At 70.1% G+C, this 57,671-nt stretch carries 45 protein-coding genes (1 of these 45 running past the window's edge); 35 read left to right on the forward strand and 10 right to left on the reverse strand.

The features are described 5' to 3' along the window. Positions 1 to 222: 222 nt before the first annotated feature. Positions 223 to 1,014 carry a DUF4190 domain-containing protein gene (locus tag SSP08S_RS47800; protein ID WP_043260345.1) on the forward strand — a complete coding sequence of 264 codons (792 nt, stop codon included), beginning with the start codon at positions 223 to 225 and terminating at the stop codon, positions 1,012 to 1,014. Positions 1,015 to 1,984: 970 nt separating this feature from the next. On the opposite strand, the gene ybiA is transcribed toward SSP08S_RS47800, so the two are convergent. Next, entirely contained in the window at positions 1,985 to 2,572 is a 588-nt protein-coding gene (gene ybiA / locus SSP08S_RS47810) for a riboflavin biosynthesis intermediates N-glycosidase (protein WP_019074767.1), read from the reverse strand. A 211-nt stretch (positions 2,573 to 2,783) separates the two neighbouring features. Between ybiA and SSP08S_RS47815 the strand changes: the two genes are divergently transcribed. The 8 genes from SSP08S_RS47815 to SSP08S_RS47850 all read left to right on the forward strand — a co-directional run bounded on the left by SSP08S_RS47815 (position 2,784) and on the right by SSP08S_RS47850 (position 12,461). Then, positions 2,784 to 4,319 (forward strand): gamma-aminobutyraldehyde dehydrogenase, encoded by a 1,536-nt coding sequence (locus SSP08S_RS47815; protein WP_019074768.1) that lies wholly within the window; start codon positions 2,784 to 2,786, stop codon positions 4,317 to 4,319. A gap of 56 nt (positions 4,320 to 4,375) precedes the next feature. Further along, positions 4,376 to 5,623, forward strand: a complete 1,248-nt coding sequence (locus SSP08S_RS47820) for an ABC transporter substrate-binding protein (protein WP_019074769.1) — start codon at positions 4,376 to 4,378, stop codon at positions 5,621 to 5,623. A 5-nt stretch (positions 5,624 to 5,628) separates the two neighbouring features. Beyond that, complete coding sequence (locus SSP08S_RS47825) at positions 5,629 to 6,783, forward strand: ABC transporter ATP-binding protein (protein WP_051106124.1); 1,155 nt, start codon at positions 5,629 to 5,631, stop codon at positions 6,781 to 6,783. Beyond that, entirely contained in the window at positions 6,783 to 7,706 is a 924-nt protein-coding gene (locus tag SSP08S_RS47830) for an ABC transporter permease (protein ID WP_019074771.1), read from the forward strand. The genes SSP08S_RS47825 and SSP08S_RS47830 overlap by 1 nt, the downstream gene beginning before the upstream one ends. After that, positions 7,707 to 8,507, forward strand: coding sequence for an ABC transporter permease (locus SSP08S_RS47835; protein WP_019074772.1), 801 nt, complete (start codon positions 7,707 to 7,709; stop codon positions 8,505 to 8,507). A gap of 29 nt (positions 8,508 to 8,536) precedes the next feature. Further along, positions 8,537 to 9,964: an NAD(P)/FAD-dependent oxidoreductase gene (locus SSP08S_RS47840; protein ID WP_019074773.1), complete on the forward strand. Its 1,428-nt coding sequence runs from the start codon at positions 8,537 to 8,539 to the stop codon at positions 9,962 to 9,964. Between the two features lie 125 nt (positions 9,965 to 10,089). Next, positions 10,090 to 10,545, forward strand: coding sequence for a bifunctional DNA primase/polymerase (locus SSP08S_RS47845; protein ID WP_019074774.1), 456 nt, complete (start codon positions 10,090 to 10,092; stop codon positions 10,543 to 10,545). A 143-nt stretch (positions 10,546 to 10,688) separates the two neighbouring features. Next, entirely contained in the window at positions 10,689 to 12,461 is a 1,773-nt protein-coding gene (locus SSP08S_RS47850) for a chitinase (protein ID WP_019074775.1), read from the forward strand. Here the strand turns inward: SSP08S_RS47850 and SSP08S_RS47855 are convergent. Continuing rightward, positions 12,449 to 13,030: a phosphatase PAP2 family protein gene (locus SSP08S_RS47855; RefSeq protein ID WP_051106125.1), complete on the reverse strand. Its 582-nt coding sequence runs from the start codon at positions 13,028 to 13,030 to the stop codon at positions 12,449 to 12,451. The genes SSP08S_RS47850 and SSP08S_RS47855 overlap by 13 nt on opposite strands. Before the next feature lie 478 nt (positions 13,031 to 13,508). Beyond that, positions 13,509 to 14,843, reverse strand: coding sequence for a 4-aminobutyrate--2-oxoglutarate transaminase (gabT, locus tag SSP08S_RS47860; RefSeq protein WP_019074777.1), 1,335 nt, complete (start codon positions 14,841 to 14,843; stop codon positions 13,509 to 13,511). A gap of 264 nt (positions 14,844 to 15,107) precedes the next feature. Here gabT and SSP08S_RS47865 point away from each other — a divergent pair, with 264 nt between their 5' ends. The 3 genes from SSP08S_RS47865 to SSP08S_RS47875 all read left to right on the forward strand — a co-directional run bounded on the left by SSP08S_RS47865 (position 15,108) and on the right by SSP08S_RS47875 (position 20,808). Further along, complete coding sequence (locus SSP08S_RS47865; RefSeq protein WP_019074778.1) at positions 15,108 to 17,486, forward strand: hypothetical protein; 2,379 nt, start codon at positions 15,108 to 15,110, stop codon at positions 17,484 to 17,486. A gap of 121 nt (positions 17,487 to 17,607) precedes the next feature. Next, positions 17,608 to 19,200: a PucR family transcriptional regulator gene (locus SSP08S_RS47870; protein ID WP_019074779.1), complete on the forward strand. Its 1,593-nt coding sequence runs from the start codon at positions 17,608 to 17,610 to the stop codon at positions 19,198 to 19,200. 162 nt (positions 19,201 to 19,362) lie between these two features. Beyond that, positions 19,363 to 20,808 carry an aldehyde dehydrogenase family protein gene (locus SSP08S_RS47875; RefSeq protein WP_019074780.1) on the forward strand — a complete coding sequence of 482 codons (1,446 nt, stop codon included), beginning with the start codon at positions 19,363 to 19,365 and terminating at the stop codon, positions 20,806 to 20,808. A 124-nt stretch (positions 20,809 to 20,932) separates the two neighbouring features. Here the strand turns inward: SSP08S_RS47875 and SSP08S_RS47880 are convergent, their stop codons facing one another. Beyond that, complete coding sequence (locus SSP08S_RS47880; RefSeq protein WP_019074781.1) at positions 20,933 to 23,770, reverse strand: glycoside hydrolase family 3 C-terminal domain-containing protein; 2,838 nt, start codon at positions 23,768 to 23,770, stop codon at positions 20,933 to 20,935. Positions 23,771 to 24,061: 291 nt separating this feature from the next. Here SSP08S_RS47880 and SSP08S_RS47885 point away from each other — a divergent pair, with 291 nt between their 5' ends. The 7 genes from SSP08S_RS47885 to SSP08S_RS47915 all read left to right on the forward strand — a co-directional run bounded on the left by SSP08S_RS47885 (position 24,062) and on the right by SSP08S_RS47915 (position 35,096). After that, positions 24,062 to 25,753, forward strand: coding sequence for an extracellular solute-binding protein (locus SSP08S_RS47885; RefSeq protein WP_019074782.1), 1,692 nt, complete (start codon positions 24,062 to 24,064; stop codon positions 25,751 to 25,753). A gap of 27 nt (positions 25,754 to 25,780) precedes the next feature. Then, entirely contained in the window at positions 25,781 to 26,815 is a 1,035-nt protein-coding gene (locus tag SSP08S_RS47890) for an ABC transporter permease (protein ID WP_019074783.1), read from the forward strand. After that, positions 26,812 to 27,765 (forward strand): carbohydrate ABC transporter permease, encoded by a 954-nt coding sequence (locus SSP08S_RS47895; RefSeq protein WP_019074784.1) that lies wholly within the window; start codon positions 26,812 to 26,814, stop codon positions 27,763 to 27,765. Before SSP08S_RS47890 ends, SSP08S_RS47895 begins: the two co-directional genes overlap by 4 nt. 103 nt (positions 27,766 to 27,868) lie before the next feature. Continuing rightward, entirely contained in the window at positions 27,869 to 30,061 is a 2,193-nt protein-coding gene (locus SSP08S_RS47900; protein ID WP_019074785.1) for a sialidase family protein, read from the forward strand. After that, on the forward strand, positions 30,061 to 32,031 hold the full coding sequence (locus SSP08S_RS47905; RefSeq protein ID WP_019074786.1) for a beta-galactosidase: 1,971 nt from the start codon (positions 30,061 to 30,063) through the stop codon (positions 32,029 to 32,031). Before SSP08S_RS47900 ends, SSP08S_RS47905 begins: the two co-directional genes overlap by 1 nt. Continuing rightward, complete coding sequence (locus tag SSP08S_RS47910; RefSeq protein WP_078532797.1) at positions 32,028 to 34,346, forward strand: glycosyl hydrolase family 95 catalytic domain-containing protein; 2,319 nt, start codon at positions 32,028 to 32,030, stop codon at positions 34,344 to 34,346. The genes SSP08S_RS47905 and SSP08S_RS47910 overlap by 4 nt, the downstream gene beginning before the upstream one ends. Positions 34,347 to 34,382: 36 nt before the next feature. Then, positions 34,383 to 35,096: a glycoside hydrolase family 12 protein gene (locus SSP08S_RS47915; protein ID WP_019074788.1), complete on the forward strand. Its 714-nt coding sequence runs from the start codon at positions 34,383 to 34,385 to the stop codon at positions 35,094 to 35,096. Between the two features lie 18 nt (positions 35,097 to 35,114). Here SSP08S_RS47915 and SSP08S_RS47920 read toward each other — a convergent pair whose 3' ends face one another. The 3 genes from SSP08S_RS47920 to SSP08S_RS47930 all read right to left on the reverse strand — a co-directional run bounded on the left by SSP08S_RS47920 (position 35,115) and on the right by SSP08S_RS47930 (position 38,753). Continuing rightward, positions 35,115 to 35,504 (reverse strand): hypothetical protein, encoded by a 390-nt coding sequence (locus SSP08S_RS47920; RefSeq protein WP_019074789.1) that lies wholly within the window; start codon positions 35,502 to 35,504, stop codon positions 35,115 to 35,117. Positions 35,505 to 35,633: 129 nt separating this feature from the next. Next, positions 35,634 to 37,676: a glycoside hydrolase family 31 protein gene (locus SSP08S_RS47925; protein WP_019074790.1), complete on the reverse strand. Its 2,043-nt coding sequence runs from the start codon at positions 37,674 to 37,676 to the stop codon at positions 35,634 to 35,636. A gap of 63 nt (positions 37,677 to 37,739) precedes the next feature. Then, positions 37,740 to 38,753, reverse strand: a complete 1,014-nt coding sequence (locus tag SSP08S_RS47930; RefSeq protein WP_019074791.1) for a LacI family DNA-binding transcriptional regulator — start codon at positions 38,751 to 38,753, stop codon at positions 37,740 to 37,742. A gap of 254 nt (positions 38,754 to 39,007) precedes the next feature. On the opposite strand from SSP08S_RS47930, the gene SSP08S_RS47935 reads away from it, so the two are divergent. Together SSP08S_RS47935 and SSP08S_RS47940 are read left to right on the forward strand one after the other, a co-directional pair. Continuing rightward, positions 39,008 to 39,817 carry a GH12 family glycosyl hydrolase domain-containing protein gene (locus tag SSP08S_RS47935; protein ID WP_019074792.1) on the forward strand — a complete coding sequence of 270 codons (810 nt, stop codon included), beginning with the start codon at positions 39,008 to 39,010 and terminating at the stop codon, positions 39,815 to 39,817. 111 nt (positions 39,818 to 39,928) lie between these two features. Further along, complete coding sequence (locus SSP08S_RS47940; protein WP_019074793.1) at positions 39,929 to 41,860, forward strand: acyl-CoA dehydrogenase family protein; 1,932 nt, start codon at positions 39,929 to 39,931, stop codon at positions 41,858 to 41,860. 7 nt (positions 41,861 to 41,867) lie between these two features. Here the strand turns inward: SSP08S_RS47940 and SSP08S_RS47945 are convergent, their stop codons facing one another. Next, on the reverse strand, positions 41,868 to 42,317 hold the full coding sequence (locus tag SSP08S_RS47945) for a lamin tail domain-containing protein (RefSeq protein WP_043260346.1): 450 nt from the start codon (positions 42,315 to 42,317) through the stop codon (positions 41,868 to 41,870). Positions 42,318 to 42,505: 188 nt separating this feature from the next. Between SSP08S_RS47945 and dxr the strand changes: the two genes are divergently transcribed. From dxr to SSP08S_RS47975, 6 genes are all read left to right on the forward strand, one after another. Beyond that, the gene (gene dxr, locus SSP08S_RS47950; RefSeq protein WP_019074795.1) at positions 42,506 to 43,774 is read left to right on the forward strand and encodes a 1-deoxy-D-xylulose-5-phosphate reductoisomerase; all 1,269 of its coding nucleotides are present in this window, start codon (positions 42,506 to 42,508) and stop codon (positions 43,772 to 43,774) included. Next, positions 43,771 to 45,075, forward strand: a complete 1,305-nt coding sequence (locus tag SSP08S_RS47955) for a site-2 protease family protein (protein WP_019074796.1) — start codon at positions 43,771 to 43,773, stop codon at positions 45,073 to 45,075. Before dxr ends, SSP08S_RS47955 begins: the two co-directional genes overlap by 4 nt. 168 nt (positions 45,076 to 45,243) lie before the next feature. Further along, complete coding sequence (ispG, locus tag SSP08S_RS47960; RefSeq protein ID WP_019074797.1) at positions 45,244 to 46,401, forward strand: flavodoxin-dependent (E)-4-hydroxy-3-methylbut-2-enyl-diphosphate synthase; 1,158 nt, start codon at positions 45,244 to 45,246, stop codon at positions 46,399 to 46,401. A 251-nt stretch (positions 46,402 to 46,652) separates the two neighbouring features. Then, entirely contained in the window at positions 46,653 to 47,501 is an 849-nt protein-coding gene (locus tag SSP08S_RS47965; RefSeq protein ID WP_026179450.1) for a GNAT family N-acetyltransferase, read from the forward strand. 115 nt (positions 47,502 to 47,616) lie between these two features. Beyond that, positions 47,617 to 48,180: a GNAT family N-acetyltransferase gene (locus SSP08S_RS47970; RefSeq protein ID WP_051106126.1), complete on the forward strand. Its 564-nt coding sequence runs from the start codon at positions 47,617 to 47,619 to the stop codon at positions 48,178 to 48,180. Positions 48,181 to 48,253: 73 nt separating this feature from the next. Then, positions 48,254 to 49,969, forward strand: a complete 1,716-nt coding sequence (locus SSP08S_RS47975) for a proline--tRNA ligase (RefSeq protein WP_019074800.1) — start codon at positions 48,254 to 48,256, stop codon at positions 49,967 to 49,969. A gap of 39 nt (positions 49,970 to 50,008) precedes the next feature. On the opposite strand, the gene SSP08S_RS47980 is transcribed toward SSP08S_RS47975, so the two are convergent. Beyond that, on the reverse strand, positions 50,009 to 50,401 hold the full coding sequence (locus SSP08S_RS47980; protein ID WP_019074801.1) for a hypothetical protein: 393 nt from the start codon (positions 50,399 to 50,401) through the stop codon (positions 50,009 to 50,011). 15 nt (positions 50,402 to 50,416) lie between these two features. Between SSP08S_RS47980 and SSP08S_RS47985 the strand changes: the two genes are divergently transcribed. From SSP08S_RS47985 to SSP08S_RS48000, 4 genes are read left to right on the forward strand one after another with little or no spacing between them, the layout of a single operon-like run. After that, positions 50,417 to 51,376 carry an FAD:protein FMN transferase gene (locus SSP08S_RS47985; protein ID WP_019074802.1) on the forward strand — a complete coding sequence of 320 codons (960 nt, stop codon included), beginning with the start codon at positions 50,417 to 50,419 and terminating at the stop codon, positions 51,374 to 51,376. Continuing rightward, positions 51,373 to 51,954, forward strand: coding sequence for a ferric reductase-like transmembrane domain-containing protein (locus tag SSP08S_RS47990; protein WP_026179451.1), 582 nt, complete (start codon positions 51,373 to 51,375; stop codon positions 51,952 to 51,954). The genes SSP08S_RS47985 and SSP08S_RS47990 overlap by 4 nt, the downstream gene beginning before the upstream one ends. Next, complete coding sequence (locus tag SSP08S_RS47995) at positions 51,951 to 53,171, forward strand: NADH-ubiquinone oxidoreductase-F iron-sulfur binding region domain-containing protein (RefSeq protein ID WP_019074803.1); 1,221 nt, start codon at positions 51,951 to 51,953, stop codon at positions 53,169 to 53,171. The genes SSP08S_RS47990 and SSP08S_RS47995 overlap by 4 nt, the downstream gene beginning before the upstream one ends. Positions 53,172 to 53,173: 2 nt before the next feature. After that, positions 53,174 to 53,389, forward strand: coding sequence for a ferredoxin (locus tag SSP08S_RS48000; protein ID WP_019074804.1), 216 nt, complete (start codon positions 53,174 to 53,176; stop codon positions 53,387 to 53,389). A 76-nt stretch (positions 53,390 to 53,465) separates the two neighbouring features. Here the strand turns inward: SSP08S_RS48000 and SSP08S_RS48005 are convergent, their stop codons facing one another. Beyond that, complete coding sequence (locus SSP08S_RS48005) at positions 53,466 to 54,467, reverse strand: Lrp/AsnC family transcriptional regulator (protein ID WP_019074805.1); 1,002 nt, start codon at positions 54,465 to 54,467, stop codon at positions 53,466 to 53,468. A gap of 142 nt (positions 54,468 to 54,609) precedes the next feature. On the opposite strand from SSP08S_RS48005, the gene SSP08S_RS57525 reads away from it, so the two are divergent. The 4 genes in view from SSP08S_RS57525 to SSP08S_RS48025 are tightly spaced (each overlapping or abutting the next) and all read left to right on the forward strand, a layout consistent with a single transcriptional unit that may run on beyond the window. Beyond that, positions 54,610 to 55,830, forward strand: a complete 1,221-nt coding sequence (locus tag SSP08S_RS57525; protein WP_019074806.1) for a M20 metallopeptidase family protein — start codon at positions 54,610 to 54,612, stop codon at positions 55,828 to 55,830. After that, a complete protein-coding gene (locus SSP08S_RS48015) occupies positions 55,830 to 56,054 on the forward strand; it encodes a hypothetical protein (protein ID WP_019074807.1) in 225 nt (74 codons plus the stop codon). Before SSP08S_RS57525 ends, SSP08S_RS48015 begins: the two co-directional genes overlap by 1 nt. Beyond that, positions 56,051 to 57,499: a sodium:solute symporter family protein gene (locus tag SSP08S_RS48020; protein ID WP_019074808.1), complete on the forward strand. Its 1,449-nt coding sequence runs from the start codon at positions 56,051 to 56,053 to the stop codon at positions 57,497 to 57,499. Before SSP08S_RS48015 ends, SSP08S_RS48020 begins: the two co-directional genes overlap by 4 nt. Further along, a protein-coding gene (locus SSP08S_RS48025; protein WP_019074809.1) for a metal-dependent hydrolase family protein crosses the window boundary here: on the forward strand, positions 57,496 to 57,671 show its 5' end (the start). Its footprint extends 1,039 nt past the window's final position; only the first 176 of its 1,215 coding nucleotides appear in the window; its start codon is at positions 57,496 to 57,498; its stop codon lies beyond the right edge, outside the window. The genes SSP08S_RS48020 and SSP08S_RS48025 overlap by 4 nt, the downstream gene beginning before the upstream one ends.

Raw genomic sequence — 57,671 nt, forward strand, 5'->3', positions numbered from 1 at the left:
TGGGGCTGGTGGGGTGCCGGTGAGGGCTGACGCGCCGGTCGGGATCGGTGGCGCCGTTCGCGGTGTGTGGTGTGCGGTGTTGGCGGGCAGCGGGCCGGCGGCGGACACCTGGTCGCGCCGAACCCGGCCGGTACCCGAGGCGCCGCACGTATGGCGGAACTGTCACGTGAACGCTCTAGCATGGTCCGCCTGACGGTCGACCGACGGGGACGGGGACGGGACATGGGGGACCAGACGCAGCCGGACGGCAGCGCGGGAGCGAACGACGACCCGTGGGCACCCCCGGAGAGCAAGCCATCACTGGACAAGCGCGCACAGCCACCCGCCCCCGGCCAGCAGCCGCCCCCGCAGGACCAGCCGCCGTCCCTGCACTACCAGCCCACCATGACCGCCCTCCCGTCCGACGGCTTCGCTCCACCTGCCTCCGGAGTGCCCGGAACTCCGCCTCCTTCCGGCGCATCCGGAGTCCCGCACCCGTCCGGCGCCCCCGGCTACGGCGGGCCCGGCACACCGCCGGGCCACCCCGGCAACGTAGGCACACCCCCCGGCCTCCCCAGCTACGGCGCCCCCGGTTACGGCCCGCCCAACGCCCCGGGCGCACCCGGCATGCCCGGCGGCTACGGCTACCCCGGCTACCCGCAGGGCTACGGCTGGCCCGGTATGCCGATGGCCCCGCAGAACAACCTGGGCACCGTGGCCCTGGTGCTGGGCATCCTGTCCTGCTGCCTGTTCTGCATCTACGGCATCGTCTCCCTGATCCTCGGCATCATCGCCGTAGTCCTCGGCGTGAAGGGCAAGAAGCGCGCGGACCGGGGCCAGGCCACGAACCGGGGTCAGGCCCAGGCAGGTCTGGTCACGGGGATCATCGGCATCATCCTCGGCCTCGCCGTGATCGCCCTGCTGGTCATCGGCTTCGCGGTCTACCAGAACGGGAACGACAACCAGGACTCCGGCTCGACCTCGTCCTACAACTCCGCGCCCGCCCTGTCGGCCCCCATCCCGCCCCAGAGCTGACCACAACAGCCGCCCCCTCCGACACACCCTTGCGGCTCGCCCCGCCGTAGCGCGCCCCAGGCCCTCCGCGGCGCGAGTCCGGTCGCGGCCGAAGCGCCTTCCCCGGCAGGCCCCCGAGGTCCACCCACCGAAGCCGCCCCGGCCCTCGGTCATCGCCAGCCCGGCCGCAGCGTCATCCCCAATACGCCTCCCGATGCGAGCCCTGCTGAAGCGATGCCGGCCCTCCACCAACGCGCACCGCAACCGCAGCCCACGCGCTTTCCCGACCGAACCCCGGGCTCGCCTCGACCTCTGACCTCGGCCGCCCCCGGACTGCCGTCAGCGCGAACCCAGCTGTGGCCGAAGCGCCTTCCCCAGCGCGCCCCGTGGAAGCCGCCCCGGCCCTCCATCGTCACGCGCCGCAACTGCAGCCGACGCGCTTTCCCGACCGAACCCCGGGCTCGCCTCGACCTCTGACCTCGGCCGCCCCTGGACTGCCGTCAGCGCGAACCCAGCTGTGGCCGAAGCGCCTTCCCCAACGCATCCCGCCGCAGCCCGTGCCTTCCACTGTCACGCGCCGCGACCGCAGCCCAAGCGCCTCCCCAACGCATCCCGGGCTCGCCTCGACCTTCTGCCTCAGCCGTTCCCGGCTCCCGGTCGCGCGAGCCCAAACTGCATCAGCACCGCGCTCCCCGATACGTACCTCGCGCTCGCCCCCGCCCTCCACGACCGCGAGCCCAGCGACGGCCGCAGCACCTTCCCCCAACAGGTCCCCGAGGCGCGCCCGCCGAAGCCCCCCCCAAGGGTCTCCATCAGCGCGAACCCGGCCGTGGCGAAGTGCCTTCGCCGGATATGCCCCGGGGCTTGCCCAACCCCCGCTTCGGCCACCCCGGGCCTCCCAGCGGCCAGCCCAACCAACAGCAGCCGAAGCCCTCCGGCGGCCCCGGCACCCCCACCACCTCCAACCCCCGTCCCCGCAGAGGTCCCGCCCCTACCCCACCCGCCCCCGAGCCTCCATCAACGCGAACCCCAGCAGATTCGGACCCCGCCACCGCTCCGGATCCCCCGCCCCCGGATCATCCGCGGCCAGCCCGATCCCCCACACGCGGTCCACGGGACTCGCCTCCACGAGCACCCGATTCCCCGTACCCAGCAGAAACGCCCGGAGTTCCTCGTCCGCCGCGAACTTGTGGACGCTCCCCTCGACGACGATCCCGAACCGCTCCCGCGCCCAGGTCTCCTCGTCGAAGCCGCGCACCAGGCGCCCCGCCTTCTTCGCCACGGACGGATGGCCCGCCGCCAGCACCCGCGCGAGGGCGTCCTCGTCGCCGAAGAGTCGCGCCTTGCCGGCCATCATCCAGTGCTCTGCGGTCGCATACGTCACCCCGTCCACGGTGAACGGCGACGGCCACCACTGGCTCAGGCAGCTCGCGCTCACGCGGCCGTCCGGGCGGGGGCGGTGGCCCCAGAAGTGCAGGTACTTGACCTTGGTCCCGGCGCGCACTTCCCTGATCAGGGCTTCCTGCGAATCGATCTTTTGCGCGGCGTCCGCCGCGAGCTTCCCCGTGATCCCGTCCATACACGCGAGTCTTGCAGGCACCACTGACACTCCGTCCCCCCTTTTCCGTATGGACTCGACACCTGGTCGAAGGATTCCGTCGCGTAACCAAAAGGCAACAACGGAATCACTTGTTGGAGTCCCTTTGCTCTGTCAGGATCGGCATTCAAATCGAGCTGGAGCTACGCCACCCGCCAGCGGACGAAGCGGGGCGAAGGCGGAGGAGAGCGACATGCACAACCCGGGCAGCGCAACCCCGGACCGATTCCCCGCTCAGGAGTACTTCGCGGACGGCGCGCAGTTCATCGCGGGCCGCCTGACCAAGGGCACCTCGGGCCACACCCACGCGGTCGTCGACCCCGCCACCGGCGAGGACGTGTACACGTACGAGCTGGCCGGCACGGCCGACGTGGACGCGGCCGTCGCCGCCGCCCGCGCCGCCTTCCCGGGCTGGTCGGGCGCCACCCCCGGCGAGCGCTCCGACGCGCTGCACCGCTTCGCCGCCGTGCTCGCCGAGCGCGCGGACGACTTCGCCCGCGCCGAGTCCCTCCAGTGCGGCAAGCCCCTCAAGCTGACCCGCGAGTTCGACATCCCCGGGACCATCGACAACACGGCCTTCTTCGCCGGTGCCGCACGGCATCTGCAGGGGCAGTCCGCCGGTGAGTACTCGGGCGACCACACGTCGTACGTACGCCGTGAACCCATCGGTGTCGTCGGCTCCATCGCGCCCTGGAACTATCCCCTCCAGATGGCCGCCTGGAAGATCCTCCCGGCGATCGCCGCCGGCAACACGATCGTGCTCAAGCCCGCCGAGCTCACCCCGCTGACCTCGCTGATGTTCGCGCAGGCCGCCACCGAGGCCGGTATCCCGGACGGTGTCATCAACATCGTCACGGGGACCGGGAAGGAGGCCGGTGAGCATCTCGTCGGCCACCCGGACGTGGCCATGACCTCCTTCACCGGCTCCACCGCCGTCGGCAAGCGCGTCGCCGAGATCGCGACCGCCACCGTCAAGCGCATCCACCTGGAGCTCGGCGGCAAGGCGCCCTTCGTGGTCTTCGACGACGCGGATCTCGAAGCCGCCGTCAACGGAGCCGTCGCCGGTTCGCTCATCAACACCGGGCAGGACTGCACGGCCGCCACGCGCGCGTACGTGCAAAGGCCCCTCTACGAAGCGTTCGTCCAGAAGACCGCCGCCCTCATGGCGGGCGTCCGGGTCGGCGATCCCTTCGCCCCGGGCACCGACCTCGGTCCGCTGATCTCGCACGTCCAGCGCGACCGCGTCGCCGGGTTCGTCGACCGGGCGCGTGGCTACGCGCGCGTGGTGACCGGCGGCGAGGCTCCTCAGGGAGATCTCAAGAACGGCGCGTACTATCGCCCCACCCTGGTCGCGGACGCCGCCCAGGACAGCGAGATCGTGCAGTCGGAGCTCTTCGGCCCGGTGCTCGTGGTGCTGCCCTTCGACAGCGACGACGAGGGCATCGCGCTCGCCAACGACACCCCGTACGGCCTCGCCGCCTCCGCGTGGACCCAGGGCGTCTACCGGGCAGGCCGCGCGACCCGCGAGATCAAGGCCGGCTGCGTGTGGATCAACGACCACATTCCGATCATCAGCGAGATGCCCCACGGCGGCTACAAGGCGTCCGGCTTCGGCAAGGACATGTCCGCCTACTCCTTCGAGGAGTACACCCAGATCAAGCACGTCATGTTCGACAACACCGCGGTCGCCAGGAAGGACTGGCACCGCACGATCTTCGGGGACCGATAGCAGAACTGACGGCCGCCCAAGCCGCGGCCGTCTCCTCCCGAAAGGGCAGCACGCGCATGAAGCAGTACGAGCCCGACCGCCTGACCCCGGCCGAAGTGGCCGCCGTCCGGCGCAGCTTCCGCAAGAGCAGGTCCGCGTGGACCCGTCGTTCGGTGCTGCGCGCCTCCGCCGGCGGCGCGCTCGCGGTCGGCGGTCTCGGGGCCCTGAGCGGCTGCGGGATCCCCGCAGCAGGCAAGACGCAGGGCGGTGTGTCCGCCGACGACCACTCGGCCACGGAGAAGGAGATCGACTTCTCCAACTGGCCCGAGTACATCGACACGGACGACAGCGGCAAGCACCGGCCCACCCTGGACGCGTTCACCAAGCGGACCGGCATCAAGGTCAAGTACACCGAGGACATCAACGACAACGACGAGTTCTTCGGCAAGATCCAGCCGCAGCTCGCCGCAGGCCAGCCCACCGGCCGCGACCTGATCGTCCTCACCGACTGGCTGGCCGCCCGCATGATCCGCCTGGGCTACGTCCAGAAACTGGACGCCTCCAACCTGCCGCACGCCTACGCCAACCTGTCGGACCAGTTCCGCAGCCCCGACTGGGACCCCGGCCGGGCGTACTCGTACGTATGGCAGGGCATCTCGACCGTCATCGCCTACAACAAGAAGGCGCTCGACGGCGTCGAGGTGAAGTCGATCTCGGACCTGCTCGACAACCCCAAGCTCAAGGGCCGTGTCGGCTTCCTCACCGAGATGCGCGACAGCGTCGGCATGACCATGCTCGACATGGGCAAGGACCCGGCGAAGTTCACCACCGACGACTACGACGCGGTCATCGCCCGCCTCCAGAAGGCCGTCGACAAGGGCCAGATCCGCCGCTTCACGGGCAACGACTACACGTCCGACCTCACCAAGGGCGACTTCGCGGCCTGTGTCGCCTGGGGCGGCGACATCGTCCAGCTCCAGTCGGACAACCCGGACGTCGGCTACGTCATCCCCGAGGCCGGCTACATGACGTCGACCGACAACCTGCTGATCCCCAACAAGGCGCGCCACAAGACGAACGCCGAGCGGCTGATCGACTACTACTACGAGCCCGAACCGGCCGCCGAACTCGCCGCCTACGTCAACTACGTCAGCCCGGTAGGGGACGTGAAGCCGTATCTCGCGAAGATCGACAAGTCGGCGGCGAGCAACCCGCTGATCCTTCCCGACAAGGCCATGGCGGCCAAGTCCCACGCCTTCCGCTCCCTGAGCTCGAAGGAAGAGACGGCCTACCAGCAGAAGTTCGCAAAGCTCACAGGGGCGTGACGACGATGAACACCAAGGACACCAGCGGCGACGTCCGCCTCTCCGGTATCAGCAAGACCTACGACAACGGCTTCACAGCAGTGCAGCCGCTGGACCTGACCGTGCCCCAGGGGTCGTTCTTCGCCCTGCTCGGTGCGTCCGGCTGCGGCAAGACGACCACTCTGCGCATGATCGCCGGTCTGGAGGAACCTTCCTCCGGCACCGTCCACCTCGGCGACCAGGAAGTCACCAATCTCCCGCCCTACAAGCGGCCGGTGAACACCGTCTTCCAGTCGTATGCCCTCTTCCCGCACCTCGACATTTTCGAGAACGTCGCCTTCGGTCTGCGCCGGCGCGGCATCAAGTCGGTGAAGCAGCAGGTCGTCGACATGCTCGACCTGGTCCAGCTCGGCGAGCAGGCGCGCAAGAAGCCGCACCAGCTGTCGGGCGGCCAGCAGCAGCGGGTCGCGGTGGCCCGCGCGCTGATCAACCACCCCAAGGTGCTGCTCCTCGACGAGCCCCTCGGCGCCCTCGACCTCAAACTGCGCCGCCAGATGCAGCTGGAGCTCAAGCGCATCCAGACCGAGGTCGGCATCACCTTCGTCCACGTCACGCACGACCAGGAGGAGGCCATGACCATGGCCGACACGGTCGCCGTGATGAACGCGGGCCGTGTCGAGCAGCTCGGCTCGCCCAGCGACCTCTACGAGAACCCGAACACCACCTTCGTCGCCAACTTCCTCGGCACCTCCAACCTCATCGAGGCCGAGGTCGACTCCAAGAGCGGTGACGACATCGTCCTCAAGGCGGGCGGCGGCAAGCTCGTCCTCCCCGAGGCGCGATGTTCCGCGCCCACCACGACCGGCGGCAAGGTCCTGGTCGGCGTACGCCCGGAGAAGATCACCCTCACGCCCGCCGACGACGCGGGCGAGATCCCGGCCGGCCGCAACCGCATCACCGGCAAGATCGCCGACTCCAGCTTCATCGGCGTCTCCACCCAGTACGTCATCGACAGCCCGGTCTGCCCCGAGTTCGAGGTCTACGCCCAGAACATCGACCGCGACTCCCGGCTCCGGCCCGGCGCCGACGTGGTCCTGCACTGGAACCCGGCCCACACCTTCGGCCTCGACGCGGCGCAGGACATCGACGCGGGCGTCGACACCGAGGAGGAGGCCGCCTGATGGCCGCTGTCACCGAGGCGCCGCCCCTGGCACCGGCGCCGGAGAAGAAGCCTCCGCGCAAGAGGGGCCGCTGGACGCCGTACTGGCTGCTGCTGCCCGGCATTCTCTGGCTGATCGTCTTCTTCGCGCTGCCGATGATCTACCAGGGCTCCACGTCGATCCAGACGGGCTCCCTGGAGGACGGCTACAAGGTCACCTGGCACTTCTCGACCTACTGGGACGCGGTGTCCGAGTACTGGCCGCAGTTCGTGCGCTCGGGCTTGTACGCCGCCGCCGCGACGATCCTCTGTCTGCTGCTCGGCTACCCGCTCGCGTACCTCATCGCCTTCCGCGCGGGACGCTGGCGCAACCTGATCATGATCCTGGTGATCGCGCCGTTCTTCACCAGCTTCCTGATCCGCACGCTGGCCTGGAAGACGATCCTCGCGGACAGCGGCCCGGTCGTCAGCGCCCTCAACACGCTGCACGTCCTGGACGTCACCAACTGGCTCGGCTGGACCTCGGGCGACCGTGTGCTGGCCACGCCACTCGCGGTCGTCTGCGGACTGACGTACAACTTCCTGCCGTTCATGGTGCTCCCGCTCTACACCTCGCTGGAGCGCATCGACGGACGGCTGCACGAAGCGGCCGGCGACCTGTACGCCAAGCCCTTCACCACCTTCCGCAAGGTCACCTTTCCGCTGTCGATGCCCGGCGTCGTCTCCGGCACCCTGCTGACCTTCATCCCGGCGGCCGGTGACTACGTCAACGCCGAACTCCTCGGCTCCACCGACACCCGCATGATCGGCAACGTCATCCAGACGCAGTTCCTGCGCATTCTGGACTACCCGACGGCGGCGGCACTCTCCTTCGTCCTCATGGCCGCCATTCTCGCCATGGTGACCATCTACATTCGCAAGTCCGGGACGGAGGATCTGGTCTAAATGGCAGTCGTACGCTGGTTCAAGCGCCATTTCGTAGTCATCGCCGGCCTGTTGACGCTCGGATATCTCCTCCTCCCGAACGTCATCGTCACGGTGTTCTCCTTCAACAAGCCGAAGGGGCGCTTCAATTACGAGTGGCAGAAATTCTCGCTGGACGCCTGGAAGCAGCCGTGCGGTGTCGCCGACATGTGCGGCTCGCTGAGCATCAGCCTCCAGATCGCCGTCTGGGCGACCATCGGCGCCACCGTCCTCGGCACGATGATCGCCTTCGCGCTGGTCCGCTACCGCTTCCGCGCGCGCGGCGCCGTCAACTCGCTGATCTTCCTGCCGATGGCGATGCCCGAGGTCGTCATGGCGGCCTCGCTGCTCACCCTGTTCCTCAACATGGGCGCCCAACTGGGCTTCTACACCATCCTGATCGCCCACATCATGTTCTGCCTCAGCTTCGTCGTCACCGCCGTCAAGGCCCGCGTGATGTCGATGGACCCGCGCCTGGAGGAGGCGGCCCGGGACCTCTACGCCGGGCCGGTGCAGACGTTCGTCAGGGTCACCCTCCCCATCGCGGCCCCCGGAATCGCGGCGGGCGCGCTGCTCTCCTTCGCGCTCTCCTTCGACGATTTCATCATCACCAATTTCAACGCGGGTTCGACCGTCACGTTCCCCATGTTCGTCTGGGGTTCGGCACAGCGCGGGACACCCGTTCAGATCAATGTCATCGGTACGGCCATGTTCCTCGTCGCCGTATTGTTGGTGCTTGCCTCCATGGTGATCACCAACCGCCGCAACAAGGTAAAGGCATAACCGCTAGCGCCCTGTAGGGAGTTGAAATCATGGCCCCGAGCGCCATGAGCCGCAGCAACAACTGGACCAAATCTCTCTCCGAAGCCCGGCCGGTCCCGTACTGGCTGGACGACCCCGGCAAACCCCACCCCGAGCCCGCGCTCACCGGCGCCGAGACCTGCGATCTGCTGGTCGTCGGCGGCGGCTACAGCGGACTGTGGACCGCGCTCATCGCGAAAGAGCGCGACCCGCAGCGGGATGTCGTCCTGCTGGAAGGCCGCGAGGCGGGCTGGGCCGCCTCGGGCCGCAACGGCGGCTTCTGCGCCGCCTCCCTCACCCACGGCCTGTCCAACGGCCTCACCCGCTGGCCCGACGAGATCCACAAACTGGAGGAGCTGGGCGCCCGCAACCTCGACGAGATCGAGAGCGCGGTCGCCCGCTACTCCCTGGACTGCGAGTTCGAGCGCACCGGCGAGATCGACGTCGCCACCGAACCCCACCAGGCCGAGGAACTCCACGACTGGCACGCCGAGTTGGCGAGCAAGGGCCTCGCCGAAGGCACCGAGTTCCTCGACGCGGAAGCGGTCCGCGAACAGGTCGATTCGCCGACCTTCCTCGCCGGCCTCTACGACAGCCGGGGCGTCGCGATGCTCAACCCGGCCAAACTGGCCTGGGGGTTGAAGCGCGCCTGCCTCGGGCTCGGCGTCCGGATCTACGAACACACCCCCGCCCTCGCCCTCAAGCCGTACGGCGCCGGCATGGCCGTACGGACCCCCTACGGCTCGGTCCGCGCCCGCCGGGTCGCGCTCGGCACCAACATCTTCCCGAACCTGATCAAGCGCGTCCGCTCGTACACCGTCCCGGTCTACGACTACGCGTTGATGACCGAGCCGCTCTCCGGCGACCAGTTGGCGTCGATCGGCTGGAAGAACCGCCAGGGCCTGGGCGATTCGGCGAACCAGTTCCACTACTTCCGGCTCTCCGCCGACAACCGCATCCTGTGGGGCGGTTACGACGCGATCTACCCGTACGGCGGCCGGGTGCGCGCCGAGTACGACGACCGGCCGGAGACGTACGCCAAGCTGGCGGAGCACTTCTTCACCTGCTTCCCGCAGCTGGAGGGGCTCAACTTCAGCCACGCGTGGGGCGGCGCGATCGACACCTGCTCGCGCTTCTCGGCGTTCTTCGGCACCGCCCACCAGGGCAGGGTGGCGTACGCGGCGGGCTTCACCGGTCTCGGTGTCGGCGCCACCCGTTTCGGCGCGGACGTGATGCTGGACCTGCTCGCGGGGGAGCGGACCGAGCGCACGGAACTCGAGATGGTCCGCAAGAAGCCGCTGCCCTTCCCGCCCGAGCCCTTCGCCTGGACCGGCATCGCGCTCACCAAGTGGTCGCTGGCCCGCGCCGACGACCACGGCGGCCGGCGCAACCTGTGGCTGAGGACGATAGACAAGCTGGGCCTGGGCTTCGACAGTTGAGCCCCACCTGCGGGGTGTGACCCGGTTCACTCCTTCGAGGTGCGAAAACCCGCGTAATGCCGTGGGCCGACCTCCCTCTCTCCTGTGACGCGACCAGCGTCGACATGAGAAAGGGAGGTCTCCTCATGACTGGGGCGAAGACGGCCGTCGAGTGGCTGGCATCCGTGGCTCCGGATCCGGAGGCCTGCCGCTGGGAATGGGAGCGCAACCCCCAGGGGATCGCGCTGCTGCCCGCCGGCAAGGCCTGGGACGTACTCATCCTGCCGGGTGAGCTCGGTTATCCCACGCTCGATGTGCTCACCCGGGTCATCGATCAACTGGGCCCGGTACTCGTCGACTTCGGCGACGCACGCATGGGTTTCCTGGTACCGCCCGGTACCGCCGCCCGCTGGCTCGGCACCGGGATCCGCACGGCGGGACCCGGCACCTGGATCGTCGTGCCGTACCCCGGCCGGTCGACCGGCGGAGTCCGCTGGCTGGTACCGCCGGACGGCTCCGGCACCCTGACCGATCCCGCGCTCCTCGAACTCGCCATGCACGAGGCGGCGGCGGGGCTGGCGACGGAAGGGGAGGACGGGTAGCCGACAGAAGTCCCGACATACGAGGTCGCGGCACCGGGAGGTCTTGACAAGCGAATTGGTCTGGACCAAATTGGGCGCGCTCCACCCCTCCAATTCCCCCATGCCCGGAGGCACTTGTGGATCGCTCCAGACCTGTCCTCGCCATGCTCACGGCCGCCCTGCTGGCCGTACCCGGCATCACCGCACTCTCGTCGGCCGCCCGTGCGGCCGACGCGGACCTGGCGAAGAACGGAGGCTTCGAGTCCGGCCTCGACAACTGGTCGTGCTCCGCGAGCAGCGGTACGACGGTCAAGTCGCCCGTGCACGGCGGCAGTTCGGCGTTGCAGGCGACCCCGGCCGGCAACGACTACGCCCAGTGCGCGCAGACGGTGACCGTGAAACCGAACTCGCAGTACTCGCTCGGCGGCTACGTCCGCGGCAGCTACGTCTACCTCGGCGCGAGCGGCACCGGCACCACCGACGTCTCCACCTGGACTCAATCGGCCCCCGACTGGCAGCGGTTGACGACCAGCTTCACCACCGGCGCGTCCACCACCAAGGTCACGATCTACACCCACGGCTGGTACGCCACCGGCGCCTACTACGCCGACGACATCTCCCTCACCGGCCCGGCGGTCGACCCGGGCCAGCCGCCAACCACCCCCACCGGCCTCGCCGTTGGCACGATCACATCCTCCTCCGTCGCCCTCTCCTGGTCCGCCGTCACCGGCGCGACGAGCTACGCGATCTACCGCGACGGAGTGAAAGTCCAGACGGCGAGCGGGACTTCGGCCACCGTGAGCGGTCTTACGGCCGCGACGGCGTACAGCTTCCAGGTCACGGCGGTGAACGACGCGGGCGAGTCCGCGAAGTCGGCGGCGGTCACCGCGACCACGTCCACCGGCTCGGGCCCCAGCACCGGCCTCCCCACTCACGCCCTCGTCGGCTACCTCCACGCGAGCTTCGCCAACGGCTCCGGCTACACGCGCCTGGCCGACGTCCCCGACAGCTGGGACGTCATCGACCTGGCCTTCGGCGAACCCACCTCCGCCACCTCGGGCGACATCCGCTTCAACCGCTGCCCGGTCAGCGAGTGCGCGAACGTCGAGAGCGACGCCGACTTCAAGGCGGCGATCAAGGCCAAACAGGCGGCGGGGAAGAAGGTGTTGATCTCCATAGGCGGCGCCAACGGCCAGGTCCAACTGACCACAACGGCAGCCAGGGACACCTTCGTGTCGTCGGTCTCGAACATCATCGACACCTACGGCCTCGACGGCCTCGACATCGACTTCGAGGGCCACTCGCTGTCGTTGGACGCGAGCGACACCAACTTCAAGAGCCCCACGACTCCCGTGGTCGTCAACCTGATCGCGGCCCTGAAGACCCTGAAGGCCAAGTACGGCTCGAAGTTCGTGCTGAGCATGGCACCGGAGACGTTCTTCGTGCAGATGGGCTACCAGTTCTACGGCACCGGCAAGTTCGGCGGCCAGGACCCGAGGTGCGGAGCGTATCTGCCCGTCATCTACGCCCTGCGCGACGACCTCACCCTGCTGCACGTCCAGGACTACAACTCGGGCCCGATCATGGGTCTCGACAACCAGTACCACACCATGGGCGGCGCCGACTTCCACATCGCGATGACCGACATGCTGCTCACCGGCTTCCCGGTCGCGGGCGACACCACCAACGTGTTCCCGGCCCTGCGCCCCGACCAGATCGCCATCGGCATGCCGGCGTCGGTCAACGCGGGCAACGGCTACGTGGCCCCTGCCGAGGTCACGAAAACCCTGGACTGCCTGACGAAGAAGGTGAGTTGCGGCTCGTACACGACCCACGGCACCTGGCCGACCCTGCGCGGCCTGATGACCTGGTCGATCAACTGGGACCGCTACTCGAACTGGGAGTTCCAGAAGACGTTCGACGGCTACTTCGGCTGAGGTTCGCTCTCGCTCCGAAAGCGGGCGAGCAACAGCCGCAGCGAGGCGAGCAGCACGGTCCCGAGGCACCAACTGGCCACCACGTCCAGTGGCCAGTGGTAGCCCCGCCGGACCAGCCCGAAGCTGACGGCGGCGACGAGGAGGGCGCAGACGGCGACGGCTCCGCGGCGGGCGTACGACGTCCGGAGCCAAGGAAGGAGGACGAGCGTCGAGGCACCGTACGCGATCATCGCGGTGGCCGTGTGGCCGGAGGGGTAGTAGCCGGTGCCGGGCGGGACGGCCGGGGTGCCGCCGCGGGCGATCAGTTCCTTGACGGGGACGACCAGCGCCGGGACCAGGGCCATCAGCACGGCCGCCGCGAGGGGTGCCGGCCACCAGCGGTCCGTACCACTGGAACGGCCGCGCCGGGCGACGTAGAGAAGGACCACCAGGAGAACAGGTACCGCGACCTGGACGTTGCCGAGGTCGGCGAGGAGTTCGGAGAAGCGGTCCGGGTGGACGAGTGCGCGGCTCAGGCGCTCGTCCGAGCGGAGGAGCGGGCCGTCGGAGGCCACCTGCCAGGTGATCACCGCGAAGAGCAGCGCGGGAAGGGCGAGAAGGAGCCAGAAAAAGGAGGTCGGCCGGCCCGGAACAGGGGGGGTAGTTCCGAGCCGGCCGTCCGGATCGGAACGTCGGCCGCCCCGGGGGGTTTGGGGCGGGCGACTGTCCGATCGGTGAGGAGATTCGGAGCCGGAGGCTCCTGTTGTGTGCGCGAGGGCACGACCAGGGCGAAGCTGGGGAGGCCTCGTCCTGAAGTCGCCCACAGTCCCCTGTGGGCGGGGTGTATCTCTCATCTGGGTAGAACCTACGGCAGTGACTGGAGGGAAGACAGGCGGATTCGCGTCCCGTCATGCACCCCGCACACCTTCTTCACACGGCCTGACGCCCGCCGCCCCAGCCTGTGAATCATCAAGGATGAAAGGGCTGGGGCGGGTGGGACGTGTGGGGTGCGGCCCCTGCGCGGGAGCTGTGGGTTCCCTGTGGCCGGGAAGTACGGGAGAGGGTGGCTCAGATGCGTGCGAACGCCTGCTCGATGATGTCGAGGCCCTCGGTCAGCAGGTCGTCCCCGATGACCAGCGGGGGCAGGAAGCGGAGGACGTTGCCGTAGGTGCCACAGGTCAGGACCAGCAGCCCCTCCTGGTGGCAGGCCTTGGCCAGCGCGGCCGTCGCCTCCGGGTTCGGCTCCTTGGTCGTACGGTCCTTGACCAGCTCGATGGCGATCATCGCGCCGCGCCCCCGCACATCGCCGATGATGTCGAACTTCTCCGCCATGGCACCGAGCCGGGCCTTCATCACGGCCTCGATGTTCTTCGCCTTGGCGTTGAGGTCGAGCTCCTTCATGGTCTCGATGGCACCGAGCGCACCGGCGCAGGCGACCGGGTTGCCGCCGTACGTACCCCCGAGCCCACCGGCGTGCGCGGCGTCCATGATCTCGGCGCGCCCGGTCACGGCGGCGAGCGGCAGCCCGCCCGCGATCCCCTTCGCGATCGTGATCAGGTCCGGGACGACACCCTCGTCCTCGCACGCGAACCACTGACCCGTACGGCAGAACCCGGACTGGATCTCGTCGGCGACGAACACGATCCCGTTGGCCTTGGCGAATTCACTCAGCGCCGGCAGGAAGCCCTTCGCCGGCTCGATGAAGCCGCCCTCGCCGAGGACCGGCTCGATGATGATCGCGGCGACGTTGTCGGCGCCGATCTGCTTGTTGATCATGTCGATGGCCTGCGCGGAGGCCTCGGCACCGGCGTTGTCGGGACCGGTCGGCCACCGGTAGCCGTAGGCCACCGGCACGCGGTACACCTCGGGCGCGAACGGCCCGAAGCCGTTCTTGTACGGCATGTTCTTCGAGGTCAGCGCCATGGTGAGGTTGGTCCGGCCGTGGTAGCCGTGGTCGAACACGACGACGGCCTGGCGCTTGGTGTAGGCCCGCGCGATCTTCACGGCGTTCTCGACGGCCTCGGCGCCGGAGTTGAACAGCGCGGACTTCTTGGCGTGGTCGCCCGGGGTCAGCTCGGCGAGCGCCTCCGCGACCTCGACGTACCCCTCGTAGGGCGTGACCATGAAACAGGTGTGGGTGAAGTCGGCGAGCTGCGCGGTGGCACGGCGTACGACGGCCTCGGCGGAGGCGCCGACGCTCGTCACCGCGATACCGGAACCGAAGTCGATGAACCGGTTCCCGTCGACGTCCTCGATGATCCCGCCGCCCGCGCGCGCGGTGAACACGGGCAGCACGGAACCCACACCGGCCGCGACCGCCGCGGTACGGCGGGCCTGCAGCTCCTGGGACTTCGGGCCGGGGATCGCGGTGACGACGCGGCGCTCCTGCGGAAGTGCGGTCATGAGGGGCTCCTGGGGTGGTGCGGACGCTTGCGCGCTGTCCTGTTTCTTTTTCTTCCTTTCTCGCAGGCTAGGACCGGGGGCGAGGGGTGGGCATGCTCCATGTGGGCGGTGTCGGCGCCGCGGGTTGTCCGTGGTGGACAGTGCCGGGTTCGCGGAGCTTGCGGTGGGCCCGGGCGCGTAAACGGTGAACTCCCCTTCTGGGCGCGTTAGATTGACTCGCTGACGGTGTACGGAACGGCTGGTCAAGGGGCGAGGGCGAGGACGATGGACAGCGACGGGACGCGGGACGCGCGGGGTACGCATGCGAATCCTGTGCCGCGTCCGGCACGGCCCACGGAGGCGCCCGGAGTCCCGCCGAGGCCGACGCACGCCCCGGGCGCGGCCGGCACCGCCGTTGCCGACTGGCTCAACGAGCCCCGGCCCGCCGCCGGCCCCGGAATCTGGCGGTTCGGGTACCGCGTGCCCAAGCCGGAGAAGAACACCGAGCGCCTGTCACCGATCACCATCGTCGGCGTCCTCGTCCCGCTCGTCGTCGGCATGGTGCTGTGGTCGCTGTGGAAGCACGGCAGCATCCCTTACCAATGGGCGCTGCTGAGGGTGTTCACCCCGGAGGACTGGTGGTGGGCAGGCACCACGGCACCCAAGGGCAAGGGCTTCGACGCCGTGGCGGTGGCCGACGGCGTGTTCTTCGCCGTCCTGGTCTACGGCATGGGGCGCCTGGGGAGCTGGCCGGAGATCGTCCGGCACCTCGTCACACGCCGCCCGCAGCCGGCCCGGGCGCTGCTCGCGCTGCTGGGCGCCGTGGTCGCCGAGAACCTGGTCGTGATCCCGAGCGTTTTCGACGTCGGCTGGAACGCGCTTCCGGTGGCCGGGCCCATCTACCACCTCATCAACCTCTTCCCTGGCGGCTACGACTTCATCTCCACACCGCTGATGGGCAACCTGCTCTACGTCGTCATCGGTGTGCTGCTCCTGTGGCCGTTCGCCCGGATCGGCGGCTGGCTGCCACTGCTCCGGGAGCGGCACGCCCCGAGTGAGCCGGTCGCCGCCGCGCCGGCGCCGGCCGACGGGTCACGCGCCCACTGGCCCGAACTGCGGGAGGCAGGGCAGTTCGAGGCCGCGGACGTCCTCACCCACGAGGTGCTGGCGGGGCGGATGAACGACGTGGACTGCGCGCGCGTCGAGCACGCCTGGCAGCGGGCCCGGCGGACGGGCGACCTCTCCTCCTTCACCCGCACCGTGCTGCGGGCCGCCGGCAGTGCCTGGACCCACCCGTCCGGCTCCCGTGACCTGCCCGGCCGTATCGCGCGGCACGACCTGCTCGCCGGTCAGGTGCGGATCGGGACCTGGGCGGCGGGTGAGCGCACCTCGCTCGCCTACCGCGGTGTCGGCACCGCGCTCGGCCCGGACACGCTGGGGACCTCGCTGCTCGTCGTCGGACCCTCGGGTTCGGGCAAGACACGGCACGTGGTGCGGCCGCTGGTCGAGAACCTCACCCTCCAGGCCCTCACCGGCCGGTGCGCCGTCGTCGTGGTGTGCGCGGCCGGCGAACCGCTCGGCGCGGACGACGCCTTCGACGTGATCGTTCGCGTCGGGGATCCGGCGTCCGTCCACGACCTCGACCCGTACGCCGAGTCCGGCGACCCCGACGAGGCCGCCGCCCTGCTCGCGGAGGCCCTGGTCGGAGACCTCGACACGGTGGACACGCAGCGTGCCGCCGGTGCCCTGGCCCAGCTCCTCGGGCCCTACCGGGCCGCGTACGGGAGGTTCCCCGCACTGCCCGTACTGCGCGAACTCCTCGAGGGCGAGCCGAGGGTACTGTCGGAGCTGAGCGGGGCGCTCGCCGACGACGGGCACGCCATGATGCGGCGCGAACTCGACTCCCGCATGCGCCACGCCGGCGGTGGCAACGACCCCGGCCAGGCCCTCGCGGACCGGCTCGCGCTGCTCGACCGCCCGGTGTTCGCCGAGTTCTTCGGAGCGGGGGGCGGGACCGCACGGCCGTTCTCGCTGCGAGCCGTCGCCCATCATCCGCTGCGGGTCCGTATCGACCTGCCCGAGCACGGGCACGACGAGGCGGCCAAGGTGCTCACCAGGCTGGTCCTCGCGCAGTTCACCGCGCTGGTGCGCGGCCGTGAGCGCGGGCACTTCGCCTGCCTCGTGCTCGACGACGCCACCGGCACCGTGACCACCGAGTCACTGCGCAGGATCCAGCGGCTGCGCTCCGAGGACGCGGGTGTCGTCCTCGCCCTGCGCACCGTCGGCGACGTGCCCGAGGCCCTGCACGGCCCGCTCTACGGCGCGGTCGGCTGCCGGATGGCGCTGGCCGGCGTCACCACCTGGGACGGCAGCCGCTTCGCGCAGGCCTGGGGCACCGAGTGGGTGGAGACCACGGACGTCGCCAAGCACACCGTCTTCGCCGATCAGCCCATGACCCGCGCCATCCACGCCCTCCGCAAACTGGTCACCGGCAAGGCCGTTACCACGGAGGCCGTGACCGTCCGCCAGGTCGAGCGGGAACGCTGGTCCGCGTCCGAACTGGCGCACGGTGTGCCGGCCGGACACGCGGTGCTGTCCCTGACCAGCGTGAAGGGGGAACACGCGCCTCCGCTGCTCGTGGATCTGCGCGGCCAGGGGCACTGAACCGGACATACGGGGGCGTCACGACCGTACGGTGAGGCAGAATCGGCACAGGCCGTTCATACGCGGCGGCCAAAATATCGCACTGATCGCCCGCGCTTGATCTTCTTCGACTGAAGGCCCCATGCCCCCCACCCTCGCCTCGCTCGTCCACCATTCCGCGCTCAAGCTCACCGTGCGCGCCGGCGAGGACCGTCTGGACGTGCCTGTGCGCTGGGCGCATGTCAGCGAGCTGGCCGACCCGGTGCCGTACATGGAGGGCGGGGAACTGCTGCTGATCACCGCGTTGAAGCTGGACGCGGAGGACCCCAAGGCCATGCGGCGGTATGTGAAGCGGCTGGTGGGGGCGGGGGTCGTGGGGCTCGGGTTCGCTGTCGGGGTCAACTACGACGAGATTCCGAAGGCGCTGGTCGACACGGCGGAGGAGGAGGGGCTGCCGTTGTTGGAAGTGCCCCGGCGGACCCCGTTCCTCGCGATCAGCAAGGCCGTCTCCGCCGCGATCGCCGCCGACCAGTACCGGTCCGTGACCGCGGGGTTCGCCGCGCAGCGCGAGCTGACCCGGCAGGCCCTCACCGACGGCCCGGAGGGGCTGCTCGCCGCGCTCGCCTCGCAGGTCGACGGATGGGCCGCGCTCTACGACACGTCCGGCGCCGTAGTCGCCGCCGCACCGGAGTGGGCGGGCCGCCGGGCCGCCCGGCTCACGGCGGACGTGGAACGGCTGCGGGAGCGCCCCGCGCCCGCCTCCTCCGTGGTGGGCCTCCCGGACAACGAGGACCGCGTCGAACTGCACTCCCTCGGCACCGGCCGACGCCCGAAGGCAGCCCTCGCGGTGGGGACCGCCGCCGCGCTCGGGACGGCGGAACGGTACGCCGTCCACTCGGCGATCGCGCTCCTGACCCTCACCACCGAACGCTCACGTTCCCTGCAGGCCGCCGAGCAGCGGATCGGCGCGGCGGTGCTGCGGATGCTGCTCGCCGGACAGCCGGACCACGCGCGGGCGGTCGCCGGGGACCTGTTCGGAGCGCTCCTCGACGCTCCGTTCCGGGTGATCGTGGGGGAGGGCACCGGCGCGGACCGCGACCCGCTGGGCGGACTCGCCGAGGTCATGGAGTCGGCGGCGGCCCGCTCCGGGGAGGCGGTTCTCGTCGTACCGGAAGGGCCGCAGGAGTCGGAGCGGCTGGTCGTGCTCGCCGTCGACGGGGGCGCGGCCGTCGAGGCCTGCCGCGAGTACGCGGCGGCGCTGGAGGCCGAGCGCGCCTCCTCGGACGTACGGGAGCAGGCCGAGGACGACGGACCGGTCGTGGGACTCTCCGCACCGGCCGGACCCATCGCCGCCGCTGCCGCCTACAAGCAGGCGGAACAGGCGTTGTCGGTGGCCCGGCGGCGCGGGCGGGTCTTCGTCGAGCACGAGGAACTGGCGGCCGGGTCGGTGCTGCCGCTGCTCGCCGACGACGCGGTACGGGCGTTCGCGGACGGGTTGCTACGGCCGCTCTCCGAGCACGACGCGACCGGGCGCGGGGACCTGGTCGCCTCGCTGCGGGCGTGGCTGTCCCGGCACGGACAGTGGGACGCGGCGGCGGCCGACCTCGGGGTGCACCGGCACACCCTGCGGTACCGGATGCGGCGGGTCGAGGAGATCCTCGGCCGGTCGCTGGACGATCCGGACGTGCGGATGGAGCTGTGGCTGGCCCTGAAGGCGACAGCTGCCGCGGAGTGACGGCCTCTGTGGAGTGGTGGCCGCCGCGGAGGGGCGGGCCCTGACGAACTGTACTGTTCCCGTCCGGTACCACTACGACTCGGCTAAACGCACCGCGGCCTCCCCGCACCTACGGTTGACCGAGAAGCCCCAAGACCACCCCCAACGCGGAAGGGCCGGGACATGACTTCCACCCACGCCTTCTGGCTCGCCGGCCGTCAGGCCACGGGCGAGGACACCTTCGACGTCACCTCCCCGTGGGACGGACGCCTCGTCGGCAAGGTCAGCGTGCCGACCGACGCCCAGGTCGAGGAGGCGGTGGCCGCCGCGTACGCCGTACGGGACGAGTTCGCCGCGACCCCCGCCCACGTCCGCGCCGCCGCCCTCGACCACGTCAGCCGGCGTCTCGCCGAGCGCACCGAGGAGATCGCGCAGCTGATCTCCGACGAGAACGGCAAGCCGATCAAGTGGGCGCGCGGCGAGGTCGGCCGGGCCGTGTCCGTGTTCCGGTTCGCGGCCGAGGAGGCGCGGCGCTTCAACGGCGGTGAGGCCCAGCGCCTCGACACCGACGCCGGCGGCCAGGGCCGGCTCGCTCTCACCCGGCGCTTCCCGAAGGGCGTCGTGCTCGGCATCGCGCCCTTCAACTTCCCGCTGAACCTGTGCGCCCACAAGATCGCCCCCGCGATCGCGGCCGGCGTGCCGATCATCCTCAAGCCGGCCCCGGCCACCCCGCTCTCCGGCCTGATCATCGGCGACCTGCTCGCCGAGTCCGAACTGCCCGCCGGCGCGTGGAGCATCCTGCCGGTCGCCAACGACCACATGCCCGCCCTCGTCCAGGACGAGCGGCTGCCGGTGATCTCCTTCACCGGTTCGGAGAAGGTCGGCTACGCGATCATGGACTCGGTGCCGCGCAAGCACTGCACCCTGGAGCTGGGCGGCAACGGCGCGGCCGTGGTCCTCGGGGACTACTCCTCCGACGCCGACCTCGACTGGGCCGCGACCCGTATCGCCACCTTCTCCAACTACCAGGGCGGCCAGTCCTGCATCTCCGTGCAGCGGGTCATCGCCGACGCGGCCGTCTACGACCGTCTCCTCCCGCGCATAGTCGCCGCCGTCGAGGCCCAGGTCACCGGTGACCCCAGCGACGCCAAGACCGATGTCGGCCCGCTGGTCAGCGAGGCCGCCGCGCAGCGCGTCGAGTCGTGGGTCCAGGAGGCCGTCGACGCCGGCGCCACCCTCCTCACCGGCGGCAAGCGCGACGGCGCCTCGTACGCGCCGACCGTGCTCACGGACGTACCGGCAGATGTGACGATCTCCTGCGAGGAGGTCTTCGGACCGGTGCTGACCGTGACGAAGGTGGACGGCGAGGCCGCCGCCTTCGCTGCTGCCAACGACTCCAAGTACGGCCTCCAGGCAGGGGTGTTCACCCATGACGTGCAGGTCGCCTTCCGTGCCCACCGCGCGCTCGAGGTCGGCGGTGTCGTGATCGGCGACGTCCCGTCCTACCGCGCCGACCAGATGCCCTACGGCGGCGCCAAGCAGTCCGGTGTCGGCCGCGAGGGCGTGAAGTTCGCGATGGACGACTACACCTACGAGCGGGTGCTGGTGCTCACGGGCCTCGCGCTCTGACCGTCCTCTCACCCGGCAGCTCTAGCTAATGGGAACCATTTTCATGTAGTCTCGCTGCAGCGGGCCCGGCACCGATGCCTTCCGGTGCCGGGCCCCTGCTTTCCGTCGGCCTGCTTCCGGACCCTCAGCCGGAGAAGCCGACGTGCGCGAGCCGCAACGGGCCGCGCAGCCTGATGTGCACGTCGTGCACGCCCTCGGCGACGATCCCGGCGCCGAGCGTGGTGTAGTCGTACGGGCCCGATGTGGGTGTGGACAGGGCGAGTTCGGCGAGTGCCGGGCCGCCGTCCAGGGACAGTTCTACGACCCCCTCGCCCGCCACCTGCACGGTCACCTCCGTGACCCCGGTGCCGAAGTCGCAGTGCCGGTACGTCAGTTCGGCCGTCTCGCCGCTCATCGGTGTCACCGCCTCGCCCGCCGCCTTCGTCCGGTCGACGATCTCGCCGCCCGACTGCTCGTCGAAGTCGGCCGCGGGCAGGCCTCGTTGGAGGACGTCGCGGGGTGCGGCGGGCTCACCGGTGAGCGTCACCGTCGTCCGCAGGCGGATGTCCTCGCTGGAGGCGCCGACGAGGAGGTGGTATCCGCCCGGTTCCAGGCGGTGGCCGCCCCGGGCCACGTCCCAGAACTCGAAGGCGGACAGCGGGAGTTCGAAGGAGAGGTCCGCCGTCTCGCCCGGGGCCAGCGTCACGCGCCGGTGCGCGACCAGTTCGCGGCGCGGGCGTGGGACCGACGGGTCGGCGGCGCGTGTGTACAGCTGCGCGACCTCGTCGGCCGTCACGTCCCCGGTGTTCGTGACCGTGAACTCCACGTGCACCGCGCCGAGTTCGACGCGGACGCTCAGGTCGCCGTAGGAGAAGGACGCGTACGACAGTCCGTGGCCGAACGGGAACAGGGGCGTGCCCTCGAAGTAGAGGTAGGTCTGCCGGCCGCCGATCACGTCGTAGTCGAGGAGGTCGGGCAGGTCGGTGTCGGCCGCGTACCAGGTCTGGGGGAGGCGGCCGGCGGGGGAGGTGTCTCCGGCGAGGACGCGGGCGAGGGCGGTGCCGGCCGCCTGGCCGCCGTGGGCGGTCCACAGGATCGCGGGGAGGTCGGAGGGGTCGACCGTGTACGGGTACGCGGAGACCAGCGCCAGCACCGTGTTCGGGTTCGCGGCGCGGGCCGCGCGCAGCAGGCGCTGCTGCTGGGGCGGGAGTCGGAGCGTCGTACGGTCCTCGGTCTCGCGGCCGTTGATGTGCGGGTCGTTGCCCGCGACGACGAGCACCACGTCGGCCGCCTCGGCGACCCGGGCCACCGCGTCCTCGCCGCGCTCGGCGATCACCAGCTCGAAGATTTCTCCGCCCTCTTCGGCAACCTTCACGCCGTCGGCGGCGACAGAGACGTGGCGACCCGTGCCGATGTGCAGTAGGAGGTGACCGTTCTCGTGGGGTTCCAGGCGGAATGTCTCCTGGACGACCCAGCCGCCGGGCTGGTCGGCGGAGGCGCGCACGTAACCGTCCTCGGCGACCGAGAGGTAGCGGCCGTCGGGGGCGCGGAGGGTGAGGACGCCCTCGCCCCAGTCGACGAGCGCGAGTTCGGTGCCGGTGGGGTCGGTGGTGAGCGGGGGGAGGTCGGTGCGGCCCGCGAGGAGGGCGGGGTCCAACGCGCCCTCGGCGCCGCGTACTTCGTCGGGCACGTCCGCCAACGGGACGTGCAGACAGGCGCCTTGGGAGGTCTTCAGCCGTACCCGGTCCACGCCCTCCGCGAACTCGACGCGCTCGGCGCCGAACCGCTCGTACAGGCCCTCCAGCGGAGTGGAGCGGTGGATCAACGTGCCGCTGTACCAGTCGAGTTTGCACTCGTCCGCGAGCAGTCCGACCACGGCGAGACGGGTGTCGTGGGCGAGGGGCAGCAGGTCGCCGTCGTTCTTGAGGAGGACGACCGCTTGCTCGGCGGCCTCCTGGGCGAGGGCTCGGTGCGCCGGGGTGTCGAAGTCCTGGATGCCCGCGTGCGGGTCGTGCGCCGGGTCGAACTCGCCGAGCCGGAACCGGACCGAGAGCTGACGGCGTACCGCCGCGTCGATGTCGGCCTCGGTCAACAGCCCCTGTTCCAGGGCGCCTTGGAGCCGCGCCACGATCGTCGAGCCGTCCGTGCCGTGGTCGGTGAAGCTGTCCACGCCGGCGAGCAGCGAGGCCGCCGTCGCCTCCTCGTGGGTGTCGAAGTAGTGCTCGGAGTCGACCAGGTTGGAGGGCGCGCCCGCGTCCGAGCAGACCAGCAGGTCCTCGTCCGTCCAGGTGCGCAGGTGCTCGCGCAGATACGGCGAGACGTGGTTGGGGCGGCCGTTGACCAGGTTGTACGCGGGCATCACCCCGGCCACCGCGCCCGCCTCGACCGTCTCGCGGAAGGCGCGCAGGTCGTACTCGTGCAGCACGCGCGGGCGGACGGAGGACGAGGTGATGTCGCGGCCGGTCTCGTTGTTGTGGGCCAGCCAGTGCTTGAGGACGGGAGCCGTGCGCCAGTACGTCGGGTGGTCCCCGCGCAGGCCGCGCGTGTACGCGGTGGCGATCGCCGAGGTCAGCCTCGGGTCCTCCGAGTAGCCCTCCTCGTTACGGCCCCACAGCGGGTGGCGCAGCAGGTTCACCGTGGGGGCCCAGACGTTGAGGCCCACGCGGTCGTCGCGGGCGCGCATCGCGCGGACCTCCTTGGAGACCGCGTCGCCGACCCGTCGTACGAGCTCCTCGTTCCAGGTCGCGCCCAGGCCCACCGCCTGCGGGAAGACCGTCGCCGGGCCCATCCACGCCACCCCGTGCAGGGCCTCCTGGCCGGTGCGGAACGCGGCGACGCCCAGGCGCTCCACGGCGGGCGCGTACTGGTGCAGAAATCCGATCTTCTCGTCGAGGGTGAGCCGTGCCAGCAGATCGTCGATGCGCTTCGCGAACGGCAGCTGCGGGTCGCGGAAAGGCGGCGTAGGCGGCGTTTGTGCGGTCACGTGGGGTTCCCCTTGCGATGGAGCGGCGCGGCTCTTTCGAAGCGCTTCGATGCTGATTCGATGAGGAGCGGGTGTCAAGAGACCTTCACCGTTATTTCAAGCAGCACATACGGACAGGTCACCCCGCACACCTCGGAGGAATCTTGGGAGCGACCCTTGTGCACCCTCGGGCGTTCACTTAACCTCGCAGCAACATCGAAGCGCTTCGACTAAGTGCTCTGTTCCACTCAAGACACCGCAGCCGACGGCTCCACCGCCGGGTGTCCTGGTGCGCCATGAAGGGTTGACGCAATGACGCCGAACGCCTCCGCCGCCTCCGCTCCCAGCCGGAGAAGCTTCCTCGCCTCCACGGCGGTCGTCGCCGCAGCGGTGGCGGGAGGGGTACCGCTGCTCTCCGCCTGCGGCGCCTCGGACAGCGGCTCGGGCGGGGGCACCTCGCAGGGCAAGGGCGTCAAGAAGGTGCTGCCGGCCTTCGTCGCGAACAACGTGGTGACCCCGGACATCCCGGCGAAGAACGGCTCCGCGCTCGGCTTCACCAGCAAGCTCGACCTCGCGACCCTCAAGACCTCGGTGCCCAAGAAGCTCGGCAAGGGCGGCAAGGTCTCCATCATGTCGCCGTTCTGGGGCTCCCCGCCGAAGAGCGACAACGCCTACTACAAGGCGATGAACGCCCTGATCGGCGTCGACGTGGCCTGGCAGAACCAGGACGGCAACACCTACGACCAGAAGCTCGGCGCGGTTCTCGCCTCCAGCGACATCCCCGATGTCGTGGTCATCCCGGGCTGGAACATGGGCGGCAAGATACCCAGCGCCATCATCAACAAGTTCGCCGACCTCGGACCCTACCTCTCCGGGGACGCGATCAAGGAGTACCCGAACCTCGCGGCGATCCCGACGGACGCCTGGCAACGCTCCGTCTTCGGCGGCAAGCTGCGCGGCCTGCCCCAGCCGTCCCCGTACGTCACCGGCATCGTGCCCCTGTACCGCAAGGACATCTTCGACAAGGAGGGGTACGAAATCCCCACCTCCGCCGACGAGTTCATGGCGCTGTGCAAGGAGATCACCAACGCCAAGGCCAAGCGGTGGGCCTGCCTCGACATGAAGTGGACCGCCTTCCAGGCCTTCGGAGTGCTCTCGGGCAGCGAGAAGCCGCTCGGCTGGAACCTCGTCGACGGCAAGCTGATCAACCGCATCGAGACCCCCGAGTACCTCGAGGCGCTGGAGTGGACCCGCAAGCTGTTCGCCGCCGGATACGTGCACCCCGACGCCAAGTTGGGAAAGAGCGCGGCCACCGACCCGGGCCCCAAGTTCGCGGCCGGCGAGTTCCTCATCTACGCCAACAACATCTCGCAGTGGTGGAGCCGCACCGCCGAACAGGCCACGCAGAACCCGGCCTACAAGATCTGGGGCATGGACATCTTCGGCCACGACGGCGGCAACCCGAGCCTCTGGGCCGAACAGCCCGCCGGCATCTTCGCCTTCATCAGCAAGAACGCCTCCGAGTCCGTGATCCGCGACGCGCTGGCCGTCGCCAACGTCACCGCCGCGCCGTACGGCACCAAGGAGTACATGCTCACCAACTACGGCGTGGAGGGCACCCATTACACCGTCAAGAACGGTGTGCCCACCAAGACCGACCAGGGCAACAACGAGGTCATCAACGCCTACGTCATGGTCGCCAGCCCCGCCGCCACCATCGCCCACCCCGACTTCCCCGAGGTCGCCAAGGCGCAGGTCGAGTGGCAGCAGCGGATGGGCGCGTTCACCAAGAAGTCCAGCTTCTACGGGCAGATGATCACCGAGCCCTCCCGCTACACCAACCTCGGCAACGACTTCGAGCAGTTGGAGGACGACATCACCCGCGGCCGCAAGAAGATCAGCGACATGCAGCAGGCCGTGTCGGACTGGAAGAGCAAGGGCGGCGACCAACTCCGCGCCTGGTACCAGAAGTTGCTCGACGACAACGGCACCGCGACGAGCTGACCGGGTACCGAGGCAAGGAGAACGGCCGTGTCCCACAGCACGGTGCCTCGGAGCAGGACCGAGGCCGACACGACGGGCAAGTCCCCGGTGGCGTCCGGCGGCGCCACCGGCACCCGGCCCAACCGCCCGAAGGCCAAGCTGAGTTGGCGCCTCAGGTTCAGACGCGACCGCGTCCTGCTCCTGATGACCCTGCCGGCCGTCCTGCTCATCCTGGTCTTCAACTACCTGCCGATCCTCGGCAACATCGTCGCCTTCGAGGACTACGACCCCTACGCCAGCGACAACGGCATCGTCTCGATGCTGCACAGCCCCTGGGTCGGCCTGGAGAACTTCCAGCAGATCTTCGCGGACTCCGCGTTCTGGAGCGCCGTACAGAACACGCTCGTCCTGTTCTTCCTCCAGCTGATCCTGTTCTTCCCGATCCCGATCCTGCTCGCGCTGCTCATCAACAGCGTGGTCAGGCCCCGGGTCCGGGCGCTCTCCCAGGCCATCCTCTACCTTCCGCACTTCTTCTCCTGGGTGCTGGTCATCGCCGTCTTCCAGCAACTCCTGGGCGGGGCGGGGCTGTTCTCGCAACTCCTGCGGCAACACGGCTTCGACGGCCTCGACGTGATGACCGACCCCAACACGTTCAAGTTCCTCGTCACCGCCCAGAGCGTGTGGAAGGACGCGGGCTGGGGGATCATCGTCTTCCTCGCCGCGCTGTCCTCCGTCAGCCCCGACCTCTACGAGGCCGCCGCGATGGACGGCGCCGGCCGCTGGCGCCGCATGTGGCACGTCACGCTGCCGGCGCTCCGGCCGGTGATCGCGCTGCTGCTGGTCCTGCGCGTAGGCGACGCGCTCACCGTCGGCTTCGAACAGATCCTGCTCCAACGCGACGCCGTGGGACCCGGAGCGGCCGAGGTCCTCGACACCTTCGTCTGGTGGAACGGCGTCCGCAACCAGGACTTCGGCTACGCCGCGGCGGCCGGACTCGTCAAGGGCGTGATCAGCCTCGGCCTGGTCCTCGCCGCGAACAAAGTGGCCCACCTCATGGGCGAGCAGGGGGTGTACAAGAAGTGACCGCCGTCATCGACAAGCCCGTCGAGCCCGTCAAGTCCGTACGGCAGCCCGGTCGTTGGGCCGCGCCGCCCCGGCCGACCTGGGAGGAGGAGCCCAGCAGGGCCGGCCTCGCCGGCAAGGGGCTCGTCCTCACCCTCGCCTGCCTCGGCATCCTCTTCCCGCTCTGGATCGTCCTCGTCACCAGCCTCTCCTCCCGCAAGACCATCGACCAGGCGGGCGGCCTGGTCATGGTGCCCAAGGGCATCACCTTCGTCGCCTACAAGGAACTCCTCAGCGGCGGCCAGGTCACCCGCGCGGCGGTCATCAGCGTCCTCATCACCGTCGTCGGCACGGCCTTCTCCATGACCGTGTCCGTCCTGTGCGCCTACGGCCTCTCCCGTATCGGCTCGCTCGGGCACCGGTGGATCCTGATGCTGCTGCTCGCCACGATGTTCTTCAGCGCCGGGCTCATTCCGACCTACCTGCTGGTGCAGTCGCTCGGTCTCACCGACAGCTATCTCGCGCTGATCCTGCCGAGTGCGCTCAGTGTCTTCAACATCCTTGTGCTGCGCGGGTTCTTCATGGGCATTCCGCAGGAACTCGTCGACAGCGCGCGGATCGACGGCGCGAGTGACTTCCGGATTCTCTGGCAGGTCGTCATGCCCTTGTCGCGTGCGGTGCTTGCCGTTATCACGCTGTTCTACGCCGTGGGGTATTGGAGCGCCTGGTTCAACGCGTCTCTCTATCTCAACGACCAGGACATGATGCCGCTGCAGAACGTCATGATCCAGCTGGTGCAGAAGCAGGAGGCGCCGGTGGGGCTGGGGCAGGCGATCAAGACGGGGGAGTTGTCGGGGCTGGCCGTGCAGATGGCGGTCATGGTGATGGCTTTGTTGCCGGTGGCTGTGCTTTCGCCGTTTGTGCAGCGGCACTTTAAGAAGGGGATGCTGACGGGGGCCGTTAAGGGCTGAATCGGTTGTGTTTTGGCTGCGGGTGCGTTGTGGCTGGTCGCGCAGTTCCCCGCGCCCCTGAAGGAAACTCCCCTGACCGTTTCTTCGTAGAGCGAGGTATGTCATGCGCGCGTCCGAAATCAGCCGGCGTGCCGTTCTTGCGGGTACCGCAGCCGTCGCCGCGCTTGCCACCGTGCCGGGCATCGCCGCGAAGGCCAATGCGGCGGAAGCCGCCCCCTACCGCTGGCGCAATGCCGCAATCGGCGGCACCGGATTCGTCACCGGTGTCCTCTTCCACCCCTCCGTCCGCGGCCTCGCCTACGCCCGTACCGACATCGGAGGCGCCTACCGCTGGGACGACCGGACCGCCCGCTGGACCCCCCTCACCGATCAACTCGGCTGGGACGACTGGAATCTCCTCGGGGTGGAGGCCCTCGCCGTCGACCCGGCGCATCCGGATCGGCTGTACCTCGCCGTCGGCACCTACGCCCAGTCCTGGGCGGACAACGGAGCCATCCTGCGTTCCGAAGACCGCGGTGCCACCTGGACCCGTACCGACCTCGCCGTGAAGCTCGGCGGCAACGAGGACGGGCGCGGTGCCGGGGAGCGGCTGCTCGTCGACCCGCGTGACAGTGACACCCTGTGGCTCGGCACCCGGCACGACGGGTTGCTCAAGTCGACGGACCGGGGCGCCACTTGGGCAGCCGTCAGCAAATTCCCGGCTGTCGCGAGCGCGTCCGGCCAGGGCGTCACCTTCCTCGTCGCCGTCGGCCGTGCCGTCTACGCCGGGTGGGGTGACGGCGACGGGAGCGCGACCGCCGTCAACCTCCACCGCACCACCGACGGCACCACCTGGGAGGCCGTCCCCGGGCAGCCCACCGGCACCTCCGCCAAGGTCCCGATCCGTGCCGCCTACGACCGCCACGCGCGCGAGCTGTATGTGACGTACGCCGACGCACCCGGGCCCAACGGGCAGTCCGCCGGCAGTGTGCACAGGCTCGCGCCCGCCACCGGGCACTGGACGGACGTCACCCCCGTCCAGCCGGGCGGCAGCGACACCTTCGGCTATGGCGGGGTCGCCGTCGACGCCCGTCGTGCGGGGACCGTCGTCGTCTCCACCAACAACCGCTGGGCGGCCGTGGACACCCTGTACCGGACCACCGACGGTGGCCTCACCTGGACGTCCCTCAGGGACTCCGCTGTCTTCGACGTGTCCGAGACTCCTTTCCTCAAGTGGGGTGCGGACCAGCCGAAGTTCGGCTGGTGGATCCAGGCCGTCGCCGTCGACCCGTACGACTCGGAGCACGTCGTCTACGGCACCGGCGCCACCCTCTACGGCACCCGTGACCTCACGCACTGGGCACCGCGGATCCGTGGCCTGGAGGAGACGTCCGTGATCCAGCTGATCTCGCCCCCGGTCGGGGAGGCACACCTGATCAGCGCCTCGCGGGACATCGGCGTGATGTACCACGAGCGGCTCACGGCGTCTCCGTCGCGCGGCATGGCGACGAACCCCGTGTTCGGGTCGGCGACGGGAATCGCGCAGGCCGCGGGCAGGCCGGCGTATGTCGTCCGCACGGGCTGGGGCGACAACGGCAACGGTGCATACTCGGGCGACGGCGGCCGGACCTGGGCGCCCTTCGCTGCCCAGCCCTCCATCGCCCACGACGCACCGGGGCCGATCGCCGCCGGCGCCGACGGCGGTACGCTGCTGTGGTCCTTCGTGCACTGGGACGGCACGAAGTACCCGGCTCACCGCTCGGCGGACAACGGCGCGACCTGGACCGAGATCTCCTCCTTCCCGAAGGGCGCCACGCCGGTCGCCGACCCGGCCGACCCGACGCTCTTCTACGCATACGACACCGACACAGGAACGCTATACGCCAGCACTGACAGTGGCGTCTCGTTCACTGCGCGTGCGGGTGGGCTGCCCGCCGGGGACAGCCAGTTCCAGCTGGTCGCGGCGCCGGGCAGGACCGGTGACCTGTGGCTGAGCGTCAAGTGGAACGGGTTGTACCGGTCTGTCGACGGGGGCGTGAGCTTCGCCAAGGTCGCCAGCTGCTGGGCCTCCTACACCCTCGGTTTCGGCAGACCCGCCCCCGGCGCCGACTACCCGGCGATCTATCAGGTCGGCTCCACCGATACCATCACCGCCGTCTACCGCTCCGACGACGAGGCGAAGACCTGGGTGCGGATCAACGACGACCGGCACCAGTGGGGTTGGACCGGGCAGTGCATCACCGGTGACCCGCGTGTGTACGGCCGTGTCTACCTCGCCACCAACGGGCGCGGGATCCAGTACGGGGAGCAGTTCTGATGCCTCAGCTCGGTGACGCCACCCGTGGCCGCGTCCTCTTCGGCGGCGACTACAACCCCGAACAGTGGCCCGAGGAGACCTGGCACGAGGACGTCCGGCTGATGAAGGACGCCGGCGTCAACTCCGTCACCCTCGGCGTCTTCTCCTGGGCGAAGCTCGAACCCGAGCCGGGGGCAAGGGAGTTCGGCTGGCTCGACCGGCTGATGGATCTGATGCACGAGAGCGGAATCGGGGTCGTGCTCGCCACGCCCACCTCCTCCCCGCCGCCGTGGCTCGGGCGCCTCCACCCGGAGACCCTGCCCCGGGACGCCGACGGCCGGATCGAGTGGTGGGGCGGACGGCAGCACTTCTCGCACTCCAGCGCTGTCTACCGGCGGCACGCCGCCGCCATCACCGAGGCCCTGGCCGCCCGTTACGCCGGCCACCCCGCCCTCACGATGTGGCACATCAACAACGAGTACTGCACCTTCGACTACGGCGACGAGGCCGCCGTCGCCTTCCGCCGCTGGCTGCGTGCGAGGTACGGCACGCTCGACGCCCTCAACTCCGCCTGGGGTACGGCGTTCTGGAGCCAGGGCTACGACACCTGGGACGGCGTGCTGCCTCCGCGCCACGCCCACTACCTCAACAACCCCACCCACGTGCTCGACTTCCGGCGCTTCACCTCCGACATGCTCCTGGAGTGCTACACCGCCGAGCGCGACATCGTCCGCCGGCACACCCCGCACCTCCCGGTCACCACCAACTTCATGCCGCTGTGGGTCGGCCAGGACGGCTGGCGCTGGGCCGAGGAGGAGGACGTCGTCTCGGTCGACCTCTATCCCGATCCGCGCGATCCGCTCGGCGCCCAAAGTGCCGCCCTCGTGCAGGACTTGACCCGTTCGCAGGCGCGCGGCCCGTGGATGCTCATGGAGCAGGCGGCCGGACCGGTCAACTGGCGCGGGGTGAACCACCCGAAGCCGCGCGGCCTCAACCGCCTCTGGTCCCTCCAGGCCGTGGCCCGTGGCGCCGACGCCGTCTGCTACTTCCAGTGGCGCCAATCCCGGCAGGGCGCCGAGAAGTTCCACTCCGGGATGCTCAGTCACGCGGGGGAGAGGGGCCGCACCTTCCAGGAGGTCAAGCAGCTCGGCGCTGAACTCGCCCGTATCGGCGGTGAAGTGACGGGTACTCACATCCCCGCCGACATCGCGATCCTGCACGACTGGAACGCCTGGTGGGCCGGCGCCCAGGACGGCCGCCTCTCCACCGAGGTCGACCACCCCGAGGTCGTCCGTGCCTGGCACCGAGCCCTGTGGGAGTCCCACCTCACCACCGACTTCGCCCACCCCGAACACGACCTGTCCGCCTACGAGTTGGTCGTGGTCCCGCAGCTCTACCTCCTCACCGACACCGCGATCGACAACCTCCTCGCGTACGTCCGCGGCGGCGGCACCCTCGTCTGCGGCTTCCTCACCGGGATCGCCGACGAGGACGACCGCGTCCGCCCCGGCGGCATGGACGACCGCCTCCGCGACCTCTTCGGCATCCGCACCCTGCACGAGTGGTGGCCGCTGGACCCCGGGGAGACCGTCGAGTGCGAGGGCTTCCGAGGGACACTCTGGTCGGAGGAGATAGAGCCCGAGGACGGCGCCGCCGACGAGGCGATCCCTTACAAAGGTGGGGAGTTGGACGGCCTGGCCGCCGTGCTCCGCAAGGGCCGCGCCTGGTACGTCTCCACCCTCCCCGAGCCGTACGCCCTCCGCGCCCTGCTAGCCCGCGCCGCCGCCGAGGCGGGCGTCCGCCCGGTACTCGAAGGACTTCCGGCGGGCGTCGAGGCCGTACGCCGAGGCGACCTGCTGTTCCTCCTCAACCACGGACGCGAACCAGTGACCGTCGAAGTCCCGGGCAACTACGACGACTTGCTCACCAGCACGCCCGTCGAACACGAGCTCACCCTCGGCCGCTACGGCGTCGCGGTGCTACGGCCATGACGGGCGGAGCCGGGGCTGGTCGGGCCGGGGCTGGTGGAGGCGCACCCGAAGCACACGAGTCCGCCGACCCCGCACCCCCCACCACCCCCCACCACGGCACCTGGGAACCCACCCCCGCCGCCCGCTGGGAGGACGCCTTCCTCAGTGGCAACGGACATCACGGTGCCCTCGTGTTCGGTGATCCGGGCGACGACCGGGTCATCGTCACCCATCACACCCTCGTCCGCCCGAACGGTGCCGAGCACGCCCGGCCTCCGCGTCTCGCCGCCGAACTCCAGGCGCTTCAGGAGCGGTTGCTCGCCGGTGAGCTCACGGCCGCCGAGGACTTCACGGACGGTCGGCCGCTTCAGTGGGTGCAGCCCTTCCATCCTGCCTTTCAGACGCGACTGTGCAGCCGGTCGGCCGTCGGCGCGGAACGCGACTACCGCCGCTCCGTCGACTTCACCACCGGTGAGACCATCGCCCGCCGCGGCGACTGGCGGAGCCGCTTGTTCGTCTCCCGTGCCGACGACGTGATCGTCCAGCACGTCACGGCCGCCGACCTCACCCTCGATCTCACCCAGGAGCACCAACTCCCGGGCGCACCGGTGAAGTTGGCCGTCGGCCACGGCACGCTTCTCACCTCCGACGGCGCTCTGCTCAACCTCCGCGTCCGCTACCCCGACAGCGACCGGGCCTACACCGGGGTGACCCTGGCCGTGGTCACCGGCGGCACAACTCGGCTCGCGCCGAGCGGAGTTCGCGTCACCGGCGCGACCGAGGTCCTGCTCCTCACCCGCGTACGACGCCACACCGGCGAACTGGACGTCGCGGCGGAGACCCGAGCCCTGCGTGCCCTGCTGCCCGACGAACGGCAGGCCGACGAAGGGAGCCTCTACGACACCCTTCTCGACCGCCACCTCGCGCTCCACCGCACCGCCTACCACCGCGTCACCCTCGATCTCCGGGCCGATGCCACGGAACGGGCGCTCCCCGGCTCCGAGTTGCTCAAGCGGCCCACCAGCCCCGCCCTCCTGGAGCGCCTCTTTGCCGCAGGGCGCTATCACCTCCTCTCTTCCAGCGGTCTCCTCCCGCCCCGTCTCACCGGCCTGTGGACCGGTGACTGGAACACGGCCTGGTCCGGCGCGTTCACCAACGACGCGAACCTCAACCTCCAGACGGCCTCCGCCGCGAGTGCCGCACTCCCCGAAGTCACGGACGCCCTTGCCGCCCTGATCCACCGTCAGCGCGACGACTGGCGGGAGAACGCCCGGGCCGTCTTCGGCGCCCGGGGCGTCGTCGCGCCCGCGCACACCGACGGCGAGTCCGGGCTGTCGTACCACTTCAGCCGCGAGTACCCGCTGCACCTGTGGACCGCCGGCGCCGACTGGCTGCTGAAGCCGCTCGTCGACCACGACGAGACCCGCGGCGCACGCGACCCCCGCACCGCCGCCGCGCTCGCCGAAGTCGCCCTGTTCTACGAGGACTTCCTCACGAGCAGTCGCACCGAACGCACCGACCCCGACGGGCACCTGGTCCTCGTCCCCTCCTACTCGCCCGAGAACCGTCCCGCGAACGGCAGTTGGGGCGCGATCAACGCCGCGATGGACCTCTCCGCCGCCCGCCACGCGCTGCGCACCGCAGCCGACTACCACCCGGGCACCCCGGAAGCCGGCCGCTGGGCCGCCCTCGCTGACCGGCTCCCGCCCCACCGGGTCAACTCCCAAGGAGCGCTGGCCGAATGGGCCTGGCCGGGACTGGACGACAGCTACGACCACCGCCACCTCAGCCACCTGTACGGCGTCTGGCCCCTCGACGAGATCAACCCCTACGACACCCCGCGCCTCGCGGCCGCAGCCCACCGCGCGCTCCAACTCCGGGGCGCCGAGAACGATTCGGCGCACGGCCACCTGCACCACGCGCTCGTCGCGGCCCGCCTCCGCGACGGTGAGCGGGTCGCGCACGCCCTCGGTCAGGTCCTCGGCGGCGACTTCTTCCACGCCTCGCTGATGAGCGCGCACTACCCGAACCGCGATGTGTACAACGCGGACGCCGCGCACACCCTGCCCGGTGTGCTGATCGAGACGCTGGTGCAGTCGACGCCGGACCGGCTGGTCCTGCTCCCCGCGCTGCCGGCGGCGTATCCACAGGGTCAACTCACCGGCGTACGCACGAGGTTCGGGGCGGAACTCGATCTGACCTGGACGCCGGACACGGCCGTCGCGGTACTCCGCCCCTCCCGCACCCACCGCCTCGAACTGCGGACTTCCTCCGGCACTCAGCCGCTCGAACTCGTCGCCGGAGAAGACCGCGTCCTCACCCTGGGGGCGCGGTAGCCACACGCAACTCCCCCCACCCATGGAAGGGACACCATGGCAACACGCACCCGCAGCAGGCTCGTCATGGCCTTGCTGGCCCCCGCACTCGCGCTCGGCGCCACCGTCGGCCTCGCCTCGGCCCCCGCCTCCGCCGCCGTCTGGAGCTCCTGCGACCAGTGGGGCAGCACGACCCTGAACGGCTACACGCTCTACAACGACATCTGGGGCTCCGGCGCCGGCACCCAGTGCATCTGGGCCAACTCCGGTACCAACTGGGGAGTCACCGCCAACCACCCCAACACCGGCGGCATCAAGGCCTACCCCAACGCCAAGAAGGTGATCGGCAAGTCGATCACCTCGCTCGGCTCGCTCAAGAGCAGCTACAACGTCACGGTTCCGTCGTCCGGCGCGTACAACACGTCGTACGACATCTGGGACACCAACTACGCCTACGAGATCATGCTCTGGGTCAACAAGACCGGCGCGGTCGGCCCGCTCGGCACCTCGCAGGGCAGTCTGACGCTGGGCGGCTCCACCTGGACCGTCTACAAGGGCAACAACGGCAGCAACGACGTGTTCTCGTTCGTGCGCAGCTCCAACTCCTCGTCCGGCACGATCGACATCCTGCCGATCCTCAAGTGGATCAAGGACACCAAGGGCTGGTTCGGCAATGTGACCATCGGGGACCTTCAGTTCGGCTTCGAGATCACGTCCTCGTCCGGCGGCCTCGCCTTCACCACCAACAGCGAGAGCGTCACCAGCAGTTGACCCACCCCGGCACCGCGCTCAGCCGCCCGGTCCCCGCACTCCGCGGGGGCCGGGCGGCTCCGCGACGACGAGCCCCGCGACCCAGCAGCCGAGCGCGGCGAGCACGAGGCCGCCCACGGCCGGGTTGACGTAGCCGGGAACCGTGCGGGTGACATAGCTTCCCCCGCCCGTCGTCTCGCAGACGAACCTGAGCGGGACGAAGTCCACGGAGTAGTCCACGACTTGGGCGGCTCTGGGGTCCTCCGGCCCGCCCTCCTGTCCGTTGGTCGTACGACAGGGCAGCGTCGGCGAGGAGTCGGCGCCGCCGTCCGCGGCCTGCAGGAGCGCGCCCAGCACGTAGAGCAGACCCCACAGATACAGGGCGAACGCGGCCAGGCCCGCCGCCCCGGCGAGCTTGCGTAAGACCATCGCAGGAGTCCACCAGAACAAGATCGGCACGGCTGTGACGGAGCCCACAGTTCCGCGCAACGGAAGCGTCACGGCCTGTGGGGCCGCCCGGAGGAGAGGCCCAACTCCCCTCCGGGTGAGGCCACTTCGCTACTCCGCGACCGGCAGCGTCGCCCCGTCCCGCAGGAACAGCGGGATGCGGTCCAGCGGGGCGTCGACCGTCACGGCCGTGCCGCCCTCGTACGTCTCGCCCGTCCACGCGTCCGTCCACCAGGCGCCCGCCGGGAGATACGCCGTACGGGCCGTCGCGCCCGCCGTCAGCACCGGCGCCACCAGCAGGTCGGGGCCGAAGAGATACGCGTCGTCGACCGACCAACTCGCCGGGTCCTGCGGGAACTCCAGGAACAGCGGCCGCATCACCGGCAGCCCCTCCTCGTGCGCGGCCCGCATCACCTCGAGGACGTAGGGCTTCAGGCGCTCGCGCAGCCGCAGGTACTTCTCCAGGATGGGCAGGGCCCGATCGCCGTACGACCAGACCTCGTTGGGACCGCCCGTCATGTCGGGGCCGAGCGGCATGCCCGGGTCGCGGAAGCCGTGCAGGCGCATCAGTGGCGACAGCGCGCCGAACTGGAACCAGCGGACCATGACTTCCTGGTATGCCGGGTCGTCCGGGTCGCCGCCGTGGAAGCCGCCGATGTCCGTGTTCCACCAAGGGATGCCGGACAGCGCGGTGTTGAGGCCCGCGGCGATCTGGCGGCGCAGGGTCGGGAAGTCGGTGCCGATGTCACCCGACCACAGCGCGGCGCCGTAGCGCTGACTGCCCGCCCACGCCGAGCGGTTGAGGGTGATGATCTCCGACTCCCCCTCGGACAGCAGTCCTTCGTGGAACGTACGGGAGTTCTCGGCCGGATAGATGTTGCCGACCTCCAGGCCCGGGCCCGCCCAGTAGCGCAGGTTCTCCTGGAAGCCCGGCTTCAGCTCGGGCTCGCAGGCGTCCAGCCAGAAGGCCGTGATGCCGTACGGCACAAGGTAGTTGTCGCGGATCTTCGACCACAGGAATTCGCGGGCCCCGGGGTTGGTGGCGTCGTAGAAGGCGACCTGGACGGTCGACGCGACCCCCTTGTCCGGCCAGTCCGCGTGGGCCATCGGCCCGTACTGGGTGCCGATCAGATGGCCGCGCTGCTCCAGCACCGAGTGGTTCTCGCTCAGGGGTGACACCGAAGGCCAGACGCTCACCACCAACTTCACGCCCAGCTCGTCGAGTTCGCGGACCATCGCCGCCGGGTCGGGCCACTCCGCCGGGTCGAACTTCCAGTCGCCCAGGTGCGTCCAGTGGAAGAAGTCGCAGACGATGGCCGACAACGGCAGCTCTCGGCGCTTGTACTCCCGTGCCACGGCGAGGAGTTCGGCCTGGGTGCGGTAGCGCAGCTTGCACTGCCAGAAGCCCGCCGCCCACGTCGGCAGCATCGGCGTACGGCCCGTCACCGCGCTGTAGCGGCGCTGGCCGTCGGCCGGGTCGCCCGCGGTGATCCAGTAGTCGATCTGCCGGGCCGAATCGGCCACCCAGCGCGTGCCGTTGCCGGCCAGCTCCACGCGGCCGATCGCCGGGTTGTTCCACAGCAGGGTGTAGCCGCGGCTGGAGACGAGCACCGGGATGCCGACCTCGGCGTTGCGCTGGACCAGGTCGAGGACCAGCCCCTTCTGGTCCAACCGCCCGTGCTGGTGCTGCCCGAGGCCGTACAGCTTCTCGTCCTCGTAGGCGGCGAAGCGCTGCTCCAGGCGGTGGTGGCCGTTGCCGACCGCCGTGTAGAGCCGTGAGCCGGGCCACCAGAAGTGGGCGCGGGCCTCCGCGAGGAGCTCGGCGGAGTCCTCGGTGCGCAGAAAGCGGATCAGGCCCTCGGCGTCGACGTGGACGGTCAACTCGCCTACGGTCAGGGTCCCTTGGCCGTCCTCGATCTTGACGCTCGCTTCGGTGGGCGGCGCCGCGTCCAGGAGCGCGCCCGGCAGCCCGTCGAGCAGCGGACCGCCGAGTCGGGCCCGCACCCGGACCGCGTCCGGACCCCAGGGCTCGATCCGTACGGTCTCCTGACGTCCGCTCCACTCCAGCGCGCCGTCCCGCTCACGGAAGGTGCCGATGGTGGGGGAGGACTGCGCGAGACTGACCTCGGACTGGATTTCGGCAGGCAGATTCACGAGGAGTGCTCCTGGAGGAAAGCAGACAGGGGGTAACCGCACAAACACGTGGAGCGTGGCCGGTCAAGACGCTGACGGCGCCGGCCCCGTACTCGCCCGCACCGTCAACTCCGGTGCGATCAGCACGACTTCGTCACTGCCGCGGCCGTCCAGCTTGGCCACCAGGTGCTCCACGGCGTAACGCCCCATCTCCTGCGCGGGGATGGCGACGGACGTCAGCCGCACCGAGGCCTGGGTGGCGACCTGGTCGGGGCAGACCGCGACCACCGACACGTCCTCCGGCACCGCCCGGCCCTGCTGACGCAGCAGCGCGAGCAGCGGCTCGACCGCCGACTCGTTCTGCACGACGAAGCCCGTGGTGCCGGGGCGCTCGTCGAAGATCCGGGCCAGCGTCACCGCCATCGCGTCGTACCCGCCCTCGCACGGCCGGTGCAGCACCCGCAGGTCCAACTCCCGTGCCCTGGAGCGGAGTCCGTCGAGGGTGCGCTCGGCGAAACCGGTGTGCCGCTCGTAGACCGCGGGTGCCTCGCCGATGACAGCGATGTCGTGGTGACCGAGCTTCGCGAGGTGCTCGACGCACAGTGCGCCGGTCGCCCCGAAGTCAAGGTCGACGCAGGTCAGTCCGGTGGTGTCGGCGGGGAGGCCGATGAGTACGGACGGCTGGTCGGTGCCGCGCAGCAACGGCAGCCGCTCGTCGGCGAGTTCGACGTCCATCAGGATCATCGCGTCGGCGAGCCCGCTGCCGGTGACCCGGCGTACCGCGTCGGGGCCCTCCTCGCCGGTGAGCAGCAGCACGTCGTAGCCGTGCAGGCGGGCGGTGGTCGCCACGGCGATGGCGATCTCCATCATCACCGGTACGTACATGTCCGTGCGCAGCGGCACCATCAGCGCGATGATGTTCGACCGGCTGCTGGCCAGGGCGCGGGCGCCCGCGTTCGGGTGGTAGCCCAGCTCGCGGATGCTCTGCTCGACCCGCTGCCGGGTGGCTCCGGAGATGGACCGCTTGCCGCTGAGGACATAGCTCACCGTGCTCGCCGAGACTCCGGCGTGCTGGGCGACCTCGGCGAGGGTGACCATCCAGCTCTCCAAGCTTTGTGAAGCGCTTCGACAGTGCGCGTTGCTGACAAGGGCGAGTGAGGGTGGTTCGACATTAGCTTCAGGCGGTGTGGGTGTCCATAGGTTGTCGAAGCGCTTCGACACTTTCTCTGAAGATCGGGCTGGACGACATTCTCCGCGAGCGCAAGGCAACCTCCGGGCGGGTCGGCGGCCACTTGGAGGTCGTAACGGCCGCTGACGGGCCGTAGACGAACCGTCCCCCGGAAGGACCCCCGATGCAACACCGGAGACCCCGTCTCTCGAAGAGGGCGAAGGTGCTGGCCGCCGCCTCGGTCGCGCTCGCGGCGCTCGCCGGCGTGACCGTCGCGCAGGCGGGCGAGACGAGCAGGAAGTGCGGGGCCTTCGACACCGTCACGCTCGGCAAGTACTACGTGAACAACAACCTCTGGGGCCAGGACAAGGCCACCGGCAGCCAGTGCGTCTGGGACGACTCCCGGTCGGGGTCCACCATTTCGTGGGGTACGTCCTTCAGCTGGGCCAACAACGGCAAGGGCACCGACGCGGACGTGAAGTCGTACGCCAGTACCGTCCTCGGCTGGCACTGGGGCTGGAAGGTCGACAAGGCGACCACCGGACTGCCGATCCGGGTCGGCGACCGCAAGCCGGTGAAGACCAGCTGGGACTTCTCGCTCAGCTCCAATCCCGGCACGCTCGATGTGGCCTACGACCTGTGGCTGCACTCCAAGAACACCGCCGACTGGGCCGACCGGCCCACCGACGAGATCATGATCTGGCTCAACCGGCAGGGCGGGGCCGGCCCGCTCGGCACCAAGTACGGCAGCGTCAGCCTCGACGGCGCCATGTGGGACATCTACCAGGGCAACATCGGCTGGAACGTCTACTCCTTCGTGCGTCGGGCCAACACCACCAAGGCGAGTCTCGACATCGACGACTTCACCCAGGCCCTGGTCCGCCGCAAGCTGCTGAGCAACGACAAGTACCTCTCCGGCATCGAGTCCGGCACCGAGGTCTTCAAGGGCTCGGGGCGCCTTGACACCAAGGCGTACTCCGTCGACATCGGCTGAACGGACGCGCGAAGGGTGGCCGCTTCGCGGCGGATCGGGTAGATACGAACGGGTAGCACCCATCGGTAACCACAGAGCGCCGAGGGTCCGATTCGCGGCGAGGTGAGCCTCATGTCCGCTCCACCCAGCAAACCCACCGTCACCGAGCGAGAAGCCCGCCAGGTGGCGGAGGCCGCCCGGGAACAGGACTGGCGCAAGCCCAGCTTCGCCAAGGAACTGTTCCTCGGCCGCTTCCGGCTCGACCTCATCCATCCCCACCCGCTCCCGCCGGACGAGGACGTGCGGCGCGGCGAGGAGTTCCTCGCCAAACTGCGCGTCTTCTGCGAGACGGAGATCGACGCCGCCCGCATCGAACGCGAGGCCCGCATCCCCGACGAGGTCATCGCCGGCCTCAAGGAGCTCGGCGCCCTCGGCATGAAGATCGACACCAAGTACGGCGGCCTCGGCCTCACCCAGGTGTACTACAACAAGGCGCTGGCGCTGGCGGGCTCGGCCTGCCCGGCGGTCGGCGTGCTGCTCTCCGCGCATCAGTCGATCGGCGTACCGCAGCCTCTGAAGCTGTTCGGCACCGACGAGCAGAAGGCCGAGTTCCTGCCGCGCTGCGCCCGCACCGACATCAGCGCCTTCCTGCTCACCGAACCGGACGTCGGCTCCGACCCGGCACGCCTGGCGACAAGCGCGGTGCGGGACGGGGACGCGTACGTCCTCGACGGGGTGAAGCTGTGGACCACCAACGGCGTGATCGCCGATCTGCTGGTCGTGATGGCCCGGGTGCCGAAGACCGAGGGCGGCAGGGGCGGCATCACGGCGTTCGTCGTGGAGGCCGACTCGCCCGGCATCACCGTCGAGAACCGCAACGCCTTCATGGGCCTGCGCGGCATCGAGAACGGCGTCACCCGCTTCCACCAGGTCAGGGTCCCGGCCGCCAACCGCATCGGCCCCGAGGGCGCGGGCCTGAAGATCGCCCTGACCACCCTCAACACCGGCCGCCTCTCGCTCCCCGCGTCCTGCGTCGCGGCCGGCAAGTGGTGTCTGAAGATCGCCCGTGAGTGGTCGGCGGCCCGTGAGCAGTGGGGCAGGCCGATCGCCGAGCACGAGGCCGTCGGCAAGAAGATCTCCTTCATCGCGGCGACGACCTTCGCCCTGGAGGCCGTACTCGACCTGTCCAGCCAGATGGCCGACGAGGACCGCAACGACATCCGCATCGAGGGCGCGCTCGCCAAGCTCTTCGCCTCCGAGATGGGCTGGCTGATGGCCGACGAGCTGGTCCAGATCCGCGGCGGCCGCGGCTTCGAGACGGCGGAGTCCCTCGCGGCCCGCGGCGAGAAGGCCGTCCCCGCCGAACAGGTCCTGCGCGACCTCCGGATCAACCGCATCTTCGAGGGCTCGACGGAGATCATGCATCTCCTCATCGCCCGCGAGGCCGTCGACGCCCACCTCACGGTCGCCGGCGACCTCATCGACCCGGACAAGTCCCTCTCGGACAAGGCGAAGGCGGGTGCCAACGCGGGTGTCTTCTACGCCAAGTGGCTCCCGAAGCTGGTCGCGGGCAGCGGCCAACTCCCGGGCACCTACGGCGAGTTCCGCCACGGCATCGACCTCTCCAAGCACCTGCGCTACGTCGAGCGTGGCGCTCGCAAGCTCGCCCGCTCCACCTTCTACGCCATGTCCCGCTGGCAGGGCCGTATGGAGACCAAGCAGGGCTTCCTGGGCCGGATCGTCGACATCGGCGCGGAACTCTTCGCGATGAGCGCGGTCTGCGTACGGGCCGAACTCCTGCGCACCCAGGGCGAACACGGCCGCGAGGCCTACCAACTCGCCGACGCCTTCTGCGAACAGTCCCGCATCCGGATCGAGGAACTCTTCGGCCGGCTGTGGACCAACACCGACGACCTCGACCGCAAGGTGGTCAAGGGAGTCATGGGCGGCGCGTACACGTGGCTGGAGGAGGGCATCGTCGACCCCTCGGGCGACGGACCCTGGATCGCCGACACGACCCCGGGCCCGTCCAAGGCGGACAACGTGCACCGACCCGTCGACTGACCCCGGATCAGCAGTACTTGTCGCTCGGATCCCGCGTCGTCCAGGAGCAGGTGTCGACCTTGCTGCCGGTCGCTCTGGTCAGCGTCGCCGTGTCGCTGGTGTTGTTCCAGACATAGGCACCGCGGTTCTGGTACGTGTTCGACGCGGTGTCCGAGCCCTTGCCGGTGTGCACCTTGATGTACTTGCCGGCGCCGATCTTGATGTTCTTGAAGACGTAGCGGTGGTTCGAGACGTCCTTCAGGACCCACCCCTTGAGCGAGATCGCCGACCGGCTGGTGTTCTTGATCTGCACCCACTCGCCGTTCAGGCTCGTGTTGGACCGGTTGTCCGAGCCCGGGCTGTCGAACCAGACGTGGTAGATCGTGACCCCGCCCGCGGCCTCGGCCGGAGTGCTCAGCAGCGTGCCGGTGAGTATCGCGGCGCCCGCGAGCGCGGGCAGGGCAGCGCGTATCCGCATGGAGAATCCCCCCAGGATGTCGTCCACTGGCCGGTCGTCCACCGGCGCAGGACTGAAGTGTTATCACACGACCTTCACGCCGTATTCACAAAGGGGGATTTCCCTTCAATCACCGACGAGAGCCGATAAGCCACCCGCCCGAGGGAACCGCTGTCCACCTGGCCACCCGTTGCGGCAACAATGGAGGGATGAGCGACAGTCCAGCACCCCTCGCCGACCCGCATCTCGTCTACGACCCCGTCGTGGGCGACGGTCCCAAGGCCCTGGTGATCCTGGGGTCCACCGGGTCCATCGGCACCCAGGCCATCGACCTGGTGCTGCGCAACCCGGACCGCTTCCGGGTCACCGCACTCTCCGCCAACGGCGGCCGGGTCGGGCTCCTCGCCGAGCAGGCGTACCGGCTCGGGGTGCGGACGGTCGCGGTCGCCCGCGAGGACGCCGTACCGGCACTGCGCGAAGCGCTCACCGCGCAGTACGGCGCCGGGGAACCGCTCCCCGAGATCCTGGCCGGTCCCGACGCGGCCACTCAGGTCGCCGCCTCCGACTGCCACACCGTGCTGAACGGCATCACCGGCTCCATCGGTCTCGCGCCCACCCTCGCCGCCCTGGAGGCGGGCCGCGTCCTCGCGCTCGCCAACAAGGAGTCGCTCATCGTCGGCGGCCCGCTGGTGAAGGCCCTCGCGAAGCCCGGCCAGATCATCCCGGTCGACTCCGAGCACGCGGCCCTCTTCCAGGCCCTCGCGGCCGGTACCCGCGCCGATGTGCGCAAGCTGGTCGTCACCGCGTCCGGCGGCCCCTTCCGCGGCCGTACGAAGGCGGAACTGGCGAACGTGACCGTCGCCGACGCCCTCGCGCACCCCACCTGGGCGATGGGCCCGGTGATCACGATCAACTCCGCGACCCTGGTGAACAAGGGTCTCGAAGTGATCGAGGCGCACCTGCTGTACGACATTCCCTTCGATCGCATTGAGGTGGTCGTGCACCCGCAGTCGTATGTCCACTCGATGGTGGAATTCAACGACGGATCGACGATCGCCCAGGCGACGCCCCCCGACATGCGCGGGCCGATCGCCATCGGGCTCGGCTGGCCCGAGCGGGTCCCGGACGCGGCGCCCGCGTTCGACTGGAGCAAGGCCTCGACCTGGGAGTTCTTCCCGCTCGACACCGAGGCGTTCCCCTCCGTCGGCCTCGCCCGGCACGTGGGACAGCTCGCGGGCACGGCCCCGGCGGTGTTCAATGCGGCGAACGAGGAGTGCGTGGAGGCGTTCCGCGCGGGCGCGCTGCCGTTCAACGGAATCATGGAGACGGTGACACGGGTGGTCGAGGAACACGGGACACCGGCCACGGGAACCTCGCTCACCGTGCCGGACGTCCTCGAAGCGGAGACCTGGGCGCGTGCCCGGGCCCGCGAACTGACAGCGCAGACGACCACGGCGAACGCGGAGGCGCGTGCATGACAGCCCTGATGATGATCCTCGGCATAGTCGTCTTCGCGGTCGGCCTGCTGGTCTCGATCGCCTGGCACGAGCTGGGGCATCTCTCCACCGCGAAGCTCTTCGGCATCCGGGTGCCCCAGTACATGGTCGGCTTCGGCCCGACCATCTGGTCCCGGAAGAAGGGCGACACCGAGTACGGGTTCAAGGCCATCCCGTTCGGCGGCTACATCCGCATGATCGGCATGTTCCCGCCCGGCGACGACGGCCGGATCACCGCCCGCTCCACCTCGCCCTGGCGCAGCATGATCGAGGACGCCCGCTCGGCGGCCTTCGAGGAACTCCAGCCCGGCGACGAGACCCGCCTCTTCTACACCCGCAAACCCTGGAAACGGGTCATCGTGATGTTCGCGGGCCCGTTCATGAACCTCATCCTGGCGGTGGCGCTCTTCCTCACCGTCCTGATGGGCTTCGGCATCTCGCAGCAGACCAACACGGTCAGCTCGGTCTCCCAGTGCGTCATCGCACAGAGCCAGAACCGCGACACCTGCCGGTCGACCGACCCGGCCTCCCCGGCCGCGGCGGCGGGCCTCAAGGCGGGCGACAAGATCCTCAGCTTCAACGGCGTGAAGACGACGGACTGGAACAAACTCTCCGACCTGATCCGCGCCGCCCCCGGCAAGACCGTCGCCATCGTCGTCGAGCGCAAGGGCCAGGACGTCACCCTGCACGCGAAGATCGCGAGCAACCAGGTCGCCAGGAAGGACTCCAGCGGCCAGATCGTCCAGGGCCAGTACGTCACCGCCGGCTTCCTCGGCTTCAGCGCGGCCACCGGCATCGTCCGCCAGGACTTCGGCGACTCGGTCACCTGGATGACCGACCGCCTCGGCGAGGCCGTCGACTCCATCGCCGACCTCCCCGGCAAGATCCCGGCCCTGTGGAACGCGGCCTTCGACGGCGCCCCCCGCCAGGCCGACTCCCCGATGGGCGTCGTAGGCGCGGCCCGCGTCGGCGGCGAGATCTTCACCCTCGACATCCCGCCCACCCAGCAGCTGGCCATGGCCCTGATGCTGGTCGCCGGCTTCAACCTCTCCCTGTTCCTCTTCAACATGCTCCCGCTGCTCCCGCTCGACGGCGGGCATGTCGCGGGCGCGCTGTGGGAGGCGCTGCGCCGCAACCTGGCGAAGGTGCTCAAGCGCCCGGACCCGGGCCCGTTCGACGTGGCGAAGCTGATGCCGGTCGCGTATGTCGTGGCAGGGATCTTCGTCTGCTTCACGCTGCTCGTCCTCGTGGCGGACGTGGTTAACCCGGTGAAAATCTCCTAGTCATCCGTAGTTTGTGGCGGCCTCACATCCTTGGTGTGGGGCCGCCCTCCATTGGGTGGGTTTACGGCCGGGATGTGCTCGGGCCCGCACGCTTGACGTAATCTCGAAGCCTGGAGCCCGTTGTTCCGGGACCGGGGCCTTGATCCACGACTTGGGGTTGCACAGCAGATGACTGCGATTTCTCTCGGCATTCCGTCCGTTCCGACCCGGCTCGCCGAGCGTCGCAAGAGCCGGCAGATCCAGGTCGGATCCGTGGCGGTCGGCGGCGACGCGCCGGTGTCCGTGCAGTCCATGACGACCACCCGTACGTCGGACATCGGCGCCACGCTCCAGCAGATCGCCGAACTCACCGCGTCCGGCTGCCAGATCGTCCGCGTGGCCTGCCCGACGCAGGACGACGCCGACGCCCTCGCGACGATCGCCCGCAAGTCGCAGATCCCGGTCATCGCGGACATCCACTTCCAGCCGAAGTACGTCTTCGCCGCGATCGAGGCCGGCTGCGCGGCGGTCCGCGTGAACCCGGGCAACATCAAGCAGTTCGACGACAAGGTCAAGGAGATCGCGCGGGCCGCGAAGGACCACGGCACCCCGATCCGCATCGGCGTGAACGCGGGCTCGCTGGACGCTCGACTGCTGAAGAAGTACGGCAAGGCGACCCCCGAGGCGCTGGCCGAGTCCGCCCTCTGGGAAGCGTCCCTCTTCGAGGAGCACGGCTTCCAGGACATCAAGATCTCGGTGAAGCACAACGACCCGGTCGTCATGGTCGAGGCGTACCGCCAGCTCGCCGCCCAGTGCGACTACCCGCTGCACCTCGGCGTGACGGAGGCGGGCCCGGCGTTCCAGGGCACGATCAAGTCGGCGGTCGCCTTCGGCGCGCTGCTCAGCCAGGGCATCGGCGACACGATCCGCGTCTCGCTCTCCGCCCCGCCGGTGGAGGAGATCAAGGTCGGCCTCCAGATCCTGGAGTCCCTGAACCTCAAGCCCCGCCGCCTGGAGATCGTCTCCTGCCCCTCCTGCGGCCGCGCCCAGGTCGACGTCTACAAGCTGGCCGAGGAGGTCACGGCGGGCCTGGAGGGCATGGAGGTCCCGCTCCGTGTGGCCGTCATGGGCTGCGTGGTGAACGGCCCCGGCGAGGCCCGCGAGGCCGACCTCGGTGTCGCCTCCGGCAACGGCAAGGGCCAGATCTTCGTGAAGGGCGAGGTCATCAAGACCGTCCCCGAGTCGAAGATCGTCGAGACGCTCATCGAGGAAGCCATGAAGATCGCCGAGCAGATGGAGGCGGACGGGGTGGCTTCGGGGGAGCCGACGGTCGCGGTCGCGGGCTGAAAAGGCTTTTGGGCTTTGCTTGTCGGCTCAGCTCTCGTGCTTCGCTTGTCGGCGCCGGTCGACACCATCAGCCCGTCCGGCGCTTGAGGACGAGGCCGTCCAGGCCGAAAGCGGGGGCCTGGGGGCGGCAGCCCCCAGACGCCCACTTCCCCACCCCCACAGGAGAAGCGAGCCCCAACACAAGGCGGCACCGCTCAGCTTCCGCAGGTACAGTGCGGAGATCAGCAGACCCTCAGGGTGAGGTCCCGTACGTGTTGACCCAGACCACCTCTCGGGTGCTCGAACCGAGCGACCTGGAAGCCGCGCTCGCCGTGCTCGACCGCGAGCCGGTCACGAACGCCTTCGTGACCTCGCGGGTGCAGGTCGCCGGCCTCGACCCGTGGCGGCTCGGCGGCGAGATGTGGGGCTGGTACGAGGACGGCATGCTGACGTCCCTCTGCTACGCGGGCGCCAACCTCGTCCCGATCTGCGCCACCCCTCGCGCGATCCGCGCGTTCGCGGACCGGGCCCGCAGGGCCGGCCGCCGCTGCTCCTCGATCGTCGGCCCCGCCGAGGCGACGGCCCAACTCTGGCGCCTCCTCGAACCCAGCTGGGGCCCGGCCCGGGAGGTCCGCGCCCACCAGCCGCTGATGGTCGCCGACCGCATGCCCACCGACATCGCTCCCGACCCCTACGTCCGTCGCATCCGCAAGGACGAGATGGAGACGATCATGCCGGCGTGCGTGGCGATGTTCACCGAGGAGGTGGGCGTCTCCCCGCTGGCGGGCGACGGCGGCCTCCTCTACCAGGCCCGGGTGGCCGAACTCGTGGGCTCCGGCCGCTCGTTCGCCCGTCTCGACGAGTACGGCAAGGTCGTCTTCAAGGCGGAGATCGGCGCCGCGACCCCGCAGGCCTGCCAGATCCAGGGCGTCTGGGTGGCCCCCGAGTACCGGGGGATGGGCGTGGCGGCCCCGGCGATGGCATCGGTACTGCGCTACGCCCTCGCGGACGTGGCCCCGGTCGTCAGCCTCTACGTGAACGACTTCAACACCCCGGCGAGAAGGGCGTACTTGAGGGTGGGCTTCCAAGAGGTCGGCGCCTTCATGAGCGTCCTGTTCTAAAGGGCTGTTCAGGGGCGCGGGGCTGTATCGATTTGCGGCTCCGCCGCGTGGGCGCGCTCAGCCACACGCGGCCCGCACCCGAACGACAACAGCCACCCCCCTGTACTCTCCCCACATGCGATTTCCCGGTCACGGCCACCGCCACCCCGAAGACGTCGTGATCGCCCCCCTGAACCTCTCGGCCCACGTCGACGAAGCCCTCGCCGTACAAGCCATCGCCTTCGGCCTGGGCGCAGACGAGGTGGCCGTACGCAGGCAGATCGTCCTGCGCCACATGACCTACCCAGGCGCCAACGCCTTCGGCGCCACCACCCAGGGCCGACTGGTCGGGTTTGTCTACGGCATGCCGAACAACCGCACCCACTGGTGGTCCACGGTCGTAGAGCCGTACCTCCGTGCCGGCGGTCACGACGCCTGGCTCGACGACTCCTTCGTGATCACCGAGCTGCACGTCCACCCGCACTTCCAGAACCGGGGCCTTGGCCGTTCCCTGATCACCACGATCACGGACACCGCCGCCGAACCCCGCTCGATCCTCTCCGCGATCGACACGGACAGCCCGGCCCGGGGCCTCTACCGCTCCCTCGGCTACGAGGACCTCGCCCGCCAGGTCCTGTTCCCCAGCGCCCCGAAGCCGTACGCGGTGATGGGTGCCCCGCTCCCGCTGCGCCGCCGTTAACCGATTTCCACCGGCACAGCGAGCCCGGCTAACCTCCTAGCCATCACCCTTTCCCGGCAGGAGTACAGGAACCATGGCGAACGCACCGGTCCAGCGCATGTCCCAGTTGATGGCGAAGACGCTGCGCGACGACCCGGCGGACGCCGAGGTCCTCAGTCACAAGCTGCTCGTGCGGGCCGGTTACGTCCGCCGTACCGCCGCCGGCATCTGGTCCTGGCTGCCGCTGGGCAAGAAGGTCCTCTCCAACGTGGAGCGGATCGTGCGCGAGGAGATGGACGCGATCGGTGCCCAGGAGGTGCTGCTGCCCGCGATCCTGCCCCGGGAGCCGTACGAGGCGACCGGCCGCTGGGACGAGTACGGCCCCGAGCTGTTCCGCCTCAAGGACCGCAAGGGCGGCGACTACCTCCTCGGCCCCACCCACGAGGAGATCTTCACGCTGATCGTGAAGGACCAGGCGTCCTCCTACAAGGACCTGCCCGTCATCCTCTACCAGATCCAGCACAAGTACCGCGACGAGGCCCGCCCCCGCGCCGGCATCCTGCGCGGCCGCGAGTTCCTGATGAAGGACTCGTACTCCTTCGACACCGAGGACGAGGGCCTGGCCCACTCCTACGCCCTGCACCGCCAGGCGTACCAGAAGGTGTTCGCGCGCCTGGGCCTCGACTACCGCATCTGTGCCGCGACCGCGGGCGCGATGGGCGGCTCCAAGTCGGAGGAGTTCCTCGCTCCCGCCGAGGCCGGCGAGGACACCTTCGCGGACTGCCCGAACTGCGACTTCGCCGCCAACACCGAAGCGATCACGTACGAGTTGACGTCCGTGGACGCGACCGGCGTGCCCGCGCTCGAAGAGATCCCCACCCCCGACACCCCCACCATCGAGACCCTCGCCGCCCACCTCGGTGTCGAGGCCTCCGCGACCCTCAAGAACCTCCTCGTGAAGGTCGACGGCGAGATCGTGGCCGTAGGAGTGCCCGGTGACCGCGAGGTCGACCTGGACAAGGTCGAGGCCCATTTCGCCCCCGCCGCAGTGGAGTTGGTGACGGCTGAGGACTTCACCGGCCGTCCCGACCTGGTGCGCGGTTACGTCGGTCCGCAGGGCCTGGGCGAGAAGGTCACGTACATCGCCGACCCGCGCGTGGCTCCCGGCACGAGCTGGATCACGGGCGCCAACAAGGAGGGCACGCACGCGAAGAACGTCGTCGCGGGCCGTGACTTCGAGGTCGACACGTACGTCGACGTCGTGGTCGTCAACGAGGGCGACCCCTGCCCCAAGTGCGGCACCGGCCTCAAGCTCGACCGCGCCATCGAGATCGGCCACATCTTCCAGCTCGGCCGCAAGTACGCCGACGCCCTGAAGCTCGACGTCCTCGGCCAGCACGGCAAGCCGGTCCGCGTGACGATGGGCTCCTACGGCATCGGTGTCTCCCGCGCGGTGGCCGCCCTCGCCGAGCAGACCGCCGACGACAAGGGCCTGTGCTGGCCCGCCGAGGTCGCCCCGGCCGACGTGCACGTCGTCGCCGCGGGCAAGGCCCTCCAGACCGAACTCGCCCTGGACGTCTCGGAGAAGCTGCGCGCGGCCGGCCTGCGCGTCCTGGTCGACGACCGCGCCGGAGTCTCCCCGGGCGTGAAGTTCACCGACTCCGAGCTGATCGGCGTACCGAAGATCCTGGTCGCGGGCCGCCGTTCCGCCGAGGGTGTCCTGGAGCTCAAGGACCGCAGGACCGGCGAGCGCGAGGAGCTGACCGTCGACGAGGCGATCGCCCGCCTGACCGCGCAGCCCGCTCTGTAAGAGATCTCTCAGGGAGTTCTGCGCAGGCGTATGGGCGCCTCACAGACTTCTCTCAGGCTGGTCCCCGACCGTAGTACGTGACAGAGCGTCACTGCGGAGGGGAACGGTCATGACAGTCAAGGAGCGTGGGGCCGCTGCGGCGGTCCGCAGAGGCAAGCGGCGCATCGCGGCGGCCACGGCAGCGGTCACGCTGGCGGCGGCCGCCGGGGTGTTCGCCCTGGTCGGCACGTTGCAGTCGGACACGGAAGCGGACACGACGGCGAGCAACACCGGCACGAGCACTTCGTCGTCGCCCTCGCCGTCGGCCTCTTCCTCCAGCTCGTCCACGTCGGACAGCTCGTCCTCATCGTCCTCATCCTCTTCGTCCTCGTCGGACCTCCAGTCGTCCTCGTCCGGCGTGACGTCGTCCTCCGGCGGCTCCACCGACTCCACGTCGGGAGCGTCGTGATGAGTGTGACGACCCTGCGTACGACGGCCGCCGCCGACTGGCGCGCCCTGGGGACCACGGTCAGGCTGGTCGTCACCGACCCGGCCCTCCTGGACTCCTGCAACCTGCTCCTCGCCCGGCACCTCGCCGAGGTCGACGCGGCCTGCAGCCGCTTCCGCCCCGACTCCGAACTGGCCGCCCTGGACGCCTCGTTCGGCCGCCCGGTCACCGTGAGCCCACTGCTCGCCGAAGCCCTCGCGGTCGCCCTGCGCGCCGCCGAGGCGACGGACGGCGCGGTCGACCCGACCGTGGGCTCGGCGATGAACGCCATCGGCTACGACCGCGACTTCACCCTCGTCCGCGAGGACGACCGCCCGGTCCGGCTCACCGTGAAGCGCGCCCCGGGCTGGCGCCTGATCGACCTCGACCGTACGACGGGCACGGTCACCGTCCCGGCCGGCGTCCGCCTCGACCTCGGTGCCACGGCGAAGGCCTGGGCCGCCGACAAGGCCGCCGCGATGCTCGCCGAAGTCGCGGGCTGCGGAGTCCTGGTGAGCCTCGGCGGCGACACGGCCGTCGCGGGGGAGCCCCCGGCCGGCGGCTGGAACATCCGCGTCCAGGACGTCACCGGTTCCGTCGACGAGACGCCCGCGGACGGCACGTACGCCACGATCGGCCTGCGCTCCGGCGGCCTCGCCACCTCGGGCACCGCCTCCCGCAACTGGCGCCGCAGCGGCCACGAACTGCACCACATCGTCGACCCGCGCACCGGCCTCCCGGTCCGCAGCCCCTGGCGCACGGTCTCGGTCGCCGCGGCGACGAGCGCCGACGCCAACGCGGCGAGCACGGCGGCCATGGTCAAGGGCGCGGGCGCGGAACGCCGGCTGACCCGCCTCGGCCTGCCGGCCCGCCTGGTCGCCCAGGACGGCACGGTCGTCACGACCCCGGGCTGGCCCACCTCCCTGGCGGCCGCCGCATGAGCTCCGAAACCCTCTGGTACGCCAACCGCGCCACCGGAGCCGTCTGCCTGGTCCTGTTCACGGTCGTCGTCCTGCTCGGCATCGCGGTCCGCCTGCGCACCCGGCTCCCCGGCCTGCCCCGCTTCGGCACGGTCACCCTGCACCGCAGCCTCTCCCTCTCCGCGACCGCGTTCCTGGCCCTGCACATCGCGGTGGCGGTGATCGACGGCTACGTCAACATCAGCGTCCTCGACGCGGTGATCCCCTTCGTCTCCGACTACCAGCCGTTCTGGCTGGGCCTCGGCACGGTGGCCCTGGACCTGCTGCTCGCGGTCCTGGTCACCAGCCTCCTCCGCGAACGCATCGGCCACCGCACCTGGCGGGCGGTCCACTGGCTGGCGTACGCCTCCTGGCCCGTCGCCCTGATCCACGGCATCGGCATCGGCACGGACACCGGCACCGACTGGATGACCTGGCTGACCGTGTCCTGCGTGGCCGCGGTGGTCGCCGCCTTCGCCCTCCGCACGGCCCACTCCGCCCGCGCCGCCCGCCGCACCCCCGCGGCCCTGCTCCGCACCGCCGAAGGAGCCCGCTCATGACCACCACGACCTTCACCGACGTCTACATGTCCCCCCGCCTCCTCGCCCCCGGCGGCACCGCGGCCGACCTCGCCACCCACGAACAGCGCTACGGCCCACTGTCCTACGGCGATCCCGACGCCCTCCTGAGAACCGTCGCCGAATCAGGCCTCACCGGACGCGGAGGCGCCGCGTTCCCGACGTACCGCAAACTCGTCGCGGTCGCCGACGCGAGCCGCCGTACGGGCCGCACCCCCGTGGTCGTGGCGAACGGCGCGGAAGGCGAACCGGCCAGCCGCAAGGACAAGACACTCCTGCGCCTCTCACCCCATCTGGTCCTGGACGGGCTGCAGTTGGCGGCCAGGGCGGTGGGCGCGGGCGAGGCCCACCTGGCGGTGGAGGACGGCGCGTCCTACCTGGAGTCGGCCCTGGCCCAGCGCAACGACCCGCTGAACGTGAAGGTGATCCGCCTCCCCAAACGCTTCCTCTCCGGCCAGGCCTCGGCGCTCGCCCAGTACGTCTCCGGGAACGCTCCGCTGCCCCGCCACCAGCACCCGCCGGTCCGTGAACGCGGAGTGCGCAAGGCCCCCACACTCGTCCAGAACGTCGAAACCCTGGCCCACCTCGCCCTGGTCGCCCGCTACGGCGCCGACTGGTTCCGCAGCGCGGGCACGCCCACCCAGCCCGGCAGCACGCTCTGCACCCTGCATGTGCCGGGCCGTGAAGTCCGGGTCGTGGAAGCCCCGTTCGGCCTCCCGCTGGACCGCTTGCTCCCGCTCCAAGGCATGTCGGCGGTACTGGTCGGCGGCTACCACGGCACCTGGATCCCGTCCGCCGGAGCGGCCCAACGCACGCTGGACTCAGGGGACTTGGGTGCGGGCGTCCTGGCCGCACTCCCCACCACCCGCTGCGGAGTGGCCGAAACCGCCCGAGTCCTGCGCTACTTGGCCCTCCAGTCGGCCGGCCAGTGCGGCCCCTGCCTCAACGGCCTGCCGCGCATAGCCTCGGCCTTCCAGACCCTGGCCGCCCCCGGCCCCCAGGGCAACACCCGCCAGGACGTGGCCCGTTGGTCCGGCCTGGTCGAGGGCCGAGGCGCCTGCCACCACCCCGACGGCACGGTCCGACTGGTCCGCAGCGCGCTGACCACGTTCGCGGCCGAACTCGACGCCCACGCAAGGGGCTTGTGCACGGCGACCGACCCCACCCCCCTGCTCCCGATCCCGAACGAGGCCCGCTGACCATGGAGCAACAGCAGATCGACATCGACTGGACGGCGTGCCAGGGACATGGCCTGTGCGCGGAACTACTACCGGACCACATCACGCTGGACGAGTGGGGCTACCCGCTGGTGGCCGGGACTGCGATCCCGGCGCGCACGGTGAAACGGGCCCGCCAAGCGGCTTCGGACTGCCCGGTCCTGGCTCTGAAGTTGAGGACGACTGGAGCGCCCCTTTAGGGGCGCGGGGAACTGCGCGAGCAACCACAACAAACCCGCAGCCCGAAAACGACCCGCACCCCCGAGCGGAACCGCCCTAGACATCCGCCCAGAAATCCATCGGAACCCGACCCTCGATCCGCCCCTCCTCGTCCAACAGACACCCACCCAACTTCACCGCCCGCAACGTCACCGCCCGATCAACGATCTCCGACCGGGACAGCTTGGCCACCATCTCGCTCTCCAGCCCCACCGCCTCACCCGGCCCCCGCAACCACACCCCGACCAGCAAATTCGCCGCCCCGCTGATCGCCGCGCACATCCGCACCTCGGGCAGCCCGCCCAGCGTCCGCGCCGACCGTTCCAACTGATCCGGCGGCACCCGCAACCACAGCAGCATGGTCACCGGCGCAGGCGACAGGGACCGCGCGATCTCGCACCGCAGCCGGATCACCCCACCGGCCAGAGCCGCCCCCAAGTGCCGCCGGACGGTACTCGCACCGACACCGAGCCGCGAGGCCAACTCGGTATGCGTGGCACGGGCGTTCTCCCCGAGGGCGAGCAACAGGGCGCGGTCCAGCTCCCCGAACCGCGGCGACATGCCCGGTGACGGCTCCGCCGCCGTGAGCAGGCCGCGCTGGTCACGCGACAGCGCCCGCACCTGCCAGCGACTGCCCTCGGTGTACATCCGGGGCGCGACCAGGGTCCGGGTCCCCACCACTCCCGGCAGCCCCGCCAGCCGGTCCACCACGTAGCGCGACGCCGTGGCCAGGTCCGACGCCACCAGGTGCAGCACCAGGTCGCAGGGGCCCGCCACATAGTCGACGGCCGCCAGATGCGGATCGCCGGCCACCGTGCGGGCCACCCGCATGGCCTCACCGGGCGCGCAGTCCACCTGCACGAAGGCGAAGACCAGCCCCTCCCCGACGGCGGCGCCCGGATAGGCGGTCAGCCACGCCTCGCGCCGCTCGACCAACTGCCCCCAGTGCCGGGCCACGGTCACCGGGCCGACGCCCAGCGCCTTGCCGATCAGTGACCAGGAAGCGCGGGGTTGCACCTGCAGCGCGTTGACCAGAGCGAGGTCGGCCTCGGACAGCATGGTGGATCCTTCGGTTTCAGGGCTGCTGAGTGGCGTATTCCGCCAATTTCCGCGCGACACTGCGCTGCCCTCCCATGATTGCCGGTCACGTGGGCAAACACGCACCACACGCACCACGTGGTGCACAGGCGAGGGGAGAGGGATGAGTCTGCGAGACGACGCGCGTGAGCTCCAGGGCGAACTGGCCGTCCTGCGCCGGGCGTTGCACCGGGAACCCGAGATCGGCCTGCACCTGCCGCGGACGCAGGAGAAGGTGCTGGCCGCACTGGACGGACTGCCGCTGGAGATCGGCACGGGCACCTCGCTGTCCTCCGTCACGGCCGTCCTGCGCGGCGGAGGCGAACCCGGCGGCCCCGTCGTCCTGCTGCGCGGGGACATGGACGGTCTGCCCGTCACCGAGCGCACCGGCGCGGAGTTCACCTCCCGGATCGACGGCGCCATGCACGCCTGCGGCCACGATCTGCACACCGCCGGACTCGTCGGCGCCGCCCGGCTGCTCGCCGCCCGGCGCGAGAGCCTGGCCGGGGACGTGGTCTTCATGTTCCAGCCGGGGGAGGAGGGCTGGGACGGCGCCGGGCACATGGTCGAGGAGGGTGTCCTCGCGGCGGCGGGCCGTCCGGTCGACGCCGCCTACGGACTGCACGTCAGCTCGTCGTCGTACCCCACCGGCGTCTTCAGCTCCCGCCCCGGCACGCTGATGGCGGCCTCGGCGGGCCTGCGTGTGAGGGTCGTGGGAGCGGGCGGGCACGGTTCGCGACCGCATGCCGCGCTGGACCCGGTGCCCGCGGCCTGCGAGATGGTCACCGCGCTGCAGACGATGGTGACCCGGCGCTTCGACGTCTTCGACCCGGTCGTGGTCACCGTCGGCACCTTCCACGCCGGCACCCGGCGCAACGTCATCCCGGACGACGCCGTCTTCGAGGCGACCGTGCGCACCTTCACCCCGGCCGCCGCCGAACGCGCCGCCGAGGTCGCCGTACGCCTCTGCGAGGGCATCGCGGCGGCCCACGGCCTCACGGCCGAGGTCGACTTCGTCCCCGAGTACCCGGTCACGGTCAACCACGTGGCCGAGCACGACTTCCTCGCCGACACCGTCCGCGAGGTCTTCGGGGAGGAGCGCTTCGAGCCGCTGGCCGACCCGATCACCGGCTCGGAGGACTTCTCCCGGGTCCTGGACCGGGTACCGGGCGCCTTCGTCTTCCTGGGCGCCGACACCACCGGCGACCCGGAGACCGCGCCCGGCAACCACTCCCCGCTCGCCGCCTTCGACGACAGCGTTGTCTCCGACGGCTCCGCCCTGCTCGCCGAACTCGCCGTCCGCCGACTGGACCGGCTCGGCCGTCCCACGAAGGAGACCGTGTGATGCGTCCGTACCACCTGATACCCGCCGTGCCCGCGCTCGCGCTGGCCCTCATGCCGTTCCTGCCGTTCGTCAACACCGACGGACTGTGGTTCGGCCTGCCCCGGATGCTCGTGTGGGGCGCCGCCTGGTGCGTGCTGTGCACCCCCGCGCTGCTGCTGACGGAACGCCTGATGGCCACCGAGGAAGCGGGCACCGCCACGATCACCGAGGGGGCCGACCAGTGACCACCATCCTGATCATGACGTTCACCGGCATCGTGCTGATCGGCGTCCTCGGCTTCGTCGGCCGCCGCAAGCCGGCCGCCGACCTGTCCGAATGGGCCGTCGGCGGACGGAACTTCGGCGCGGTGAGCATGTGGTTCCTCCAGGCCGGCGAGGTGTTCACCACCTTCACCTTCCTCGGCATGGCGGGCCTGGCCTTCAGCGGCGGAGTCGCCGCCCTGTACGCCCTCCCGTACGTCCCCATCGGCTACATGGTGCTGTTCTTCCTCGCCAAGCGCCTGTGGTCGCTCGGCAAGGAGCGCGGCTACCTCACCCAGGGCGATTACCTGGAGGACCGCTACGACAGCAGACTGCTCGGCACGGTCGCGGCCGTCCTCGGCGTCGTCTTCGTGCTGCCGTACCTCCAACTCCAGATCACCGGACTGGGGTTGATCGTCCAGCTGGTCACCGGCAACTCCTCCTCCGGCACCCTCAGCATGATCATCGGCAGCGCGCTGGTCGTGGCCTTCGTCCTGTGGGCGGGGCTGCACGGCGTCGCGATGACGTCGTACTTCAAGGACGTCGTCATGCTGGTCGTCCTTGCCGTCCTCCTCGTCGCCGTCCCCGCGCACTTCGCGGGCGGTGTCAGCGCGATGTTCCACCGCATCGACAAGCTGCACCCCGAGATGCTGACGATCCACGCCGGCCCCGCCGACCAGGTCTGGTTCACCACGAGCATGCTGGTCAGCGCGATCGGCGTCGGCCTGATGTGCCTGCCGCACGCCTGGCCCGCGGTGATGTCCGCCCGTGACCCGAAGGTCCTGCGCCGCAACTACACCTGGATGCCGCTGTACGAGCTCTGCCTGCTGATGCCGATCATCGTCGGCTTCGCCGCCGTCCTCGTCGTCAAGCCGGGCAGTTCGGCCAACGGCATCCTGCTGACCCTGAGCAAGCAGGTCCTGCCCGCGTGGGCGACGGGCCTGGTGGTGATCGCGGCCGTGGCGACGGCGATGGTGCCGGCCGCGGGCATCCTGATCGGCATCTCGTCCCTGGTGGCCCGCAACATCGCGCGGGTGAAGGGCGAGCGCACCCAGTTCTGGATCAACCACGGCACAGTGGTCGCGGCCTGCGGCCTGTCCCTCCTCCTGGCGATCTTCCGCCCCGACCTGCTGGCCAACCTGTTGCTGCTCACCTACAGCGGCACCGTCCAGCTCGCCCCCGCCATCGCCCTGGGCTTCCTGGCCCGCCGCCCGGTGGGCAAGGTCCCGGTCCTCGCCGGGCTGTTCGTCGGCGAACTGGTCGTCATCTGGCTGACGTTCTGGGACAAGGGCCTGGCGGGCAACGTCAACGTGGGCCTGGTCGGCCTGGCCGCCAACATGATCGTCCTGACTCTCGCGGCCCTCGCCGAACGTCTCCTGACCCGCAGCACAACTCCCGACCCCGACAAGCAAGTCGCGGTGACCGCATGACCAACTCCGCACTCCGTACGGTCTTTTCGGGCGGCCTCGTCTTCGACGGCACCGGAGCCGACCCCGCCCCCGCCGACGTGGTGGTGGCCGACGGCCGCATCGTGGACGTGGGGACGGGCCTGGACGGCGACACAGCCGTCGACTGCACGGGCCGCACCCTCCTCCCGGGCCT

The organism is Streptomyces hokutonensis, from assembly GCF_000376565.1.
In the GTDB taxonomy this organism is placed as follows: Bacteria; Actinomycetota; Actinomycetes; order Streptomycetales; family Streptomycetaceae; genus Streptomyces; species Streptomyces hokutonensis.

What these genes read in the sequence shown, in the direction of transcription:
- SSP08S_RS47825 (WP_051106124.1), top strand. Translation starts at nt 5,629, where the DNA reads ATGAACACCAAGGACACCAGCGGCGACGTCCGCCTCTCCGGTATCAGC.
- SSP08S_RS47910 (WP_078532797.1), top strand. Translation starts at nt 32,028, where the DNA reads ATGACGGGCGGAGCCGGGGCTGGTCGGGCCGGGGCTGGTGGAGGCGCA.
- SSP08S_RS47935 (WP_019074792.1), top strand. Translation starts at nt 39,008, where the DNA reads ATGCAACACCGGAGACCCCGTCTCTCGAAGAGGGCGAAGGTGCTGGCC.
- SSP08S_RS47845 (WP_019074774.1), top strand. Translation starts at nt 10,090, where the DNA reads ATGACTGGGGCGAAGACGGCCGTCGAGTGGCTGGCATCCGTGGCTCCG.
- SSP08S_RS47835 (WP_019074772.1), top strand. Translation starts at nt 7,707, where the DNA reads ATGGCAGTCGTACGCTGGTTCAAGCGCCATTTCGTAGTCATCGCCGGC.
- SSP08S_RS47875 (WP_019074780.1), top strand. Translation starts at nt 19,363, where the DNA reads ATGACTTCCACCCACGCCTTCTGGCTCGCCGGCCGTCAGGCCACGGGC.
- SSP08S_RS47870 (WP_019074779.1), top strand. Translation starts at nt 17,608, where the DNA reads ATGCCCCCCACCCTCGCCTCGCTCGTCCACCATTCCGCGCTCAAGCTC.
- SSP08S_RS47930 (WP_019074791.1), bottom strand. Translation starts at nt 38,753, where the DNA reads ATGGTCACCCTCGCCGAGGTCGCCCAGCACGCCGGAGTCTCGGCGAGC.
- SSP08S_RS47820 (WP_019074769.1), top strand. Translation starts at nt 4,376, where the DNA reads ATGAAGCAGTACGAGCCCGACCGCCTGACCCCGGCCGAAGTGGCCGCC.
- SSP08S_RS47900 (WP_019074785.1), top strand. Translation starts at nt 27,869, where the DNA reads ATGCGCGCGTCCGAAATCAGCCGGCGTGCCGTTCTTGCGGGTACCGCA.
- SSP08S_RS47970 (WP_051106126.1), top strand. Translation starts at nt 47,617, where the DNA reads ATGCGATTTCCCGGTCACGGCCACCGCCACCCCGAAGACGTCGTGATC.
- SSP08S_RS47995 (WP_019074803.1), top strand. Translation starts at nt 51,951, where the DNA reads ATGACCACCACGACCTTCACCGACGTCTACATGTCCCCCCGCCTCCTC.
- dxr (WP_019074795.1), top strand. Translation starts at nt 42,506, where the DNA reads ATGAGCGACAGTCCAGCACCCCTCGCCGACCCGCATCTCGTCTACGAC.
- SSP08S_RS47885 (WP_019074782.1), top strand. Translation starts at nt 24,062, where the DNA reads ATGACGCCGAACGCCTCCGCCGCCTCCGCTCCCAGCCGGAGAAGCTTC.
- SSP08S_RS47865 (WP_019074778.1), top strand. Translation starts at nt 15,108, where the DNA reads ATGGACAGCGACGGGACGCGGGACGCGCGGGGTACGCATGCGAATCCT.
- SSP08S_RS47840 (WP_019074773.1), top strand. Translation starts at nt 8,537, where the DNA reads ATGGCCCCGAGCGCCATGAGCCGCAGCAACAACTGGACCAAATCTCTC.
- SSP08S_RS48015 (WP_019074807.1), top strand. Translation starts at nt 55,830, where the DNA reads ATGCGTCCGTACCACCTGATACCCGCCGTGCCCGCGCTCGCGCTGGCC.
- SSP08S_RS47830 (WP_019074771.1), top strand. Translation starts at nt 6,783, where the DNA reads ATGGCCGCTGTCACCGAGGCGCCGCCCCTGGCACCGGCGCCGGAGAAG.
- SSP08S_RS47800 (WP_043260345.1), top strand. Translation starts at nt 223, where the DNA reads ATGGGGGACCAGACGCAGCCGGACGGCAGCGCGGGAGCGAACGACGAC.
- SSP08S_RS47920 (WP_019074789.1), bottom strand. Translation starts at nt 35,504, where the DNA reads ATGGTCTTACGCAAGCTCGCCGGGGCGGCGGGCCTGGCCGCGTTCGCC.
- SSP08S_RS47915 (WP_019074788.1), top strand. Translation starts at nt 34,383, where the DNA reads ATGGCAACACGCACCCGCAGCAGGCTCGTCATGGCCTTGCTGGCCCCC.
- SSP08S_RS47990 (WP_026179451.1), top strand. Translation starts at nt 51,373, where the DNA reads ATGAGCTCCGAAACCCTCTGGTACGCCAACCGCGCCACCGGAGCCGTC.
- SSP08S_RS47945 (WP_043260346.1), bottom strand. Translation starts at nt 42,317, where the DNA reads ATGCGGATACGCGCTGCCCTGCCCGCGCTCGCGGGCGCCGCGATACTC.
- ybiA (WP_019074767.1), bottom strand. Translation starts at nt 2,572, where the DNA reads ATGGACGGGATCACGGGGAAGCTCGCGGCGGACGCCGCGCAAAAGATC.
- SSP08S_RS47940 (WP_019074793.1), top strand. Translation starts at nt 39,929, where the DNA reads ATGTCCGCTCCACCCAGCAAACCCACCGTCACCGAGCGAGAAGCCCGC.
- SSP08S_RS47955 (WP_019074796.1), top strand. Translation starts at nt 43,771, where the DNA reads ATGACAGCCCTGATGATGATCCTCGGCATAGTCGTCTTCGCGGTCGGC.
- SSP08S_RS47850 (WP_019074775.1), top strand. Translation starts at nt 10,689, where the DNA reads ATGCTCACGGCCGCCCTGCTGGCCGTACCCGGCATCACCGCACTCTCG.
- SSP08S_RS57525 (WP_019074806.1), top strand. Translation starts at nt 54,610, where the DNA reads ATGAGTCTGCGAGACGACGCGCGTGAGCTCCAGGGCGAACTGGCCGTC.
- ispG (WP_019074797.1), top strand. Translation starts at nt 45,244, where the DNA reads ATGACTGCGATTTCTCTCGGCATTCCGTCCGTTCCGACCCGGCTCGCC.
- SSP08S_RS48005 (WP_019074805.1), bottom strand. Translation starts at nt 54,467, where the DNA reads ATGCTGTCCGAGGCCGACCTCGCTCTGGTCAACGCGCTGCAGGTGCAA.
- SSP08S_RS47905 (WP_019074786.1), top strand. Translation starts at nt 30,061, where the DNA reads ATGCCTCAGCTCGGTGACGCCACCCGTGGCCGCGTCCTCTTCGGCGGC.
- SSP08S_RS47985 (WP_019074802.1), top strand. Translation starts at nt 50,417, where the DNA reads ATGAGTGTGACGACCCTGCGTACGACGGCCGCCGCCGACTGGCGCGCC.
- SSP08S_RS47815 (WP_019074768.1), top strand. Translation starts at nt 2,784, where the DNA reads ATGCACAACCCGGGCAGCGCAACCCCGGACCGATTCCCCGCTCAGGAG.
- SSP08S_RS48000 (WP_019074804.1), top strand. Translation starts at nt 53,174, where the DNA reads ATGGAGCAACAGCAGATCGACATCGACTGGACGGCGTGCCAGGGACAT.
- gabT (WP_019074777.1), bottom strand. Translation starts at nt 14,843, where the DNA reads ATGACCGCACTTCCGCAGGAGCGCCGCGTCGTCACCGCGATCCCCGGC.
- SSP08S_RS47975 (WP_019074800.1), top strand. Translation starts at nt 48,254, where the DNA reads ATGGCGAACGCACCGGTCCAGCGCATGTCCCAGTTGATGGCGAAGACG.